Consider the following 57,671-nt stretch of genomic DNA (forward strand, 5'->3'; position numbering starts at 1 on the left):
ACAGGAAGCGGAGGCCGGGCGATGACGATTCCGGGGGCCAGGACGGCAGTGGACTGGCTGGTGTCGGGGGCGCCGGATCCGGACGCCTGCCGGTGGGAGTGGGAGCGCAACCCGCTCGGGGTCGCCCTGCTGCCCGCCGGCCGGCGCTGGGACGTGCTGATCCTGCCCGGGAAGCTGGGGCGGCCCACCCTCGACGTGCTCCGCCTGCTCCTCGACCGGCCCGGCCCGGTGCTCGCCGACTTCGGCGACTCCAGGGTGGGCTTCTTCGTGCCCGCCGGCACGGCCTCGCGGTGGCTCGGCACGGGCGTACGGGGTGCCGGGTGCGGGAGCTGGATCGTGGTCCCGTATCCCGGCCGGGCGACCGGCGGGGTGCGCTGGCTCGTGCTCCCGCACGGCGAGGGGACGCTCACCGATCCGGCCGTGCTGGAGCTCGCCCTGCACGAGGCGGCCGCGAGCGTGCCGGCGAAGCAGGGTCGGAAGCCTTGACAAGGGTATTGGTCTGGACCACCTTGGGCGCCGCTGACCCCCTCCATCCCCCCATGCACCGGAGGCAGTTGTGCGCAGAGCCCTACCCCTCCTCTCGGCCGCCGCCCTCGCGGTGGCCGGCTTCCTCGCCGCGGGCCCGCCCGCCGCGGCGGCCGACGCCGACCTCGTACGCAACGGCGGCTTCGAAGCCGGCCTCGACGGCTGGAGCTGCTCCGGCGGCAGCGGAGCCGTCGTCACCACACCCGTCCACGGCGGAAGTTACGCCCTGAGGGCCACCCCGGCCGGCCAGGACAACGCCCGCTGCTCCCAGACCGTCGCCGTCGAGCCCGACTCGGCGTACACGCTCGGCGCGTGGGTGCAGGGCGCCTACGTCTACCTCGGCGCGAGCGGCACCGGCACCACCGACGTGTCGGCCTGGACGCAGACGCCGGGTGCGTGGAAGCAGCTGACGACCACCTTCCGCACCGGCCCGTCCACCACCTCGGTGACCATCTACACCCACGGCTGGTACGGCCAGCCCGCCCATCTCACCGACGACCTCACCCTGATCGGCCCGGACCCCGGCGGTCCCGGGCAGCCCCGGCCCCCGGCCGCCCCCACCGGCCTGACCGCCTCCGCCACCTCGTCGGCGTCCGTCGCGCTGTCCTGGTCGGCGGTCCCGGGCGCCACCTCGTACACCGTCCACCGGGACGGCGCGGCGCCGCTGTCCGTCACCTCGGCCTCGGCGGCCGTGACCGGCCTCGCCGCGGCCACCACGTACACCTTCCGGGTCAGCGCGGTGAACGCGGCGGGCGCCTCCCCGCAGAGCGCGCCCGCCTCCGCGACCACGCCCGGTGGCGGGGGAGGCGGCGGGGGCGGCCTCCCCGCGCACGCACTCGTCGGCTACCTGCACGCGAGCTTCGCCAACGGCTCCGGATACGTCCGCATGGCCGACATGCCCGCCTCCTGGGACGTCATCAACCTCGCCTTCGGCGAACCCACTTCGGTGACCTCGGGCGACATCCGCTTCCGGCTCTGCCCGGTCGCGGAATGCCCGAACGCCGAATCCCCGGCGGAGTTCAAGGCGGCCGTCAAGGCCAAGCAGGCGGCCGGCAAGAAAGTGCTGATATCGATCGGCGGCCAGAACGGCCAGGTCCAGCTCGCGAGCACGGCCGCCCGCGACACCTTCGTCTCCTCCGTCAGCAAGATCATCGACGAGTACGGCCTCGACGGCCTGGACATCGACTTCGAGGGCCACTCCCTGTCCTTGGCCACCGGGGACACCGACTTCCGGGCGCCCACCACCCCGGTCGTCGTCAACCTGATCTCGGCCGTGAAGACCCTGAAGGCCCGCTACGGACCGGACTTCGTCCTGACCATGGCCCCGGAGACCTTCTTCGTCCAGCTGGGCCACCAGTACTACGGTTCCGGCCCCTGGGGCGGCCAGGATCCGCGCGCCGGCGCGTACCTCCCGGTCATCCACGCCCTGCGCGACGACCTCACCCTGCTCCACGTCCAGGACTACAACTCGGGCTCGATCATGGGCCTCGACAACCAGTACCACTCCATGGGCGGCGCGGACTTCCACATCGCCATGACCGACATGCTGCTCACCGGCTTCCCGGTCGCCGGGAACACCGCCCGGGTCTTCCCGGCCCTGCGCCCGGACCAGGTCGCCATCGGCCTGCCGGCCACGACCAGCGCGGGCAACGGCCACACCTCGCCCGCGGAGGTGAACAAGGCCCTGAACTGCCTGACGAGGAAGACCGACTGCGGGACGTACCAGACCCACGGCACCTGGCCGGGGCTGCGCGGCCTGATGACCTGGTCGATCAACTGGGACCGCTTCGGAGGCTGGGAGTTCAGCCGGAACTTCGACGCGTACTTCGGAGGCTGAGCCGTCCCGCCCGGCCGGCCCGGTCGGCCCACGCCACTGCGAGCAGCAGGGGAGCGCAGAGCAGCAGGCTGGCCAGTACGTCCAGCGGCCAGTGCCACCCCCGCAGGATCAGCCCGGCGGCCGTCGCCCCCGTGAGGACCAGGGCGGCGGCCGCCGGCCATGCCCGGCGGGTGTACGGGCGCACGAGCAGGGCCGCGCCGAGGTAGGCGACGGCGGCGGTGGCCGTGTGGCCCGAGGGGAAGTAGCCGGCGGCCCAGGGCTCCAGGGGTCCTGGCCGGGCCGTCCACTCCTTGAACGGGATGACCAGGGCCGGCACCAAGGCCATCGCCAGGCCCGCGGCCCCGGCGGCGAGCGCCCGCCCGCGCCGGGCGGCGTAGGCCATGGCCAGGACGAGGACGGGCACGGCGACCGGGATGTTGCCGAGGTCCGAGAGTCGCTCGGTGACGTAGTCGGGGACCGTGCGCACCAGGGCGCGGCTCAGCGCATGGTCCGGGGTCAGCAGCGGGCCGGAGACCAGCACCTGCCAGGTGACCAGGGAGAAGAGGAGGCCGCAGACCGCGGCGATCAGGAGAGGAGTGGCCGGCCGTCCCGGAACAGGGGGGATGGTTCCGGGACGGCCGCCCGGATCGGGTTGCCGGGCGCCCCGGGGGGTTTGGGGCGAACGGCTGTCCGATCGGTGAGGAGTGTGCGCGAACGCATGCCCAGTACGGTGCTGGGGAAGCCCAGTACTGGTGTCGCCCCCGGTTTCCCTGGAGCGGGGTGTCTCACTCATCTGCAGAAACCGTACGGCAGCGAAAGGGGGACCGACAGCAGGATCGCGCTCCCGCCATCGGCCCCCCACAGCTTCTTCACAGCGTCCGCCCGTTACCGCCGGTAGGTACCGGTCGCGGCGTGCGCACGTTCTAGCCGTTCGATCAGATGGCCGTGCCGATGGCCGCGAACGCGGCCTCGATGAGGTCCAGGCCCTCGTTCAGCAGGTCCTCGCCGATGACGATCGGCGGGAGGAAGCGGAGCACGTTGCCGTAGGTGCCACAGGTGAGGACGAGCAGGCCCTCGGCGTGGCAGGCCTTGGCGAGCGCGCCGGCCGCCTCCGGGAAGGGGGTCTTGGACACCGGGTCCTTGACCAGCTCGATCGCGATCATGGCGCCGCGGCCGCGGATGTCGCCGATGATGTCGTACTTCTCCTGCATGGCCGTCAGGCGGGCCTTCATGACGGACTCGATCTTCTTCGCCGCGGCGTTGAGGTCGAGTTCCTTCATGGTCTCGATGGAGCCGAGCGCACCCGCGCACGCCACCGGGTTACCGCCGTAGGTGCCACCCAGGCCACCCGCGTGCGCGGCGTCCATGATCTCGGCGCGGCCGGTCACGGCGGCGAGCGGCAGACCGCCCGCGATGCCCTTGGCGGTGGTGATCAGGTCCGGGACGATGCCCTCGTCCTCGCACGCGAACCACTGGCCGGTGCGGCAGAAGCCGGACTGGATCTCGTCGGCGACGAAGACGATGCCGTTGTCGTTGGCGAACTTCACGATCGCGGGCAGGAAGCCCTTGGCCGGCTCGATGAAGCCGCCCTCGCCGAGGACCGGCTCGATGATGATCGCGGCGACGTTCTCGGCGCCGATCTGCTTGGTGATCTGGTCGATCGCCTGGGCGGCGGCCTCGGGGCCGCAGTTCTCGGCGCCGGTGGGCCAGCGGTAGCCGTAGGCGACCGGGACGCGGTAGACCTCGGGGGCGAACGGACCGAAGCCCTGCTTGTACGGCATGTTCTTCGCGGTCAGCGCCATGGTGAGGTTCGTACGGCCGTGGTAGCCGTGGTCGAAGACGACGACGGCCTGGCGCTTGGTGTACGAACGGGCGATCTTGACGGCGTTCTCGACGGCCTCGGCGCCGGAGTTGAACAGGGCCGACTTCTTGGCGTGGGTGCCCGGGGTCAGCTCGGCGAGGGCCTCACAGACCTCGACGTAGCCCTCGTACGGGGTGACCATGAAACAGGTGTGGGTGAAGTCGGCGAGCTGCGCGGAGGCGCGGCGCACGACGGCCTCGGCGGAGGCGCCGACCGAGGTCACGGCGATGCCGGAGCCGAAGTCGATCAGGCGGTTGCCGTCGACGTCCTCGATGATGCCGCCGCCCGCGCGGGCCGTGAAGACGGGCAGCACGGAGCCCACGCCACCGGCCACGGTCTGGAGGCGGCGGGCCTGCAGCTCCTGCGACTTGGGGCCGGGGATCGCGGTGACGATCTTGCGCTCCTGCGGAACAGCGGTCATAGGGGGCTCCTGGGGGGTGTTTTCGGACGCACTTGTCTCTTTGTCCGCAGGCTAGGCCCGGGAGCGGTGGTCCTGCATGCTCCGTTCGGTAGTGATCACCGCGTGTCCTTGTCCGTCACGGCCATAGGAAGGACCCGGGCGCGCGTCTTGCGGACGGCGCGGCGCATCGGAGCGCGGGTACGGGCCCACGGCCGACGCCGGGCAACTACATTGAGCGACGCAGCGCAGGCACGGGCAGGGGGCAGGGGTTTCATGGACACCGACGGCACGCACGACGGACGGGCGACCCGCTCGGATCGCGTACCGAGACCTGCCGGCGCCCCACAGGCGCACCCTCCGAAGCCGCGTCACGCGCCGGACCGGGGGCCGACCGTCGCCGACTGGCTGCGGACCCCCCGGCCGGTCGCCGAGCCGGGTGTATGGCGCTACGGCCACGTCCCGCGGGCGGCGGTGGAACCGCCGACGACCCCTGACCGGGCTCTTGCCACCGGAGCACTCGTCTCCTTCCTGGCGTGTGTCCTCGTCTGGTCCCTGATGCGCAACACGTACATCCCCTTCTGGGACGCTCCGCTCAACCTCTTCACCCCGGACAGCTGGTACGCCGCGAACGGGGAGCCGGTGATGGGGACGGGCGGGATGCGGGCCAAGCCGATCTACGAGACGCTCTTCGTCTCGGTGCTCGTCTACGGGTTCGGCCGGCTAGGCAGCTGGCGGACCGCGTGGAGCCGCCTGGTCGTCGCGCGCGGCCCCTGGGCACCCGCCCTCGCGGTCGTGCCAATGGCTTGGGTCACGCTCCTCCTCGTCGACAACCACCAGCTGCCGCTCCGGCAGCTGGTCTTCGCGTTCCTGCCGTACGGCACGGACCAAGAGGCCAACCTCGCGCTCGACAGCACGGCGAAGACCGCGATCGACGTGGCCGTCGTCCTGGCCTTCGCCTGGCTCGGTGGCGCGGTCCGCCTGCTGCGCCGGATCCGGCCGGCCGCGGATCCGGCCCGCCCGGACCGCCCCCGGGCGACACCTGCCGAGGAGCCGGAGGACGACCCCGCTCGGTGGCCGCAGTTGCGGGCCGCCGGGCTCGGGGAGGTGGCCGAGCGGCTGGAGGCGGAGGCCGGGGGCGGGCGGATGAACGACGTGGACTACGCCCGGATCCGGCGGGCCTGGGACTCCGTGCGCGTCGACCCCTCGCGGATGCGGGCCTTCGCCGACGCCGTGCGTGACAAGGGAGCCGGGGCCTGTGTGCACCCGTCCGGGGCCCGGGACCTGCCCGTGCGGGCCGCCCGGCACGATCTGCTGGCCCGGCAGGTGCTGCTGGGCACCGTGGAGGACGGCGCCCGCAACCCGTACTCCCGCCGCGGCACCGCCCTCGCCCTCGACCCCGACGTGCTCGGCACCTCCCTGCTCGCCGTCGGCCCCTCCGGCACCGGCAAGACCCGCCACCTGGTGCGGCCCGTCGTCGAGTCGCTCTCGCTCCAGGCCCTCGCCGGCCAGGCCGCCGTCGTCGCCGTCGGCGCGGCCGGCGCCCCGCTCGGACCGGACGCCGCCTTCGACGTCGTGGTCCGGGTCGGCGACCCCGCCTCCGTCTACGACCTCGACCTCTACGGCGGCGCCACCGACCCCGACGAGGCCGCCACCCTGCTCGCCGAGGCCTTCGTCGGGGACGTCCCCGGGATCGACGTACGCCGGGCCGCGACCGCCCTCGCCCAGCTCCTCGGGCCCTTCCGGACGGCCTACGACCGCTTCCCGACCGTGCCCGAACTGCGCGAGCTGCTCGACCAGGTCCCCACCGCCTTCGACGCGCTGCGCCGCGACCTCGCCGGACAGCACGCCATGCTGCGCGAACTCGACGCCCGGGCCCGCCAGCACGGCGCCCCCGCGGACCCCGGTCCCGCCCTCGCCGACCGGGTGGCCCTGCTGGACCGGCCCGCCTTCGCCGGCTTCTTCGACACCACCGGCCAGGGCCGGCCGTTCTCGCTGCGCGCCCTGGAGCACCCGATCCGTGTCCGCGTGGACCTGCCCGAACGCGGGCACGCCGACGCCTCCCGGATGCTGGCCCGGCTGCTGCTCGCCCAGTTCAACGCCGCCGCGGCCGCCCGCACCGACCGCTCCCTCTTCGCCTTCCTCGCCTTCGACGACGCCTCCCACACCCTGACCGCCGAGACCGTGCGGGGCGTCCAGCGGCTGCGCTCGGCGCATGCGGGCGTCCTGCTCACGCTGCGCACGCTGGACGACGTACCGGAGGCGCTGCGCACCCCGCTGCTCGGGGCGGTCGGCTGCCGGATGGCCTTCTCCGGGGTCACCACCTGGGACGGCAAGCGCTTCGCCGAGGCCTGGGGCACGGAGTGGGTGGAGACGCGGGACGTCACCCACCGCACCGTCTTCGCCGACCAGCCGCTCACCCGCCTGATGCACTCCTTCCGCAAGCTCGTCACCGGCAAGGCGGTCACCACGGACGCGGTGACCGTGCGCCAGGTGGAGCGCGAGCGGTGGTCCGCCTCGGACCTGGCGCACGCCGTGCCGCCGGGGCACGCGGTCCTGTCGCTGACCTCGGTGCGCGGGGAACGGGCGGCTCCGCTGCTGGTCCGCCTGGCCGGACCGTCCTGACCCGCACCCCGACCCGTACGAGGTGGCAGAATCGACGGGAGTCGTTCGTACGACACGGCGAAAACCGTCGGCGGTCTGCCTCCTGACCCTCCCGCTCGCCCCCTCCCGCTAAGGCCACTGGTAACCGATGCCGCTCACCCTCGCCTCACTCGTCCAGCACTCGGCGCTCAAACTCAGCGTCCGGGCCGGGGAGGGCCGCCTCGACACCCCGGTGCGGTGGGCCCACGTCAGCGAGCTCGCCGACCCCGTCCCCTACATGGAGGGCGGGGAGCTGCTCCTGATCACCGCGATGAAGCTGGACGCGGGGGACCCGGAGGAGATGCGCGCCTACGTACGCCGCCTCGCCGCGGCCGGGGTCGTCGGCATCGGCTTCGCGATCGGCGTCAACTACGAGGAGATCCCCGAGGCGCTGGTCGAGGCCGCGCGGGCCGAGGACATGCCGCTGCTGGAGGTACCGCGGCGGACCCCCTTCCTGGCGATCAGCAAGGCGGTCTCCGCGGCCCTCGCCGCGGACCAGTACCGGGCCGTCACCGCCGGTTTCGAGGCCCAGCGGGAGCTGACGCGCGCCGCGCTCTCCGTCGACGGCCCCACCGAGCTGCTGGTGAAACTGGCCGCGCACGTGCACGGCTGGGCCGCGCTGTACGACACCTCGGGCGCGGTCGTCGCGGCCGCCCCCGACTGGGCCGCGCGCCGCGCCGCCCGGCTGACGCCCGACGTGGAACGGCTGCGGGAGCGCCCGGCGCCCGCGAGCGCCGTGGTCGGCGGCTCCGAGGACCGCGTGGAACTCCAGTCCCTGGGCACGGGCCGGCGCGCCCGCGGCGCGCTCGCCGTCGGTACCGCGGCCCCGCTCGGCACCGCCGAGCGGTACGCCGTCCACTCCGCCGTCGCGCTGCTCACCCTCACCACCGAGCGCTCGCGCTCGCTGCACGACGCCGAGTCCCGGCTGGGGGCGGCGGTGCTGCGGATGCTGCTCGCGGGCGAGGCGGACCACGCGCGGGCCGTGGCCGGGGACCTGTACGGGGCCCTGCTGGAGGCACCGTTCCGGCTCGTCGTGGCCGAGCCGGCCCTGGCGGGGACCGCGCAGCCGGAAGGCCTGGCGCTGCTGTCCGACACGGTGGAGTCGGCGGCGGCCCGGACCGGAGAAGCGCTGCTCGTCGTCCCGGAGGAGGGCCGGCTCGTGGTCCTGGCCTCCGACGGGGGCTCGGCCGTACAGGCGTGCATGGACCACGCCGAGGCACTGGAGGCACGGCGCGGCCGGGAAGCGTCCGGGCCGGAGCCGGACGAGCTGGTGGTCGGCCTGTCCGCGCCGGCCGGACCGGGCGGTGTGGCGGCCGCCCTCAAACAGGCCGACCAGGCCCTGGCCGTGGCCCGGCGCCGCGGTCGGCCGATGGTGGAGCACGAGGACATGGCGGCGGGCTCGGTCCTGCCGCTGCTGGCCGACGACGCCGTACGGGCCTTCGCGGACGGCACCCTGCGCGCCCTGCGGGAGCACGACGCGACCGGGCGCGGCGACCTGGTGGCCTCGCTCCAGGCCTGGCTCTCCCGCCACGGACAGTGGGACGCGGCCGCGGCCGACCTCGGCGTGCACCGGCACACCCTGCGCTACCGGATGAAGCGGGTCGAGGAGATCCTCGGCCGCTCCCTGGAGGACCCGGACGTCCGCATGGAACTGTGGCTCGCCCTCAAGGCGACCTCGACCCCGGCCTAGCCGCATCGCCTCGCAGGGGCGCGCACCCGGCCGGCTGGACAGTGACAAAGCGGCGAAGCGCGACGACCCGCCGCTCCATCAGGGACAAACGCCGAAACGCCGACGGAGTTCTACGGTGGAGGGGTCAGGACCCACCGCACACTTCCGAAGGGCCGGGATTCGCATGACTTCCACCCACGCCTTCTGGCTCGCCGGCCGCCAGGCCACCGGCGAGGACAGCTTCGACGTCCACTCCCCGTGGGACGGCCGCCTGGTCGCTGCCGTCAGCGTGCCCACCGACGAGCAGGTCGAAGAGGCCGTGGCCGCGGCGTACGCCGTGACGGCGGAGTTCTCCGCGACCCCCGCCCACGTACGGGCCGCGGCCCTGGACCACGTGTCCAAGCGGCTCGCCGAGCGCACCGAGGAGATCGCCCAGCTGATCTCCGCCGAGAACGGCAAGCCCGTCAAGTGGGCCCGCGGTGAGGTCGGCCGTGCGGTGTCCGTGTTCCGCTTCGCCGCCGAAGAGGCCCGCCGCTTCAACGGCGGAGAGGCCCAGCGCCTCGACACCGACGCCGGCGGTGTCGGCCGCCTCGCGCTGACCCGCCGCTTCGTCAAGGGCCCGGTCCTCGGCATCGCGCCGTTCAACTTCCCGCTGAACCTGTGCGCCCACAAGGTGGCCCCGGCCATCGCCGTCGGCGCGCCGATCATCCTCAAGCCCGCCCCGGCCACGCCACTGTCCGGTCTGATCCTCGGCGAGCTGCTCGCCGAGACCGACCTCCCGGCCGGCTCCTGGTCGGTCCTGCCGGTCGCCAACGACAAGATGCCGGCCCTGGTCAAGGACGAGCGCCTGCCCGTCATCTCCTTCACCGGCTCCGACACCGTCGGCTACGCCATCCAGCAGTCGGTGCCCCACAAGCACTGCACCCTGGAGCTCGGCGGCAACGCCGCGGCCGTCGTCCTGGACGACTGGTCCTCCGAGGCCGACCTCGACTGGGCCGCCACCCGTATCGCGACCTTCTCGAACTACCAGGCCGGCCAGTCCTGCATCTCCGTGCAGCGCGTGATCGCCGACGCCTCCGTCTACGACCGCCTCGTCGAGAAGGTCGTCGAGAAGGTCCAGGCCCAGGTCACCGGCGACCCGTCCGACTCCGCCACCGACGTCGGCCCCCTCGTCTCCGAGGCCGCCGCCCAGCGTGTCGAGTCCTGGGTCGACGAGGCCGTGGCCGGCGGAGCCAAGCTGCTCACCGGCGGCAAGCGCGCGGGTGCCTCGTACGAGCCCACCGTCCTGGCCCACGTGCCGGACGGCGTCAAGCTCGCCACCGAGGAGGTCTTCGGACCGGTCCTGACGCTGAAGAAGGTCGAGAACACCGACGAGGCCTTCGCCGCCGTCAACGACTCGAAGTTCGGTCTGCAGACCGGCGTCTTCACCCGCAACGTCCAGACCGCGTTCCGCGCCCACCGCGAGCTCGAGGTCGGCGGTGTGATCATCGGCGACGCGCCGTCCTACCGCGCCGACCAGATGCCCTACGGCGGCGTCAAGCAGTCCGGTGTGGGCCGCGAAGGCGTCCGCTACGCGATGGACGACTACACGTACGAGCGGGTCCTGGTCCTGACCGGCCTCGACATCTGATCTCGTACGGCCCGAAAGCCGACGGCCGGAGCCTACTGTGCGGGGGCTCCGGCCGTCCCTCTTTTCCTTCCCGGCTCGGTTCGCCCCCGGGGCGCTTGTGCCGGCTCCAGGACGCCGTGCGTCCTTTGAACCGCTCGTTCCTCGCGGTTCCTCCGGGCGCCCGCCGCCTTTCGCCGGTGCGCCCCTTCGGCTCACTCGCCCGGGCGTAGCCGCGCGGCCGGGCCGGATTTCGCTCGCTCGGACGGCCCGGCTTTTCCCGGCGGGCCGGAGAGGGTACGACTCACAGGTAGCACCGGCTGGTAATGCCGGTGGACCCCTGACTTCCGACTTCGGCGGCGAGGTGAGTCCCCTCATGTCCGCAACACAGCCCAAGGTGACCGAGCGCGAGGCACGGCAGGTCGCGGAGGCGGCCCGGGAACAGGACTGGCGCAAACCCAGTTTCGCCAAGGAACTGTTCCTCGGACGCTTCCGGCTCGACCTGATCCACCCCCATCCGCTCCCCGCCGACGAGGACGTCCGGCGGGGCGAGGCCTTCCTGGCCCGGCTGCGGGAGTTCTGCGAGACCCGCATCGACGGGGCCCTCATCGAGCGCGAGGCGAAGATCCCCGACGAGACGGTGCGCGGTCTCAAGGAGCTCGGCGCCCTCGGCATGAAGATCGACCCCAAGTACGGCGGCCTCGGTCTCACCCAGGTCTACTACAACAAGGCGCTGGCCCTCGTCGGCTCGGTGAGCCCGGCCATCGGGGCCCTGCTCTCCGCCCACCAGTCGATCGGCGTGCCCCAGCCGCTGAAGATGTTCGGCACGCAGGAGCAGAAGGGCGCCTACCTGCCCCGCTGCGCCACCACCGCCATCAGCGCCTTCCTGCTCACCGAGCCCGACGTGGGGTCCGACCCGGCGCGCCTGGCCACCACGGCCGTCCCGGACGGGGACGACGCGTACGTGCTCGACGGCGTGAAGCTGTGGACGACCAACGGGGTCGTCGCGGACCTGCTCGTCGTGATGGCCCGCGTCCCACGGCGTCAATCGGGTGAAGGGGCCGAGAACCACCCCGGCGGGATCACCGCCTTCGTCGTCGAGGCGGATTCGCCCGGAATCACCGTCGAGCACCGCAACGCCTTCATGGGCCTGCGCGGCCTGGAGAACGGCGTGACCCGCTTCCACCGGGTCCGGGTCCCCGCCGCCCAGCGCATCGGCGCCGAGGGCGCCGGGCTCAAGATCGCCCTGACCACGCTCAACACCGGCCGGCTGTCCCTGCCCGCCATGTGCGTCGGCGCCGGCAAGTGGTGCCTGAAGATCGCCCGCGAGTGGTCCGGCGTACGCGAGCAGTGGGGCCGGCCGGTCGCGCGGCACGAGGCGGTAGGCGCCAAGATCTCCTTCATCGCCGCCACCACCTTCGCCCTCGAAGCGGTGGTCGACCTCGCCTCCCAGATGGCCGACGAGGACCGCAACGACATCCGCATCGAGGCAGCCCTCGCCAAGCTGTACGGCTCCGAGATGGCCTGCCTGATGGCCGACGAGCTGGTCCAGATCCGCGGCGGGCGCGGCTTCGAGACCGCCGAGTCCCTGGCCGCCCGCGGCGAACGCGCCGTCCCCGCCGAGCAGATGCTCCGCGACCTGCGCATCAACCGGATCTTCGAGGGATCCACCGAGATCATGCACCTGCTGATCGCCCGTGAGGCCGTCGACGCCCACCTCTCGGTGGCGGGCGACCTCATCGACCCCGAGAAGGCACTCGGCGACAAGGCGAAGGCCGGAGCCCGCGCCGCCGGGTTCTACGCCCGCTGGCTGCCCAAGCTCGCCACCGGCCCCGGCCAGGTCCCCGGCACCTACCGCGCCTTCCACCCGAACGGCCACCCCGACCTCTCCACCCACCTGCGCTATGTGGAGCGCAGCGCCCGCAAACTCGCCCGCTCGACCTTCTACGCCATGTCCCGCTGGCAGGGCCGGATGGAGACCAAACAGGGCTTCCTCGGCCGGATCGTCGACATCGGCGCCGAGCTCTTCGCCATGAGCGCGGCCTGCGTCCGCGCCGAGCACCTGCGCGCCACCGGCGCCCACGGCCGGGAGGCCTACCAGCTGGCCGACGCCTTCTGCGAGCAGTCCCGGCTGCGCGTGGAGGAACTCTTCGGCCGGCTCTGGTCCAACACCGACGACCTCGACCGCAAGGTGGTCGCGGGCGTCCTGTCCGGCACCTACGCCTGGCTGGAGGAGGGCGTCCTCGACCCCTCCGGCGACGGCCCCTGGATCGCGGACGCGACGCCCGGACCCTCGACCCAGAAAAACGTGCACCGCCCCATCCGCTGACCTGCAATCATCGCCGGACGTCGGACAGACGTACGAGGATGAGTACGAGTACCGGTACACGTACGAGCACAGCGCGAGGCGGACGAGAACGATGCCGACGGCCGAGGAAGACCGCACCAGCCGACGGCTGGCCTGGTGCGTGGCGCACCTGCTGCGCCACGCACCGGACCACATCGTCACCGACATGACCGCCAGGTTGGACGAGCCCACCCGCAAATACCTGTGCCGGGACGAGTGGCTGTCGGCCTCGACCGTCACCCTGCTGCTGCGCCACGGCGGCGCCGCCGACCGGACCTTCATCGCGCGCAACCCCCGGGTCGTGGGCCGGCCGCTGCCCGGCCTGCCCGGACCCGCCCGCTACGCCCGCCGCCGCACCCCGCCCGAACTCCTGCCGGTGCTCCGCGCCGAGCTCGGCAGGGACCCCGGCGAGGAACCGCTCGGCGCGGCCGAGCTCGCCGGCCTGCTGCGCCGGCACGGCAGGCGCGGGCCCCGCGTCCCGCTCGACATCCTGGCGCTGGGGCAGCGGCCGGACCCGGAGCCGCTGCTCGCCGAGCACCTCCGCGAGCCGCTGCCGGCCGGCGCGGTCGAGGCCCTGCTGCTCGTCGCGGACCTGCCCCTGGAGACCGTCCACGCGTTCCTGGCCGCCCCGGCGGCGCCACCGGACGGGCGCTCCTGGCACCGGCCCGCCGTCCGCGCCGTGCGGATGGGACGGGTCACGCACGAGGAGCTCGTCACCCACGTCGCCCCCGCGCACCAGACCCTGCTGCTCGCCCGCCTCCCCGACACCCACGGCTTGCGCTGGACCCTGCCCGAACAGGCCGGCATGCAGACGGCCGTCCTGCGGGCCCTGCGCCCGCTGGGGGACGATCCCCGGCTGTGGGCGGAGCTGCTGAGGCACGCTCCCGGCCACCCCGGCCCGCTGCCCGCGCTGGTCGCCGCGCTGGCCGACGGCACCGTGCCCGAGGCGGCCGAAGCGGCTGAGCCCGGCCCCGACCTCGTCCGCGCGGTGCGCCACCTGTCCCCGACGGCCGGCGAGCCCTACGGGGGCGTGGAGCGCGAGCTGGCCCTGACGAGCCTCGCCGTACCGATGGACAGCGTCGCGGAAGACATCCGCTGGGTGCGCGACTGCCTCGACCGCGGCCTGCTCACCGGCCATGACGTGATCCGGCACAAGCTGCCGGCCTGCTGGGCCCTCGACCAGGACCACTGGCTCGGCGACGTGGACCATCCCGACCGGCACGACCGCCCCGCGGCCGTCCTCGCCGCCCACGCCGAGGCCGACCAGCTGCTGGCCCTGGCCCTCGACGAGGACCCCGAAGCCTGGTGGAGGGTCGCCCGGACGCTCCCGGAGTTCGCCGGAACGCTCCCGCACCTGCTTCTGCGGGTAACGGAAGGGGGCTCCGTGTCCGGCCGCTCATGACATGCGGCAACAATGGGGGCATGAGCGACCGCCCAGCCCCCCTCGCCGATCCGCACCTCCTCTTCGATCCTGCGGCCGGCCTCCGGGACATCGTCATCCTCGGGTCCACCGGGTCCATCGGGACCCAGGCCATCGACCTCGCCCTGCGCAACCCCGACCGGTTCAAGGTCACCGCGCTGTCCGCCGCCGGCGGGCGGGTGGAGCTGCTGGCCGAGCAGGCCCATCTGCTGCGGGTGAACGCCGTGGCCGTCGCCCGCGAGGACGTCGTACCGGCCCTGAAAGAGGCGCTGAGCGCCCGGTACGGGCCGTCCGAGCCGCTGCCCGAGGTCCTGGCGGGTCCGGACGCCGCGGCAGAACTCGCCGCCTCCGAGTGCCACACCGTCCTCAACGGCATCACCGGTTCCATCGGCCTCGCGCCGACCCTCGCCGCACTGCGCGCGGGCCGGACCCTGGCCCTGGCCAACAAGGAGTCGCTGATCGTCGGCGGCCCGCTGGTCAAGGCCCTGGCGAAGCCCGGCCAGATCATCCCCGTGGACTCCGAGCACGCGGCGCTCTTCCAGGCGCTCGCCGCCGGCACCCGGGCCGACGTCCGCAAGCTCGTGGTGACCGCCTCAGGCGGGCCCTTCCGCGGCCGCACCCGCGCCGAGCTGGCGAGCGTGACCGTCCAGGACGCGCTCGCGCACCCCACCTGGGCCATGGGCCCGGTGATCACCGTGAACTCCGCGACCCTGGTCAACAAGGGGCTGGAGGTCATCGAGGCGCACCTGCTCTACGACATCCCCTTCGACCGCATCGAGGTCGTGGTCCATCCGCAGTCCTACGTGCACTCGATGGTGGAGTTCACCGACGGCTCCACGCTCGCCCAGGCCACCCCGCCGGACATGCGCGGCCCGATCGCGATCGGCCTCGGCTGGCCCGAGCGGATCCCCGACGCGGCCCCCGCCTTCGACTGGACCAAGGCCTCCACCTGGGAGTTCTTCCCGCTGGACACCGAGGCCTTCCCGTCGGTGGGCCTCGCCCGGCACGTGGGCACCCTCGGCGGCACCGCACCGGCCGTGTTCAACGCGGCCAACGAGGAGTGCGTGGAAGCATTCCTGGCAGGTCGGCTGCCGTTCACAGCAATCATGGATACGGTCTCTGCCGTGGTCGATGAGCACGGGACACCTGAGTCGGGAACCTCCCTGACGGTCCAGGACGTCCTTGAAGCGGAGGCCTGGGCCAGGGCCCGGGCGCGGGAGATGGCGGCACGGGCCGCCGTGGAGGCGCGCGCATGACACTACTGATGACGGTGCTCGGGGTCGTGGTCTTCGCGGTCGGCCTGCTGGTCTCCATCGCCTGGCACGAGCTGGGGCACCTCTCCACGGCCAAGATCTTCGGCATTCGCGTGCCGCAGTACATGGTGGGCTTCGGGCCGACCATCTGGTCGCGGAGGAAGGGCGAGACCGAGTACGGGATCAAGGCCATCCCGATGGGCGGATACATCCGCATGATCGGAATGTTCCCGCCCGGCGAGGACGGCAGGGTCACCGCCCGCTCCACCTCGCCGTTCCGGTCGATGATCGAGGACGCGCGCTCGGCCGCGTACGAGGAGCTCCAGCCCGGGGACGACAGCCGGCTCTTCTACACGCGCAAGCCGTGGAAGCGCGTGATCGTGATGTTCGCCGGGCCGTTCATGAACCTGATCCTGGCCGTGGCGATCTTCCTCACGACCCTGATGACCTTCGGGCTCAACACCCAGACCACCTCGGTCGCCACCGTCTCGGACTGCGTCGTCCAGCAGAGCGTGAAGCGCGACAAGTGCCTGCCCACCGACCCGCCCGCCCCCGCCAAGGCCGCCGGCCTGAAGGCGGGCGACAAGATCGTCGCCTTCAACGGCCGGCCGGTCGGCGACTGGTCCGCCCTGCAGAAGAACATCCGCGCCACCGTCGGCCCCGCCACGGTCACCGTGGAGCGGGCCGGGGAGCGCGTGGACCTCAAGGCGAACCTGATCGAGAACAAGGTCGCCAAGACGGACAGCAACGGCAGGTACGTCAAGGACGAGTACGTCACCGCGGGCTTCCTCGGCTTCGCCCCCGCCTCCGGCTACGTCCCGCAGTCCTTCGGCCAGTCCGTCGACCGCATGGGCGAGATGATGGAGGCCGGCGTCCAGTCGCTGGTCCAGCTCCCGACCAAGGTCCCCGACCTGTGGAACGCGGCCTTCAACGGGGCCGAGCGCAAGCAGGACAGCCCGATGGGCGTCGTCGGCGCGGCGCGGGTCAGCGGTGAGATCTTCACCCTCGACATCCCCGCCCAGCACCAGCTGGTCTTCTTCCTCAACCTGCTGGCCGGCTTCAACCTCTCGCTGTTCCTGTTCAACATGCTGCCGCTGCTCCCGCTCGACGGCGGGCACATCGCCGGCGCCCTGTGGGAATCCTTCCGGCGCACCGTCGCCCGGATCTTCCGGCGTCCCGACCCCGGCCCGTTCGACGTGGCGAAGCTGATGCCCGTCGCGTACGTGGTCGCGGGCCTGTTCATCTGCTTCACCCTGCTGGTGATGGTCGCGGACGTGGTCAACCCGATCAAGATCACCTAGTTTGCGGGGGCTCTGCCCCAGCACCACGGGAGCCGGGCACGGATCGTGCCCGGCTCCCTACGTTCGGGTGGCGTACCCCTCGGATGCACGGGGCGCGCCTTGGTTGGCGTAATCTCGAAGCCTGGAGCCCGCCGATCTCGGGACCTTGATCCACACCTTGGGGTTGCACAGCAGATGACTGCCATCTCTCTCGGAATGCCGGCCGTGCCGACGAAGCTTGCCGACCGCAGGGTCAGCCGCAAGATCCAGGTCGGCAAGGTGGCCGTCGGCGGCGACGCACAGATCTCCGTGCAGTCGATGACCACCACCAGGACCTCCGACATCGGGGCGACGCTCCAGCAGATCGCCGAGCTCACCGCCTCCGGCTGCGACATCGTCCGCGTGGCGTGCCCGACGCAGGACGACGCCGACGCGCTCGCCGTGATCGCCAAGAAGTCTCAGATCCCGGTCATCGCCGACATCCACTTCCAGCCGAAGTACGTGTTCGCCGCGATCGACGCCGGCTGCGCCGCGGTCCGCGTGAACCCGGGCAACATCAAGCAGTTCGACGACAAGGTCAAGGAGATCGCGAAGGCCGCGAACGAGACGCGCACGCCGATCCGCATCGGTGTGAACGCCGGCTCCCTCGACGCCCGACTGCTGAAGAAGTACGGCAAGGCCACCCCCGAGGCGCTGGTCGAGTCCGCGCTGTGGGAGGCCTCCCTCTTCGAGGAGCACGGCTTCGGCGACATCAAGATCTCGGTCAAGCACAACGACCCGGTCGTCATGGTCAACGCCTACCGCCAGCTCGCCGCCGCCTGCGACTACCCGCTGCACCTGGGCGTCACCGAGGCCGGCCCCGCTTTCCAGGGCACCATCAAGTCCGCCGTCGCCTTCGGCGCCCTGCTCTCCGAGGGCATCGGCGACACCATCCGCGTCTCCCTCTCCGCCCCGCCGGCGGAGGAGGTCAAGGTCGGCATCCAGATCCTGGAGTCGCTGAACCTCAAGCCGCGCCGCCTGGAGATCGTCTCCTGCCCGTCCTGCGGCCGCGCCCAGGTCGACGTCTACAAGCTGGCCGAGGAGGTCACGGCGGGCCTGGAGGGCATGGAGGTCCCGCTGCGCGTCGCGGTCATGGGCTGCGTCGTCAACGGCCCGGGCGAGGCCCGTGAGGCCGACCTCGGCGTCGCCTCCGGCAACGGAAAGGGCCAGATCTTCGTGAAGGGCGAGGTCATCAAGACCGTCCCCGAGTCGAAGATCGTGGAGACCCTCATCGAAGAAGCCATGAAGATCGCGGCGCAGATGGAGGCCGACGGCGTGATGAGCGGCGAGCCCACCGTCGCCATCGGCGTCTGATCCGCAGGGCCCGGCTCGGGCCCCGTCGTCAGTGGCCCCGGCACGTTCCCGCAGTTCGGGGGCGGTCCGGGGCTCTTTCGTGACCTCGGACGCGGCATCCCCGGGCCCCGCCGGGTACAGTGCGGAGATCAGCAGACTTGCATGGTGAGGCCCCAGTGTTGACGCAGACCACCACCCGGGTCCTTGAGCCCAGTGATCTCGACGCCGCGATGGACATCCTCGGACGCGAGCCGGTCGAGAACGCCTTCGTCACCTCCCGGGTCCAGGTCGCCGGACTCGACCCCTGGCGCCTGGGCGGCGAGATGTGGGGCTGGTACGCCGACGGCGAGCTCCGCTCGCTCTGCTACGCGGGCGCCAACCTGGTCCCCGTCTGCGCCGGACCCGACGCCGTACGCGCCTTCGCCGACCGGGCCCGCCGCACCGGCCGCCGCTGCTCCTCCATCGTCGGTCCCGCCGAGTCCACCCGGCTGCTGTGGCAGCTCCTGGAGCCCAGCTGGGGCCCGGCCCGCGAGGTCCGTTCCCACCAGCCGCTCATGGTCATCGAGCGCCCGTCCGCCACGGTCGAGGCCGACCCGCAGGTCCGCCGGATCCGCAAGGACGAGATGGACCTGATCATGCCCGCCTGCGTGGCCATGTTCACCGAGGAGGTCGGCATCTCGCCGATGGCCGGTGACGGCGGGCTGCTCTACCAGGCCCGCGTCGCCGAGCTCGTCGCCAGTGGCCGTTCCTTCGCCCGCGTCGACGACGGCAAGGTCGTCTTCAAGGCCGAGATCGGCGCCGCCACCGCCCGCGCCTGCCAGATCCAGGGCGTGTGGGTGGACCCCGACTTCCGGGGCCAGGGCCACTCGGAGACCGGGATGGCCGCCGTCGTCGAGTACGCGCTGCGCGACGTGGCCCCCGTGGTCAGCCTCTACGTGAACGACTTCAACACCGCCGCCCGGGCGGCCTACCGCCGCGTGGGCTTCCGCGAGGTCGGCGCGTTCATGAGCGTGCTCTTCTGACACCCGCTTCCGACACCCGGTCGCACCTGATCCGAACGGCGGGCCCACGGACCCCGGCTGCGGCATTCCGGCAGCCCGGTACCGCGAAGTAAGGTCGCCGCATGCTGCCTTCCGGAGTCCGAATCGGTCCCCTCGACCTCGCCGCCCGCGTGGACGAGGCCCTGCGCGTGCAGGCCGTCGCCTTCGGCCTCAGCGAGGAGGAGGTCGGCATCCGGCGCTACATCGTCCAGCGCCACATGACCTGCCGCGGCGCCCGCGCCCTCGGGGCGTTCGCCGAGGACGGAGCGCTCACCGGATTCGTGTACGGCATGCCGAACGACCGCACCCACTGGTGGTCCACCATCGTCGAGCCCTACCTGCGGGCCGGCGGGCACGAGGACTGGCTCGACGGCTCCTTCGTGATCACCGAGCTGCACGTCCACCCCGGCTTCCAGGGCCACGGCGTCGGCCGCGCCCTCATCACCGGCATCACCGACGACGCCGCCGAGCCCCGCTCGATCCTCTCCGCCATCGACACCGACAGCCCCGCCCGCGGCCTCTACCGGGCCCTCGGCTACACCGACCTCGCCCGCCAGGTCCACTTCCCGAGCGCGAGCCTGCCGTACGCCGTCATGGGCGCCACCCTGCCGCTGAGCAGGCCCTGAAACCGGTACCGCGGGCCGCCGGGCCCCCGGTAATCTCCCGACATGTCTACGCAACACGTGCAGCGCATGTCCCGCCTCATGGCCAAGACCCTCCGCGAGGACCCGGCCGACGCCGAAACCCTCAGCCACCGGCTCCTGGTCCGCGCCGGCTACGTCCGGCGCAGCTCCGCCGGGGTGTGGACCTGGCTGCCGCTCGGCAAGCGGGTCCTGGACAACGTCTCGCGCGTGGTCCGCGAGGAGATGGACGCGATCGGGGCCCAGGAGGTGCTGCTCCCGGCCCTGCTGCCGAAGGAGCCGTACGAGGTCAGCGGGCGCTGGTCGGAGTACGGAGACCTGCTGTTCCGGCTCAAGGACCGCAAGGGCGCGGACTACCTGCTCGGGCCGACGCACGAGGAGATCTTCACCCTCGTGGTGAAGGACCAGTGCACCTCCTACAAGGACCTGCCGGTCATGCTGTACCAGATCCAGACCAAGTACCGCGACGAGGCGCGGCCCCGGTCCGGGGTGCTGCGCGGGCGCGAGTTCCAGATGAAGGACTCGTACTCCTTCGACGTGTCGGACGAGGGCCTGGAGGAGTCCTACCGGCTCCACCGGGAGGCGTACGTCCGCATCTTCGAGCGGCTCGGCCTGGACCACCGGATCGTGTCGGCCGTGTCGGGCGCGATGGGCGGTTCGGCGTCGGAGGAGTTCCTGGCCCCCGCCGAGGCGGGCGAGGACACCTTCGTGGACTGCCCGTCCTGCGACTACGCGGCGAACACGGAGGCCGTGACCTTCGCCCTGGCTCCCGTGACCGCGGAGCACCCGGCGCTGGAGGAGGTGGACACTCCGGACACCCCGACGATCGAGACCCTGGCCGCGCACCTGGGCGTACCCGCCTCGGCGACGCTGAAGAACCTCCTGGTCAAGGTCGACGGCGAGATCACGGCCGTGGGCGTGCCGGGGGACCGGGAGGTGGACCTCGGCAAGCTGGGCGAGCACCTGGCCCCGGCGGTGGTGGAGTTGGTGACGGCAGAGGACTTCGCGGGCCGCCCGGACCTGGTACGCGGCTACGTGGGCCCGCAGGGCCTGGAGAAGGTCCGCTACCTGGCCGATCCCCGGGTCGCGCCCGGCACTTCGTGGGTCACGGGGGCCAACCGGGCGGACACGCACGCCCGGAACGTGGTCTGCGGGCGGGACTTCGAGGTCGACCGGTACCTGGACGTGGTCGTCGTGGAGCCGGGCGACCCCTGCCCGAACTGCGGGGCGGGGCTGAAGCTCGACCGGGCCATCGAGATCGGGCACATCTTCCAGCTCGGCCGCAAGTACGCGGACGCCTTCGGGCTGGACGTGCTCGGCCGCGAGGGCAAGCCGGTCCGGGTCACGATGGGTTCGTACGGCATCGGCGTCTCGCGTGCGGTGGCGGCGCTGGCCGAGCAGACGGCGGACGAGCGCGGCCTGTGCTGGCCCGCGGCGGTGGCCCCGGCCGACGTCCACGTGGTGGCGGCGGGCAAGGCGGTGCCGCTCGCGCTGGCGGAGGAGGCGGCGACGGCCCTGGCCGCGGCGGGCCGTCGGGTGCTGCTGGACGACCGCCCCGGACTGTCGCCCGGCGTGAAGCTCACGGACGCGGAACTGATCGGCGTCCCGTGGATCCTGGTGGCGGGCCGCCGGTCCGCCGACGGGGTGGTCGAACTCCAGCACCGCGCGTCGGGCACCCGCGAGGAACTCCCCCTGACGGAAGCCCTGTCCCGCCTGACGTCGTAGCGCCGACTGCGGCCCGGACCCCGCGCCTCAGCGCACTCTTCAGCCCCGTCGGTGTGTGAGGCGCGGGTCCGGTCAGCGCCCGGCAAACGGGTAAAGGGCGGGGCGGGGAGAGGGCTCCGCGCAGCGGCTACTCGCGCAGCCCCTCCCGCTCCTCCTCCGGCGGGGGCGCGTCGAGCATCAGCCCGTCCACCGGCCCACCGAGCGCGTCCGGCGCCGGAGCTCCGTCGAGCGCGTCCGGAGCCGGGGCTGCGTCGACCTCGGCCGGCCCGGGGCCTTCGGAAGCCGGGCCAGCCGGGGCCGGTTCCTCCCGCGCGGAAGCCGCCGCGGGCGCAGGGGCCGAGCGCTCGAGGAAGCGCAGCAGCTCCACCGGGAACGGCAGCACCAGCGTGGAGTTCTTCTCGGCGGCGACCGCCACGATCGTGTGGAGCAGACGCAGCTGCAACGCCGCCGGCTGGTCCGACATGACCTCCGCCGCCTCGGCGAGCTTGTGCGAGGCCTGCAGCTCCGCGTCCGCGTTGATCACGCGCGCCCGGCGCTCGCGGTCCGCCTCCGCCTGCCGGGCCATCGACCGTTTCATCGTCTCCGGCAGCGAGACGTCCTTGATCTCGACCCGGTCGATCTGCACGCCCCAGCCCACCGCCGGGCTGTCGATCATCAGCTCCAGGCCCTGGTTGAGCATCTCCCGGTTCGACAGCAGATCGTCCAGGTCGGACTTCCCGATGATCGACCTGAGGGAGGTCTGCGCCATCTGCGAGACGGCGAAACGGTAGTCCTCCACCGCCACGATCGCGCTCGCCGGGTCGACGACCTTGAAGTACACGACCGCGTCCACCCGCACCGTGACGTTGTCCCGGGTGATGCCCTCCTGGGCGGGCACCGGCAGCGTCACGATCTGCATGTTCACCTTACGGAGCCGCTCCACGAAGGGCACGATCGTCGTGAAGCCGGGCCCGCGGACCTGCTCGCGCAGCCTGCCGAAGCGGAAGACCAGGCCCCGCTCGTACTGCTTCACCACCCGGGCCGCTGCGCCCACGTAGACCGCGACGCCCACACCCGTGGCGATGGCCGCTGTCAGCAGTTCTTCGACCATGACGGCCCCCTGCCGGACATATCCCTCTAACTACGGTATGCCCCTACAGCCAGGCGGCGAACTCCAGCAGCAGCTCCGCGTCCCGGCGGCGCCCGGCGGCCAGTGCGCGGTTGCCCGACTCCACCGCCCGGAACAGGGTCCAGCCCCGCAGCCGCTCCCGGTCCACCTCCAGCGCGTCCGCCAGCTTGTTCACCCGGCGCCGGGCCCCCGCCGCCCCCGCCGAGGACGCCACCTGGTCCTCCAGCCGGTCCCGGACCAGCCGCGCCAGGTCGTACGCCCGCTCGCCGACCAGCGGATCGGGGCCCACCGTCAGCCACGGAGCCCGTTCGCCCGCCAGCACCTTGCCCTGCCGGAAGTTCCCGTGCAGCAGCAGTTCCTCCGGCGGGGCCGCCACCAGCTCCGCCCGCATCGCCAGCGCGGCGTCCGCCAGGGCCCGGGTCTCGGCCGGGGCCGCCCGCAGGGCCTCCGACTGCCACGCGGTGCGCTCCGCCACCGACTCCCAGCCGTGCCCGGCCGGCGGCGCGACCCACAGCCTGCGCAGCGTGCCGCTCGCCTCCAGCAGGGCCTTGGCCTCCGGCAGCGAGCGCAGCGACACCTCCGGGTGCAGCCGCTCCAGCAGCAGCGCCCCGTCGTCGTCGTGATGCCGCGTGTCGAGGACCCGTACGGCTCCGAAACCGCCCCAGTGGGCCAGCGCGGCCAGCTCGCGGTCGGGCCGGGCGTGCGGGGGCGCCAGTTTCAGTGCGGCCGGGGTCCCGTCGGCGTACGTGACGAGGACCACCAGGCTGCTGCGGCCGCCCGGGGCCTGCACGCGCCGGGCCTGCACCCCGCGCCGGGACAGCGCGGCCTCGGTGAGCCGGGGCAACTGCCCCAGCCAGTCCGTGTCCTGCGCCGTCTCCGGCATCTCGCCGAGCGCCCGTACAAGCCGCTGCGGCGGTTCGAAAGCCATGCGTGCGTGGTCCCTTTCAGCTGTGCTGGGCCCGTTGCGCCTCGTCAGCGCGTTCCGTGAGCCCAGGGAAGGCTACGCCGACACCACGCCAGCGTGCCGCGCGCACTGCCGCCGCGCTCAGCGCGTCGGCCGCCTCGCGGCGCAGCGGACCCTCCGCCGCGCGCACCAGGTCGGAGTACGCGCCGGCCACCCGGTCCTCGATCTCGGCGGCCAGCCGCTCGGCGTCGGCCGTGGTGCGCACCTCGAACGGCAGGGTGTACGCGGCCTCCGCGGGCCGCGGCGCGCCGCCCAGCTCCCGTACGGTCCGGGCGAGCGCGTCGCGCCGCGCGAGGTGGCCGCCGTACGCCTCCCGGGCCTGCTTGGCGCGGTCGCCGGCGGACCGGGCGCCGATCACCCCGTAGCCGTACGCGGCCGCGTGCTCGGCCGCGAGCGCGGCCTGGGCGGCCTCCAGGGCCCGGCCGGCGGGCGAGGGTTCGGGCTTCACGAGGTGGCTCCGGGGTTCGAGGTCAGCAGGTACGCGTGTACGGCGCCGCAGGCGGCCACCGAGGCCAGCAGCCGGGCCAGCTCCCCGGGGGCCCCGGCCAGGTCGATGGTCCGGGATTCGGACAGGCTCCGCTCGGCGTCCGCGAGTGCGGTCAGGGCCTCGGCGGGTGCCGCAGGCACGGGCTCGCCGCTCGCCGCGGGCGCGGCGGCACCCGTACCGCCGGACCGGGACGGGGAGGGGGACGGCGGGGCCGAAGGGGTGAGGGACAAGGCCGCGGTGTGGGCGGCGACGGCGGCGCGCAGCGGAGCGAGCCGCGCGGACAGGGCCGGATGGGCGGCCGCCGTGGCGTCGTAACGTTCCAGCAGTCGCGTACTGTCACGGACGGCGCTCTCCCGCATCCGCCGTTCGAGTGGAATCGTGAGGGCGGCGTCTGTCGCGCGGCCGACCGAGCACCCGGTCAGCAGCGCGGCGCCGGCCGCACCGGCGAGCAGGCTCCTGCGCGAGGGTCTCGAAGGCAGAGTCCAGGGCACGGCGACGTCCTTTGGGTGATGACGGGGCTGATGGCGGGGCAGGGTGTGATCACGGTACCCGGGGCCCTGTCCACAGGGAGGACGGCAACACCCTCCGACACCGGATACCCTTTGACCTGACACACGACGGAAATCACAACAGCACACGCGGCCGAGGAGTCACCCGGATGAGCACCACCCAGAGCGACAGGCTGCGCGGACTGCTGGAGCCGCTCGTCGCCGCCAAGGGCCTGGACCTCGAAGAGATCGAGATGTCGCGGGCGGGCAAGCGCCGGATGCTGCGGATCATCGTGGACTCCGACGAGGGCGTGGAGCTGGACGCGTGTGCCGAGCTGAGTCGCGAGGTCTCCGACAAGCTCGACGAAACCGATGTGATGGGTGAGGACGAGTACGTCCTCGAAGTCAGCTCGCCGGGCGCCGACCGCCCGCTGACCGAGCACCGTCACTACGTACGGGCCATCGGCCGCCTCGTGAAGTTCCAGCTGGCCGAGGGCGGGGAACTGATCGCCCGCATCCTCGAAGCCGACGACGAGGGCCTGGACCTCGAAGTACCGGGCGTGAAGGGCCGCAAGGCGACCGCCCGGCGCATCGCATTCACCGACATCGCCAAGGCGCGTGTCGAGATCGAGTTCAACCGCAAGGACAAGAAGGAAGAGGAGGCGTAGCCGTGGACATCGACATGAGTGCCCTGCGGGGTCTGGTCCGGGAGAAGGAGATCTCCTTCGACCTGCTCGTCGAAGCGATCGAGTCGGCCCTCCTCATCGCGTACCACCGGACCGAGGGGAGCTTCCGCCGCGCTCGCGTCGTGCTGGACCGCACCAACGGTCACGTGGTCGTGTGGGCGACGGAAGACCCGAGGGATCTCGAAGAGGGCCAGGAGCCCAAGGAGTTCGACGACACCCCGTCGGACTTCGGCCGGATCGCCGCGACGACCGCCAAGCAGGTGATCCTGCAGCGTCTGCGCGACGCCGAGGACGACCTGACCTTCGGCGAGTTCGCCGGCCGTGAGGGCGACGTCATCACCGGCGTCGTCCAGCAGGGCAAGGACCCCAAGAACGTCCTCGTCGACATCGGCAAGCTGGAGGCCATCCTGCCGGTGCAGGAGCAGGTCCCCGGCGAGGAGTACACGCACGGTCTGCGCCTGAAGGCGTACGTCGTGCGGGTGGCGAAGGGTGTCCGCGGTCCGTCCGTGACCCTCTCGCGCACCCACCCCAACCTCGTGAAGAAGCTCTTCTCGCTGGAGGTCCCGGAGATCGCCGACGGCAGCGTCGAGATCTCGGCGATCGCCCGTGAGGCCGGTCACCGCACCAAGATCGCCGTCCGGTCCACCCGTTCGGGCCTGAACCCCAAGGGCGCCTGCATCGGCCCGATGGGCAGCCGCGTGCGCAACGTGATGGCCGAACTGCACGGCGAGAAGATCGACATCGTCGACTGGTCGGACGACCCGGCGGAGATGGTCGCGAACGCGCTGTCACCCGCCCGGGTGAGCAAGGTCGAGGTCGTCGACTGGGACTCCCGGTCCGCGCGGGTGACCGTGCCGGACTACCAGCTGTCGCTGGCCATCGGCAAGGAGGGCCAGAACGCCCGCCTCGCCGCGCGGCTCACCGGCTGGCGCATCGACATCCGTCCCGACACCGAGGCGTCCCCGGACGCCGACCGGGACCGGGGCGGGGAATAAACCGCTACCGTCCGGGCTTCCCCGGACGGTAGACAGGGCGCACGACCGCTGCTCCGGCAGCGGATATCAAGACAACACGACAGCCGTTCGATCTTTCCCCCGCGACTTGCAGGGAGAGAGGTCGGTGCGGGGAGGTAGACTTAGGCGTGTCTGGCCGGACGCAAGCCCGCGCATGCCCCGAACGCACCTGTGTGGGGTGCCGGGAGCGAGCGGCCAAGAACGATCTGCTGCGCGTCGTGGCGGACGGGGACGCATGCGTTCCTGATCCACGCGGTACGCGGCCAGGACGGGGTGCTTATGTGCACCCCGCCGTGGTCTGCCTCGACCAGGCGATCCGCCGCCGTGCGTTCCCCCGGGCCCTTCGGTCCGCCGGAGCGCTCGACACGGAGAACCTGCGCAAAACCGTGGCCGGTGAGGCCGGGCACACCGTAAAGAAGTAGTACGGCACGGATACCCCGTGCGGTCAGGTACCTCGCGAGTTGGAAGTAGGTCGAGATTGCGATGAGCACTCGATGAGTACGCGATGAGTACGCCCATGAAGTAGCGACGGTCCGGCGTAACCCGGACCTAAAAGGAGCGAAGTGGCTAAGGTCCGGGTATACGAACTCGCCAAGGAGTTCGGAGTTGAGAGCAAGGTCGTCATGGCCAAGCTCCAGGAACTCGGTGAGTTCGTCCGTTCGGCGTCCTCGACGATCGAGGCGCCGGTTGTACGCAAGTTGACCGACGCGCTGCAGGGCCCCGGCGGCAACGCCGGCAAGTCCGCCGCGAAGCCGGGTGCGCCCCGCAAGGCCGCGCCCGCCAAGCCCGGGGTCCCGACCCCGGGTGCCGCTGCACGTCCCGCTGCGCCGAAGCCCGGCGCACCGGCCCCCAAGCCGGTCGTCGCGGAGGCTCCGGCCGCCGCAGCGCCCGCCCCGGTGACTCCGGCCGCCTCCGGCCCGCGTCCCGGCCCGAAGGCTCCGGCCGCCCCGAAGCCCGCTCCGGCGGCGCCCGTGGCGACCGAGTTCTCCGCGCCTCCGGCGGCCCCCGCCGCCCCGGCGCGCACCGAGCGTCCCGCCGCGGCTCCCGGCCCCCGTCCGGCGCAGCAGCGTCCGGCGCAGGGTCAGGGTGGCCAGGGCGGTGCCCGTCCCGGCGCCCCGCGCCCGGCCGGTGCCACTCCCGGTGCCCAGTCGCAGCGTCCCGCCGGAGCCCCGGGCTCCCAGGCGCCGCGTCCCCAGGGTGCCCGTCCGGCGGGTCCCCGTCCGGGCAACAACCCCTTCACCTCCGGCGGTTCCACCGGCATGGCGCGCCCCCAGGCGCCCCGTCCGGCCGGCGCGCCCCGTCCCGGTGCCCCCGGCGCCGGTGGCGGCCAGGGTGCTCCCCGCCCGCAGGGCGGTCCCGGCGGCGCTCCGCGTCCGCAGGGTCCCGGCGGCGCCCGTCCGACCCCGGGCGGCATGCCGCGTCCGCAGGGCGGCGCCCCGCGTCCCGGTGGTGCTCCCGGTGGTAACCGTCCGAACCCGGGCATGATGCCGCAGCGTCCCGCTGCCGGTGGTCCCGGTCCCCGTCCCGGCGGCGGCCCCGGTGGCCGTGGTCCCGGTGCGGGCGGCGCAGGCCGTCCCGGCGGTGCCGGTCGTCCCGCGGGCGGCGGCTTCGCCGGCCGTCCGGCCGGTCCGGGCTCGCGTCCCGGCGGCGGTGGCGGCTTCGGCGGCCCGCGTCCCGGTGGCGGCGGCTTCGGCGGCGGTCCGGCCGGTGCCGGTGGCGGCGGTCGTCCCGGCTTCGGTGGCCGTCCCGGCGGTCCCGGTGCCCGTGGTGGCACGCAGGGCGCCTTCGGCCGTCCCGGTGGTCCGGCCCGTCGTGGCCGCAAGTCCAAGCGTCAGAGGCGCCAGGAGTACGAGGCCATGCAGGCCCCGTCCGTCGGCGGCGTGATGCTGCCGCGCGGTGGCGGCGAGACCGTGCGCCTGTCGCGCGGTGCCTCCCTCACCGACTTCGCGGAGAAGATCAACGCCAACCCGGCGTCGCTCGTCGCCGTGATGATGAACCTCGGCGAGATGGTCACTGCCACGCAGTCCGTCTCCGACGAGACGCTCGAAATGCTGGCCGGCGAGATGAACTACGTCGTCCAGATCGTCAGCCCGGAGGAAGAGGACCGCGAGCTCCTCGAGGGCTTCGACATCGAGTTCGGCGAGGACGAGGGCGGCGAGGAATACCTCATGCCGCGTCCGCCGGTCGTGACCGTCATGGGTCACGTCGACCACGGTAAGACCCGACTGCTCGACGCCATCCGCAAGACGAACGTCGTTGCGGGCGAGGCCGGCGGCATCACGCAGCACATCGGTGCGTACCAGGTCTCCACCGAGGTCAACGACGAAGAGCGTCGCATCACCTTCATCGACACCCCGGGTCACGAGGCGTTCACCGCCATGCGTGCCCGTGGTGCGAAGTCGACCGACATCGCGATCCTCGTGGTCGCGGCCAACGACGGCGTCATGCCGCAGACGATCGAGGCGCTCAACCACGCCAAGGCCGCCGGCGTCCCGATCGTCGTCGCGGTCAACAAGATCGACGTCGAAGGTGCCGACCCGGTCAAGGTGCGCGGTCAGCTCACCGAGTTCGGTCTGGTCGCCGAGGAGTACGGCGGCGACACGATGTTCGTCGACATCTCCGCCAAGCAGGGTCTGCACATCGACTCCCTGCTCGAGGCCGTCGTCCTCACCGCCGACGCCTCGCTCGACCTCCGCGCCAACCCGGAGCAGGACGCTCAGGGTATTGCGATCGAGTCCCACCTCGACCGCGGCCGCGGTGCCGTTGCCACCGTCCTCGTCCAGCGCGGTACCCTCCGCGTCGGCGACACGATGGTCGTGGGCGACGCCTACGGCCGCGTGCGCGCCATGCTCGACGACAAGGGCAACAACGTCGAGGAAGCGGGTCCGTCGACCCCCGTCCTGGTCCTGGGTCTCACCAACGTCCCCGGCGCCGGCGACAACTTCCTCGTCGTGGACGAGGACCGTACGGCCCGCCAGATCGCCGAGAAGCGTGCTGCGCGTGAGCGCAACGCCAACTTCGCCAAGCGCGTCCGTCGTGTGTCCCTCGAGGACCTCGACTCCGTGCTCAAGGCCGGTCTGGTCCAGGAACTCAACCTCATCATCAAGGGCGACGCGTCCGGTGCGGTCGAGGCTCTCGAGTCCTCGCTGCTCCAGCTCGACGTCGGTGAAGAGGTCGACATCCGGGTCCTGCACCGCGGTGTGGGTGCGGTCACCGAGTCCGACATCTCGCTGGCGATGGGCTCCGACGCCATCGTCATCGGTTACAACGTCCGTGCGGCCGGCCGTGCCGCGCAGATGGCGGACCGCGAGGGCGTCGACGTTCGCTACTACTCGGTGATCTACCAGGCCATCGAGGAGATCGAGGCGGCCCTGAAGGGTCTCCTCAAGCCGGAGTACGAAGAGGTCGAGCTCGGTACGGCGGAGGTCCGCGAGATCTTCCGCTCGTCCAAGCTGGGCAACATCGCCGGTGTCCTCATCCGGTCCGGCGAGGTCAAGCGCAACACCAAGGCGCGGCTCCTGCGCGATGGCAAGGTCATCGCCGAGAACCTCACCATCTCCGGTCTGCGCCGCTTCAAGGACGACGTCACCGAGATCCGCGAGGGCTTCGAGGGTGGTATCAACCTCGGTTCCTTCAACGACATCAAGATCGACGACGTCATCGCGACGTACGAGATGCGCGAGAAGCCGCGCGCGTAAGCGCGAGGCACATCGCACCGTGTCGTAGCTCGTAACACCGGGGCCGGTCGGCGGAATATCCGTCGATCGGCCCCGGCCGTTGCGTGTACGGTTCTGGTGACCCTGCCGAGCGACGGCCGGCAGGCCACCGAACCCGCACCGGCGGGATATCCGGAACTGCATGTACGTGGGGACTCTGTCCTTCGATCTGCTCCTCGGCGACGTCCACTCGCTGAAGGAGAAACGCTCCGTGGTCCGGCCCATCGTGGCCGAGCTCCAACGCAAGTTCTCCGTGAGCGCGGCGGAAGTGGGCGACCAGGACCTGCACCGCAGGGCCCGGCTCGGAGTCGCTCTGGTGAGTGGGGACGCGGGGTTCCTCTCGGACGTGCTCGACCGCTGCGAGCGGCTGGTCGCGGCGCGTCCGGAAGTGGAGCTGCTGTCCGTACGACGGCGCCTCCACGGTGATGAAGACTGATAGCAAGACATAAGAAGGAGACGGACCAGTGGCCGACAATGCGCGGGCGAAGAAGCTGGCGGACCTCATCCGGGAGGTGGTGGCCGAGAAGCTGCAGCGCGGAGTCAAGGACCCCCGCCTCGGTACGCACGTGACCATCACGGACACCCGGGTCACCGGTGACCTGCGGGAGGCCACGGTCTTCTACACGGTCTACGGTGACGACGAGGACCGCGCCAGCGCGGCAGCGGGCCTGGAGAGCGCCAAGGGCGTGCTGCGCTCCGCGGTCGGCCGGGCGGCGGGCACCAAGTTCACGCCCACCCTGACCTTCGTGGCGGACGCCCTCCCGGAGAACGCCAAGACCATCGAGGACCTCCTCGAAAAGGCGCGGACCTCCGACGCCCAGGTGCGCGAGGTGTCCTCCGGCGCGCAGTACGCCGGCGACGCCGACCCGTACAAGAAGCCGGGCGACGACGAGGACGCAGCCGCCGAATGAGCAATGCAGGTCAGACTCCCCCAGCTACCGCTGGGAGGGGCCCCCGGGACGGCCTTGTCATCGTCGACAAGCCGTCCGGCTTCACTTCGCACGACGTGGTCGCCAAGATGCGCGGGATCGCCAAGACCCGCCGCGTCGGCCACGCGGGAACACTGGACCCGATGGCGACGGGCGTCCTCGTCCTCGGCGTCGAGAAGGCCACCAAGCTCCTCGGCCACCTCGCGCTCACCGAGAAGGAGTACCTCGGCACGATCCGTCTCGGCCAGAACACCCTGACGGACGACGCCGAAGGCGAGATCACCTCGTCCGCGGACGCCTCCGGGGTCACCCGGGAAGCCGTGGACGCGGGTATCGCCAAGCTCTCCGGCGAGATCATGCAGGTCCCGTCCAAGGTCAGCGCCATCAAGATCAAGGGCGTGCGCTCCTACAAGCGCGCCCGCGACGGCGAGGACTTCGAGATCCCGGCCCGCCCGGTCACGATCTCCTCCTTCCAGGTGTACGACATGCGCGAGGCGGAGGCCGAGGACGGTACGAAGGTCGTCGACCTCGTCGTCTCCGTCGTCTGCTCCAGCGGTACGTACATCCGCGCCCTCGCCCGTGACCTGGGCGCCGACCTCGGCGTCGGCGGGCACCTGACCGCGCTGCGCCGCACGCGGGTGGGCCCGTACAAGCTCGACAAGGCACGGACCCTGGACCAGCTCCAGGAGGAGCTGACCGTCATGCCCATCGGTGAGGCGGCCGCCGCGGCCTTCCCGCGCTGGGACCTGGACGCCCGGCGGGCGTCGCTGCTCGCCAACGGTGTGCGGATCGACATGCCGCAGGAGTACGAGGCCGGCCGCACGGTCGCGGTCTTCGGGCCGCAGGGGCAGCTGCTCGGGCTCGTCGAGAGCAAGAACGGGAAGGCGAAGTCCCTCGCGGTCTTCGTCTGACGATCGGGTGCCGACGTGGAGCGGTGAGCGCACATGGACTGCCGCTCACCGCTCCACGACCCCCCTCGGGTAGGTCTCTATCCACCCGGACCCCTGTATTCACCCCTCCGAGCAGGCGCTCGGAGTGAATGGAGGGAGCGTAAGGGGGCGCTTTCGCCTCGCGTGCTTTTCGTGCTGATCTTCACCTGCCTACCGTCGTGAGCACGGGGTGTTGCGGGGGAGCGGTGCGGGGAGTGGTGCGGCCATGGCGGAGCTCGTCAAGATCTGCGATCCCGCCGGGCGGACGCGCGGCAGCGGATTCGTCGCCGACGACCGCGGGACGGTGGTCACCAGCCACGAGGCCGTCGACGGGCTGACCCGGATGGTGCTGCATGCGCCGGGACCCGCCGGGCGGAGCTGCCCGGCCGGGGCGGCGGACGTGACCGCCCTGCCGGGGCTCGCGCTGGCGCTGGTACGGACCGACGGACTCGGGATGCGGCCGCTTCCGGTGGCGCCGCGCGAGGTGATCGACCCCGGGACCTACGTACGGCTGCCCGCGCGAGGATGGCGGCAGGCGCGGGTGCTGGGGGGCGCGGAGGTCAGCTACTCGGCGGCGGACCGGTCCCACGCCGTGCCGGCGGGAGTGGCCGTGGAGCTGGCGATCGGCACCGACGGCCGGGACGCGCTGCTGCTGGGCGGGGAGGCCTGCGGGGGTCCGGTCCTCGATGCCAGGACAGGATCGGTGCTCGCGGTGGTGGGCACCGCTCTGCGGGCGGAACACCGCTCGGGAGGCTTCGCGGTGGCCCTGCGGGCGGCGGCCGACGCCGATCCGCACGGCCCGCTGGCCGCACTGCTGGAGCGCAATGCCGCGACCGTGCCCGGCCACGGCGCCGACCTGAACCTCGCCGGGGCGCTGGAACTGGCCGCGGCCACGCTCGGAGCCTCCTTCTCCCCGGACTCCCCGGACGAACCGGAACCCGTGGAGCGCCCGGCCATCACCGCCGAACTGTCCGCCTTCACCACGGGCGACCGCCCGGTCCTCGGCCTCGTGGGCGACCCGGGCACGGGCCGCACCACGGCCCTGGCCGCCTTGGCCGTACGCCGCGCGCGGGGCGCCTGCCCGGCGCCGACCCTGTGGCTGCGCGGCGCGGACCTGCGTGCCACCGACACCTCCCTGGCCGACGCGGCGACCCGGGCCCTGACGGAGGCGGCCCGAATCGTCGACACGGCTTCCGCCGGGCCACGGAGCGGTTCCGACGGGGCCGGGTGTGTGTCGGGACGCTCCCCGCAGGGCGCCGAACGCACTGCCGCCGCGCCTTCCGACCCCTCGCCACGTTCGGCGCCCGAGGAGACGCCCCGGCGCGCGCCCGGCCCCGTCGGAACCCCGCCCGACCCACGGCGCAGCCAGCCGACGCCGGGACCGGTCGGAGGCGGCCCGGGCGAAGGGTGCAGTCGGCCGGAACCGGCCCGGGTGGAACCGGCCCGGTCGGAACCGGCCCGGTCGGAACCGGCCCCGGCGGAACGATCCCGGACGAGCGGCGCAGCCAACCGGCGGGAGCCGCAGCGCACCTCGCCCACGTGGTCGCCCGCGCCGGCCGGCGCCTGCTCGTCGTGCTGGACGCCCCGGAGGAGATGCCCCCGGAGCTCGCCCACCGGCTGGGCCCCTGGACCACCGCCACCGCCGGGTGGCTGCAGGCGACCGGGACCCGGCTGGTCGTCGCCGCCCGGCCCGAGTACTGGGAAGGGGCCGGCGCCCTCTACCCGCCCGAGGCGCTGCACACCCCGGCCCGCCCCGCCCGGCGGCTGCCGCCCGCCCTCCCGCTCGCGGACCTCGACGCCGCCGAGGCCGAGACCGCCAGGGCCCGCCTCGGCATCCCCGCCGACGCCGTCCGGGAGGCCGACGCGCGGCACCCGCTCACCCTGCACCTGCTCGCCGGGATCCGGGCCGCCGAGGTCACCGCCGGCCGCCCCGGCCGCGACGAGGTCTTCGCCGCGCACCTGGACCTGCTGTGCCTGCGCACCGCCGTCCGCATCGCCGCGGCCTGCGCCGACGCCGGGGGCGCCAGGGTGCACGGGCCCGGGGTCAGGCGGCTCGCGGCGCGCGTGGCCGGCCGGGTCCACGAGGCCGCGCGCCGCGTTCTGGGCCCCGGGCAGGGGCAGCTGGACCGGGCCTCCTTCGAGGAGCTGTTCCCCTGGCGCACCGGCTGGGCCTCCGCCGTGCTCACCGAGGGACTGCTGGTGCCCGCCGGGCCCGGCTACCGCTTGGCCCACGAGGAGCTGTCCGACTGGATCCAGGCCGGCCACCTGGACGTCCCCACGGCCCTCGGCCTGCTCGTCCACGGCCCCGCCGAGCCCGGGCTGCCCGTGCCCCGGCACCGGATCGGGCCCGTCCTGGAGGCCCTGCGCAGGCTCGCCCCCGACCGGCTGCGCGGCGAGCTCACCGGGCTGGTCCACCGGCTCAACCGCTTCACCGAGGAACCGGAGCGCGCCACCCCCGACAGCGCCTGGTGGGCCGCCCGGCTGCTGCGCGAAACCCTGCTCCGGGCCCCCGACGCCCGGCCCCACCTCCCCGTCCTGCACGCCCTCGCCGAGCACGTGGCCCGCGCCGGCCCGGGGGAGTTCGGCGGCTGGTTCTGGAACCGGCTCCGCCTGCCCGAGCCCGACCGCCTCGACCTGCTGCGCCGGCTGCTGCCCGCCGACCCCGCCGAGGCGGTCCCCGGCGACCGCTACCTCGATGCCGCGGCCCGCCGTCTCGCCCGGGACCCGCAGCGCGCACAGCCACTGCTCTGCGCCTGGTTCACCGACGGGCGCCGGCTGCGCGGCCGCCCCGGGGCCACCGTCGCCACCGCCGCGCAGGCCCTGCTGCACACCCACCGCAGCCTCGCCGTGGACGACCTCACCGAGGCGCTCGTCACCGCCGCGCACCCGCTCGCCGACGAGCTGCTCGCCGTACTCGCCGAGGAGGAGCCCTCCGCCCTGTGCCGGGCCGTCGACCGCTGGGCGCACGACGGACGGCCCGGGCGGCGGGTCGCGGCCGCCGCCTACGGGCTCGCCACCGCCCCGCACGTGCGCACCCCCGCCGACCGAGAGCTGCTGCGCTACGCCGCCCAGGCGCTGCTCGCCCGCCCCGCCGACGCCACCCTGCACGGCAGCGCCCTCGCGATCCTGCTCCGCGACCCTCAGGTGCGCGGCCGCTACCTGCCCGACGCCCTCGCCTGCTTCCGCGATCCCGAGTCCGGCTCCAGGCTGCCCGCGGCGGCGCTGGTCGCGGCCCTGCCCGTACTGCCCGACCCGGACGAGGTGTTCGCCGCCCTGCGCGCCCGGGCCGACGGGGAGGTGGTGCGTGCCCTGGCCGCGCTGACCACACCGGGGCTGGCCCGGCGCGCGGCCGAGCTCGTACGGGAGCACCTCGCGCGGAGCCCCGGTGACGCGCCGCACGCCGCCTTCTTCGTGGACCGGCGGCTCGACCAGGGACCGGCCGCCGCCTCGGTGGTACGGCCGATGGTCCTGGGCCTGCTGCGCGGCGCCCCGGCCGGGGTGCGGGCGGAGCTGGCCGCCGTACTGGCCGCACCGGGCGGGGCGGCCTCGTACCCGCTGCGGGGGGAGCTGGCCGACACCCTGCTGCGCGAGGAGGCCGATCCGGGCGTGCTCGACGCGTTCCTCGGGGCGCTCGCGGCGAAGGCCCCCGGGCGCGCGGAGGCCCGTACGCGGGAGCTGCTGCGGCGTACCGGGCGGCAGCTGCTGCGGGCCCCGGGCGGGGCGGCGGTCTTCGAACGGCGGACGGTGGAGCTGGCCCGGGCCGAACCGGGTTTCGGGGCGCTGGTGGCCCGCTGGCTGGCGACGGCGGAGGCGGAGGCGGCGGCCCTGCTCGGGCCGAGCGCCCGGCGGACGGTGGAGACCCTGAGCAGGGCGGCCGCGGATGTGACGTGACGGCAGACACGGGGGCGTACCCAGTCAGATGCCGATGCGGGGCCCCGGCCACCGGCATGGCAGTCTTAGACCTGCAATCGGCAATCAGTTCAAGGACCAACCGGGTTCGGGCGAGGAGCGGTCACAGTGCAGCGCTGGCGTGGCTTGGAGGACATCCCCCAGGACTGGGGACGCAGCGTCGTCACCATCGGCTCTTACGACGGCGTGCACCGGGGGCATCAGCTGATCATCGGACGGGCCGTGGCCACGGCGCGTGAGCTCGGCGTCCCCTCCGTGGTGGTCACCTTCGACCCACATCCGAGCGAGGTGGTCCGCCCCGGCAGCCACCCCCCGATCCTGGCCCCGTACGACCGGCGCGCCGAGCTGATGGCCGGGCTGGGCGTGGACGCGCTGCTGATCCTGCCGTTCACGGCGGAGTTCTCCCAGCTGTCCCCGGCCGACTTCATCGTGAAGGTCCTCGTCGACAAGCTGCACGCGCGCGCCGTCATCGAGGGCCCGAACTTCCGCTTCGGCCACCGGGCCGCGGGGAACGTCGACTTCCTGCGCGAGCTGGGCTCCACGTACGACTACCAGGTGGACGTCGTGGACCTGGTCGAGCGGGGCGAGGCGGCCGGCGGGGTGCCGTTCTCCTCGACGCTGGCACGCAGGCTGGTCTCGGAGGGCGACATGGACGGCGCGGCCGAGATCCTGGGGCGTCCGCACCGCGTCGAGGGCGTGGTGGTGCGCGGTGCGCAGCGCGGGCGCGAGCTCGGCTACCCGACGGCGAACGTCGAGACGCAGCCGCACACCGCGATCCCGGCCGACGGCGTCTACGCGGGCTGGCTGACGGCGGACGGCGAGCGGATGCCCGCGGCGATCTCGGTGGGGACGAACGTGCAGTTCGACGCGACCGAGCGGACCGTGGAGGCGTACGCGATCGACCGCGTGGGGCTGGACCTGTACGGGATGCACGTCGCCGTCGACTTCCTCGCCTACGTGCGGGGGATGGCGAAGTTCGAGTCGCTGGACGGGTTGCTGGAAGCGATCGCGGACGACGTGAAGCGGGCGCGGGTGCTGACGGACACGTACGACATGAAGCGCTGACGGAACGAAGCGGAAGGGCCCGTACCACCCCCGGGGTGGTACGGGCCCTTCGCTGTGCGGCCGGTCAGCCGAGGCGCGGGTCGCGCGGGGGCTGCTGGGGCTGGGGCGGCTGCTGCTGCGGCGCCTGGGGCTGCTGCCAGGGCTGGCCGGGCTGCGGGTACGGCTGGCCGTAGGGCTGGGGCTGTGGCGGCTGCTGGTACGGGGGCTGGCCCTGGGGCTGGCCGTACGGCTGCGGCTGCTGAGGGGGCTGCTGCCCGTAGGGCTGCTGAGGAGCCGGGTGCTGCTGCGGCGCACCCCAGTGTCCCTGCGGGGCCTGCTGCTGGGCCCGCAGGAAGTCTTCGGCCACGAGTGCGGAGAGGTTGAAGTACGCCTCGCGCGTCTTGGGCCGCATCATGTCGAGATCGACCTCGGCGCCGGCCGCGAGGTGCTCGTCGAACGGCACCACGACGACACCGCGGCAGCGGGTCTCGAAGTGCTGCACGATGTCCTCGATCTTGATCATCTTGCTGGTCTCGCGGACCCCCGAGATGACGGTGAGGGAGCGCGAGACGAGGTCGGCGTACCCGTGCGCGGAGAGCCAGTCGAGAGTGGTGCTGGCGCTGCTGGCGCCGTCCACGGACGGGGTCGAGATGATGATCAGCTGATCGGCCAGGTCCAGGACGCCGCGCATGGCGGAGTAGAGGAGGCCGGTGCCCGAGTCGGTGAGGATGATCGGGTACTGGCGGCCCAGCGTCTCTATGACGCGGCGGTAGTCCTCGTCGTTGAAGGTCGTGGAGACGGCCGGGTCCACGTCGTTGGCGATGATCTCCAGACCGGAGGGCGCCTGCGAGGTGAACCGGCGGATGTCCATGTACGAGTTCAGGTACGGGATCGCCTGGACCAGGTCCCGGATGGTGGCACCGGTCTCGCGGCGGACCCGGCGGCCGAGGGTACCGGCGTCGGGGTTCGCGTCGATGGCCAGGATCTTGTCCTGGCGCTCGGTGGCGAGGGTCGCACCGAGGGCGGTGGTGGTCGTGGTCTTGCCGACGCCGCCCTTGAGACTGATGACGGCGATGCGGTAGCAGGACATGACCGGGGTGCGGATCAGCTCCAGCTTGCGCTGGCGCTCCGCCTCGGCCGCCTTGCCGCCGAAGCGGAACCGGCCGCCGACGCCGTTGTTGTTGTTCTTGGGCTTCTGCTTGTTGCGCAGCAGGCGGTCGGACGACAGCTCGACGGCGGCGGTGTAGCCCAGCGGCGCCCCGCCGCCGGTCTGCCCGGCCGAGTAGCGCGGGTCGTGCGGCTGTGGCTGGTGCTGGTGCTGCGGGGGTTGCTGCTGCCCGGGCCCGGCCGACCACTGCCCGGCGGTGCGCGGGTCGTAGTGCTGAGGCTGGGGCGGCGCCGGAGTCGGCGGCGGGAACGGGTAGGCGTCCGGGGTCCCGAACGCGGGCGGCGGCGACGGCAGTTCGTCGACGGGTCCCCCGAACGGGGTCTCCACGACGGCCGGCGGCGCGTCCGCGGGGCCGACCGGCGCAGGCGCAGGCGCGGGCGCCGCTGCGGGCTGCTCGGCGGACGGCAGTACGGGCGTCCCCTCGGCGGGAGTGTCCTGCGGTCCGGCCCAGGGCGCGGGCGGAACCTCCGCCACCAGGTCGGCAGCCGGCTCCGTGACGGGGGCCGACGGCAGGGGCGGGTACGGCGTGACCGCGTCGACCGGCGGCAGGGCCGGGAACGGCGTCACGACGGGCGGGGTGCCGACGGGAGCCGGCTCCGGAACGACCTCCTCGGCCGCGGGCGCGGGTGCGGGTACGTCGGCGACCGGGGCCGGGGCTTCGAGCGCCGGCGGGGCCTCCTCGACGGGAACCGGAACCGGAGCCGGAGCCTCGACGGGAGCCGGAACCGGAGCCGGAGCCTCCACGGGAGCCGGAACCGGAACCGGAGCCGGAGCGGGGGCCGGAGGCTCGATCGGGGCGGGAACCGGAGCCGGGGTCGCGTACGGCAGAGCCGGCTCGACGGGCGCCGGAGCCGCCGGCTCGACGGCGGGAGCGGGAGCCGGGGCGGGGGCCGGTGCCGGGGTCGAGTACGGCAGGGCCGGAGCCTGGTACGCCGGTGCCGGGTCGGCCGGGGCCGCGGGAGCGGGCGGGAACGGAACAGGCAGGCCCGCGCCGTCGGACGGCGTCCGCGGAGCAGGCGGAGCGATCCGCATCGTCGAGGGCGATTCCAGCTCCGACGGACGGTGGGGCTCGAAGCCGCTGCCCTCGGGGAGTCCCGGTACCTGCGCGGCCGGGGCCCCGCCGCCCTGCATGTACCAGGCAGGCGGGGTGTAGTCGATGGTGAACTCGCCCGTCACCTCGGGCTCCGCGTCGGACTGATCGTCCGTCGGGACGTCCCACGTCCCGCCGCGCCTCTCGTTCCGATCGCCGCTCACTGGTCCTCCTGGTCTGTCGAACACCGGTCCGGCGCCCACCTCGCCGCGCCCGGACCCACCCTAATCGCGCCCCGACACCACTGTCCGCCCCCCTCAGGGAGCCGGGTCAGTCGATGCGCCGGGCCCCGCCCAGCAGGCCCGTCTCCGCATCCGTCCCCTGGGTCATCACGAACTGCCGGTCCCGCGGCGTGCACCACAGGGTCACCCCGTCGCCCAGCGTCGGCAGGGAGTCCACCGCCTGTCTCGGGAGCCGCATCAGGCGGCCGATCTGCTCCGCCTCGTCCGGGGACACCCGCTGCACCCCGACCAGCGACGACTGCTGGAGCAGGCGCGGCGCCGTCGGGCTCAGGTACGGCAGCAGGGTCAGCACCGACTGCCACGGCCCGGCCACCACGCGCCCGCGCGGCGGCCGCATCCCGCAGTCGCGGATCACCAGCACCGGGCTGCCCGCCGAGGCGCCCTGCGGCGGTATCCGGCCCACCTCGTGCAGGGTCACGCACTGCTGCCCGCCGCCCGCCGCCTGGGCCAGCCCGGACCACACCTGCCCGCGCCCGGTCTCCACCGCCACGCGCGCACCCGTGGCCGCCGCGCGCAGCGCCAGCACCTGTGCCGTCCACAGGCCGCCGATCAGCGTCACCTCGTACGGCGTCGGCCGGTTGATGCCCAGCACCGCCGACCGGCCCTCGGCGTCCACGCCGATGACGACCCCGTCGTCCCCGACGGGCAGCGCCAGCAGGTCCAGGTCCGCCGCGGGCACCACGTGCCGTTCCCGACGCGGGCCGACCAGCCCGAATCCGCCCCTCATCGCGCCCCTCCCAGCGGCAGCGAAGCCAGCAGCCCCGGCACCTGTTCACGGTCGAGCCGCACCAGCCCGGTCTTCACGCCCCGCGCCGTCCTCTCCAACTCCCGGCGCGCCGCGATCAGTTCCTCGTCGCTGCGCCCCGTCACCCGTACGTGCCCGCTCAAGGTGACGCCCTGTCGCTCCGCCGGGGCCATCGTCAGGCTGAAGTTCGTCGCGAGCGCGGGCAGCGAGGTGAGGAGCGCCACGAACTGCGGCAGCGCCGCCGCGCCGCCACCGCCCAACTGCGGCCAGCGGCCTATCCAGTACGTCGTGTGCCGCCGGTCGTCGCAGCGCCAGGTGCGCGAGGTCTCCTCGGTCCGCCGCCCGGTGCTGTTCGACCGCCCGGCCTGGGTGATCGCCATCGGGTTGGCGCACGAGGAGGTGGCCAGCGCCGCCGTCAGCTCCTGCTCGGTCAGCACGGTGGCCGTGAAGCCGGCCCCGGCCAGCCGGCTCGCCAGCTGGTCCGCCGCACGCACCAGGCAGCGCTGCGCACCGGCCAGTCCGCCGCCGCGCGCGGTGACGGCCTCCGGGCACAGCTCCGGGTCGAGCTTGAGGGCGATCCACGTCAGCCGGACCGCCGGGGTGCCCGTCCGGGCCTGCAGCGGCGCGTAGTTGCGGGTCGCCATCGACTGCGCGGGCAGGTGCGGGGCCGGCGCCGGCTGGGTGTGCTGCACGAGCTGCGCGGACTCCAGCCGGATACCGTCCACTTCGAGGATGTCCCGTACGACGGCCAGCGGCAGCGGCCGCGTCGCCCGGTCGGGCCGCAGCGCGGTGGCGTCCGTGTCCACCTGGACGACCGCGGTCAGGAAGGTCCCGTCGCCGATCATCCCGACCGGACGCCGGTCACGGTCGCTGAAGGTGAGGGTGCGCAGCGCCGGATCGGCTTCGACCAGCGGGGCGAGCCCCGGCTCCGTGCCCGCGGGCACGGTGAAGGAGGCGGCCCGGCGCCGGCGCGAACGCAGCGCGAGCGCGCCGCCGATCCACTCCGGCAGGGAGCGCTGGTGGCGGCGTACGACCGCGAGCAGCACCAGGACGAGCGCCAGGACTCCGGCGGGAACCAGCAGCAGCGGTTCGACCACCCAGGCCACCAGCAGGGCGGCTGCCGCGACTTGGAGGAGCACGAGCTGTTGCAGTCGGAACGGACCGAAGCGGCCGGGGCTCGACTTCGGATGCGGCGTCACCCCGACACGTGCCGGTGCGGGCGCGCCGGTCTGCTGCTCCGTCGCGGTGGCCATCACTCGCGCACTTCCCCTCTCCGGGGCCAGACCCCGTGAGTCCCGGCGCTGTGCGACACCTGGCGCACGACTCCGGAATCTCCCCAATCCACCCCAACAAGCCCTGATCGACCCGGTGCGGAAGGGGCTGGGCGGCAGCCTCACCCTACCCGGCCCCTTCATACCGTCCGTCAAGAGGCATAGTAGGTGCCCGGTCCGACAATCGAGGCCCGGGGACCGTACTCACCGGCCGGGCCGTGCGGGGAGATACAGGCGGTCATGGCATCACGACGTGATGAGCTCAACGCGTACACCTTTGCGAAGCGGCGCACGGTGGCCGCGTTCCTCCAGCCATCCGCCACGGGTACCGAGGAAGGCGCGCCGCGTCCGCTGCGCGCGATCCTTCCCGGGCTGATCGTCGGCGCGCTCGTGCTCGCCGGATTCGGTGCCTGGGGCATGTTCAAGCCGACGGCCCCCAAGGGCTGGGCGGAACCGGGGACCAGCGTCATCGTCGGCAAGGACTCGACGACCCGGTACGTGGTCCTGACGACGAAGGTGGGCGGCAAGGACCAGACCCGGCTGCACCCGGTGCTGAACCTCGCCTCCGCCCGACTCCTGCTGGATCCGGCGAAGTTCAAGGTGATCCAGGTCCAGGACAAGGTCCTGGACGCGGGCAACCCGCCGCGCGGCCCCATCATCGGCATCCCGTACGCCCCCGACCGGCTCCCCTCCAAGGAGGACGCGGGCAAGGCCAAGCGCTGGGCCGTCTGCCAGCAGCCGGGCGGCAACGGCCGGGGCGTGCAGACCGCCACCTTCGTGCTCGCCGACCGCGAGGCGGTCAAGACGGACGACGCCCGCAGGCTCACCGACACCCAGTCGCTGTACGTGCAGAGCACGGCCGCGGGCCAGGAGCGCTACCTGGTCGACGCGGCCGGGACGAAGTACAAGTTCCCGGAGGGCACCCCGGCGGCCGGGACGATGACCAACGCGCTCGTCGGCACCGGCGCCACCCCGCAGCAGGTCAGCCCGGAATGGCTGGGGACCCTCAACTCCGGCGACGACCTGTCCTTCCCGCCCCTGCCCGGCAAGGCCGGTACCGACGCCGGGGTGAAGGGTCTGGGCACCGCCGACAACAAGGTCGGGATGGTGCTCAAGGCGCAGACCGGCTCCGGCGCACAGCACTACGTGGTGCTGCCCGGGAAGGTCGCACCGGTCTCCGACTTCGTCGCCTGGCTGCTGATCTCGGCTCCCGCGACCGACGGCCTCAACATGCACGGCAAGCCCCGCGAGATCGACCTCCAGTCGATCAACCCGGACGCCGCCCCGTTTGCCGGCGACGTCAAGTGGCCCCAGAAGAAGACCGAACGGATCAACCAGACGACGCCGCCCGCAGGCGGCCAGTCCGGCGGGGACAACAACCGCGACACGGTCTGCAGCGTCCTGCGCTCGGTCGACGCCCAGGGCAACCAGACCCTGAGCACATGGGCCGGCACCGGCTTCCCGATCGACATCACCGCCAGCGGCACCAGCGCGTACGTCACCCCCGGCTCGGGTCTGCTGTACACCCAGGTCCAGGGCAAGCAGACCACCGCCGGCGGCTCCCTCTTCCTGGTCACCGACACCGGTCTGCGCTACGCCGTCCAGGCCAACGGCGACAGCGACGCCGAGCAGTCGAAGATCGGCGCCCCCGACCAGTCGAAGGCCGGTACGGACGGCCGCCCCGAGGCCAGCCAGGCGCAGGTCCGGCTCGGCTACGCCGGCGTCAACCCGGCCATGGTGCCCATCGCCTGGTCGGAGTTCCTCTCCAAGGGGCCGCGCCTGGACACCAACTCCGCCCGTCAGCCGCAGGGTTCGTGAGGAAGCCGCCGATGACCCAGACCCACGCGTCCCGGCGGACCCTCCTGGCCGCCGCCTTCGCCCTCACCCTGGCCTCGGGCGGCACGGGCACGGCCGCCGCCGCGGCCGCCGCGCCCCAGCCCCCGTACGCGCTGCGCCTCGACGGCGCGGGGGAGTGCACCTTCCCGATGAAGAAGCAGATCGAGGACCGGCCCTGGGCCCTCCAGCGGCTGCTGCTCGACGAGCTCTGGGCGCAGACCAAGGGCAAGGACAAGAGTGGCAACAGCGTCCGCGTCGCGGTCATCGACACCGGTGTGGACCGGGCGAACCCGCAGCTCAGCGCGGCCATCGACACCGGAGCCGGCAAGGACTTCGTCGACCCCAAGGGCGGCGACGGCACCACCGACACCATCGGCCACGGCACCAAGGTCGCCGGGCTGATCGCGGCCCGCCCCCAGCAGGGCACCGGCTTCGTCGGCCTGGCCCCGGACTCCACGATCATCCCGATCCGGCAGAACGACGGGCAGGGCAAGGGCAACGCCTCGAACCTGAGCCAGGCCATCGACCACGCGGTGGGCAAGGGTGCCCAAGTGATCAACATCTCCCAGGACACCGACGCGCAGCTGTCCGCCGAGTCCGATCTCGGCAAGTCGGTCCAGAAGGCCATAGCCGCCAACGTCGTGGTGGTGGCCTCGGCGGGCAACGACGGCATGAGCGGCCAGAAGCGCAAGACCTACCCGGCGGCCTTCCCCGGCGTGCTCGCCGTAGGAGCCTCGGACCGCAACAACGAGCGGGCCGGGTTCTCCCAGCCCGGCGACTTCATCGGGGTGGCGGCGCCCGGCGTCGACATGGTCTCCACCGTCCCCGGCTTCGGCCAGTGCATCGACAACGGCACCAGTTTCTCCGCGCCGTACGTCGCGGGCGTCGCCGCCCTGCTGCGCGCCAAGCATCCGGAATGGTCCGCGCAGCAGATCGTCTGGCAGATCCAGAACACCGCCGAACGCGCGGTCAACGGCCGTGACGACTACGTGGGTTGGGGCGTCATCGACCCGGTGCGCGCGCTCTCCCACGACCAGCAGGCCCCCAAGGCCCCGGTCCCCGACCCCGGCCCGCCCCCGGCGACCGCCCCGGAGGCGGCCCCGCTGCGACTCACCGAGACGGCCCAGGAGCGCGAAGAGCGGTTCGGCACGTACGCTCTCGGCATCGGTGCGGTCCTGATCGCCGTCATCGCCGGTACCGCGACGGTCGTCCGGGACGCCCGCGCCCGAAAGCGCCGTTTGCAGTGAACGGTCACAGTTCATCTACGGAACCGCCCTACTGGTGTTGGGGCTGTCAGATGAACTGGCTAAAGTGACACCAGGCTTCACGAGTGTGATCGGGGGATCGCGTGAAGCGGAGGGGGACCGCCCGGGGCGCGTGGCTCAGATTCCGCGCCAGGCACGTCCGCTCCGCTGCGCAATCCGCCGGTTCCGCCGGCGAATTGAGAAGTGAGGAGCTTCGGATGAGCACGAACACCTTCGGACTTGCAGACAATCCGGTAGTCCAGGCCAAGATCAAGATCGAAGAGACGGCCAATGCCGTTTCCAGGCAGGCCCGCGAGCTGGCCGACATCCTCGCCACGGTGAGCGCCGGCTGGACCGGTGTCGGTGCCTCGGGGTTCGTCTCCGCCCAGACGGTGGTGAATGACGACCACGACGAGATCCGTCGCCTGCTCGGCGTCCTGCACAACGCGGTGTCCCAGACCAAGAACCTGACCAACGCCCAGGACGACGAGGTGCGCGCGGCCTTCAAGTCGATCCAGTCGAGCGCCGGTGGCAACAGCTCCGGCCTCAACGGCATCTGACACACGCCGTTTTCAAGTAACCCACCCAGCGCGAAGGAGAAGCACATGGCTGCCGACGACGGCCACACAAAGGTCCAATACGAGAGCGTCCAGCTCATGGCCACCCGCATCCGCCAGGTCTCCAAGAACATCATCGACGACCTGGCCGCGATGGAGCAGGCGGTGAAGACCGTCACGGACACCTGGGACGGTGAGGCGCACGGCAAGTACCTCGAGCTGACGACCAAGTACAAGGGCAAGGCCGAGCACATGAAGGCCACGCTGGAGAAGGTCGCCCAGCTCATCGAGCGCGGCAAGGACGACTACCGCGCCACCGACAAGCGGGCGTCGACCCTGTTCACCGAGGCCTTCTGAGCCCGGTCGCCACACAGGTCCGCACACGCCGAAGGGGCGTGCCCACACCGGGCGCGCCCCTTCGGCGTCGTCGTGCGTCCGTCCCGTCAGGGCTGCCGGCGGTCGAGGTCGAACTCGCCGTCCCTGGCCCCGAGTACGAAGGCCTCCCACTCGGCGGCCGTGTAGCGCAGCACCGTGTCACGGTCCAGCGAGGACCGCATGGCCACCGCCCCCTCGGGAAGGCGGGCGATCTCGACGCGCTCCTCGTCCGGACTGGTTCCGGGCGGCCCCTCCCACTCCACACCGCTGATGTCGAGCGCGTACAGCTCGTCCTTCTCCTGCTGGGTGCCCATGGGCGGCCTTTCCCTCGGTGGAGCGTCTTCACCGCCGATTATCGGTGCCGCGCCCGCCGGACGGGGAGGTTTCGACCCGATCCTCCCCGGTGGCCGGCCCTGGGCAGGTGCCCGGCCACCGGGGAGCGGATCACATACCGGCCGGCATCCGGCCGAGCTGGACCAGTGACGTACCCCGCTTGCGCGAGATGAAGCTGGCCCGGCCCGGCGGCATCGGACGCGGCCGCACCGTGCCCACCAGGTCGCCCTCGGACGGGTCGCCGGACAGGATCAGGCCCTGCGCGCCCAGCTCCTTGATCCGCTGCATGAACGGCTCGTACATCGAACGCGAGGCACCCGCCGAGTTGCGCGCGATGATGAAGCGGACGCCCGTGTCACGGGCGAAGGGCAGGAACTCCACCAGCTGCGCCAGTGGATTGCCCTGGCTCGTCGAGACCAGGTCGAAGTCGTCGATGAGTATGAACACGTCCGGGCCCGTCCACCAGCTGCGGTCGCGCAGCTGCTGCGGAGTGACGTCGGTCGGCGGCTGGCGCCGCGAGAACACCCCGCCCAGCGCCTCCATGTGCATCTGCAGGGAGCTCGCCATCGGCGCGTACTCCAGCAGGTGCTCCTCCGGCAGCGCCCCGAGCAGGCCCCGCCGGTAGTCGCCGACGACCAGACGCGCCTGATCAGGCGTGTACCGCTCGGAGATCTGCTTGGCGATGAGCCGCAGCAGGTTCGTCTTGCCCGACTCGCTCTCGCCGAAGACGAGGAGGAAGGGGTCGGTCTCGAAGTCGACGAACACCGGCTCCAGGTCGGTCTCGTCGATGCCGATCGCGATCCCGCGGCCGGGGTACTCCCCGCCCTTGGGCAGCTGGTCGGAGTGGAGCAGCCGCGGCAGCAGCCGTACGCCGGGAGCCGCCTGACCCGCCCAGTTCTGCTTCACCGCGGCCACGAAGGAGGCCGTGGCCTCCGACAGGTCGGCCGCCTCGTGCGAGCCGTCGATCCGCGGCAGCGCGCCCAGGAAGTGCAGCTTCTCCGCGACCTGGCCGCGGCCGGGCATCCCCGTGGGGACGTTCGCCGCGACCTTGCGGTCGAACTCGGAGTCCATCGTGTCACCGAGCCGCAGCTCCAGGCGGCTGAGCATCTGGTCCTTGAGCGCGGCCCGGACCTCCATGTACCGCGCCGCGGTGATCACGACGTGGATGCCGTAGCCCAGACCACGGGAGGCGATGTCCGTGACGATCTGCTCCAGGCCCTCGTACTCGCCCCGGAAGTTGCCCCAGCCGTCGACGATCAGGAACACGTCGCCCCACGGCTCCTGGGGCAGGTCACCGGCCGCCCGCCGGCGCCGGTAGGTGCCGATCGAGTCGATGTTGTTCGAGCGGAAGAACTCCTCGCGGCGGTTGAGGATGCCCCCCACCTCCGCGACCGTACGCCGGACCCGCTCCGGGTCCAGGCGCGAGGCGATCCCGCCCACGTGCGGCAGCTCGGCGATCGACGACAGACTGCCGCCGCCGAAGTCCAGCCCGTAGAACTGCACCTCGCGCGGGGTGTGGGTGAGCGCGAACGAGGCGATCAGCGTCCGCATCAGCGTCGACTTGCCCGACTGCGGACCGCCGACCACCATCATGTGGCCCGCCGCACCCGAGAAGTCCCGGTAGAGCACCTCGCGCCGCTGCTCGAACGGCTTGTCGATGAGGCCGAGCGGGACGACGAGCCCGCCGGGCCGCGTGTACCCGTCCGCGTGCAGCCCGCGCTCCGGGCTCGGCGCCAGCGCCGGCAGCAGCTGGTCCAGCGGCGGCGCCTGGTCGAGCGGCGGCAGCCACACCTGGTGCGCCGGCACCCCCTGGCCCTCCAGCCGGCTCACGATCACGTCCAGCACCGTGTCCGCCAGCGCGTCGTCCTCGCGCACCGACTGCGCCGCCAGGTACGCCGGGTCCGGGGCCGCGTACACCACCGGGACCGGGGCCGCCGTGAACAGCGCGGGCCGCCGCTCCACCGGGAACTGCCCCACCGACAGGTCCGGCCCGCCCGAGCGGTAGGTGCCCGAGACGTACGCCGCCTTGAAGCGGGTCATCTCGTCCGTACCGAACTTCAGATAGCCCGAACCGGGCACCGACGGCAGGTGATAGGCGTCCGGCACACCGATCGCGGTCCGCGACTCCGCCGCGGAGAAGGTCCGCAGACCGATCCGGTACGACAGGTACGTGTCCAGACCGCGCAGCTTGCCCTCCTCCAGGCGCTGCGAGGCCAGCAGCAGGTGCACACCCAGCGAACGGCCGATGCGGCCGATCTGGATGAACATGTCGATGAAGTCCGGCTTCGCCGTCAGCAGCTCGCTGAACTCGTCGATGACCAGCACCAGCGAGGCCAGCGGCTCCAGCGGGGCACCCGCCGCACGGGCCTTCTCGTAGTCGTGGATGTTCGCGTAGTTGCCCGCCGAACGCAGCAGCTCCTGCCGGCGCTGCAGCTCACCGCGGATCGAGTCGCCCATGCGGTCCACGAGCGTGAGGTCGTCGGCCAGGTTGGTGATCACCGCCGCGACGTGCGGCATCTGGCCCATGCCCGTGAAGGTCGCACCGCCCTTGAAGTCGGCGAGCACGAAGTTCAGGGTCTCCGAGGTGTGCGTGACCGCCAGACCCAGCACCAGCGTGCGCAGCAGCTCCGACTTGCCGGAACCGGTCGCGCCCACGCACAGACCGTGCGGACCCATGCCCTCCTGCGCGGCCTCCTTCAGGTCCAGCATGACCGGGGCGCCGTCCTCACCGACACCGATCGGCACGCGCAGCCGCTCACCGGCCGACCTCGGCCGCCAGGTCCGCGCGACGTCGACCGCGGCCGCGTCGCCCAGGTTCAGCAGGTCGGTGAAGTCCAGATTGGCCAGCAGCGGCTCGTCGTCGTCCCCGCCGCCCGTGCGCATCGGCGCCAGCTGCCGGGCCAGCGCCTCCGCCGCGGGCAGCGACAGCGTGTCCGGCACGCCCTCGTACGCGACCCCCGCGCCCGAGTCCAGACGCAGCCGGCCCGGCCGCACCACGACCGACAGCCCGCCGCGCGGCTCGTCCAGCTCGCCCGCGACCACCTCGACGATGGTGACGCCCTGCAGGCCCTCGGCCGCGGCGAACACCGAGTCCGGCGGCACCATGCCACCGTCCAGCACGACCACCAGGTGCGGCTGGTCCAGCACCGGGGACACCTCGCGGCTGAACCGCGGCCGGCCCTCCAGCCGGGAGGCCAGCAGCCCCTCCAGATCGACCAGGTCATCGCCGAACAGCCGCTTCGTACCGGCCCCGTCGACCTGACCCGGGACCTGCGTGTGCGGCAGCCACTTCGTCCAGTCCCACGCGGGCACCGCACCCGGCGCCGCCACCACGGCCACCATCAGGTCCTCGGGGGAGTGCAGCGTCGCCAGCTGCGCCACCATCGCCCGCGCCGTACTGCGCGCGGACTCCGGCTCCCCGGACACCGTCACGTGGTAGAAGGCGCGGATCGACAGCGCCATCGGCAGCCCGTCCAGCGAGGAGTGCACCTTCAGGAACCGCTGCATCGCGCCCGCGGTCAGCGGCTCCAGCTCGTCCACCGGCGCGGTCTCCGGCGCCACCAGCGGGGTCGCCAGGCGCTGCGCGCCCAGCCCCACCCGGGCCTGCCCGAAGTCCTGGTCGCCGACCCGCCGCTCCCACAGCCGGGAGCCCTCCGCCACCACCGACCACAACTGCTCGGGGGCCGGGTGCAGATACAGCTGCGCGTCACGCTGCGCCCGCGCGGTCCGGCGGACCTGACGGCGCGTCTGCGCGAGATATTTGAGGTAGTCCCGGCGCACATCGGCCATTTGCCCCTGCGCACCGCGCCGGAAGCGCGCCAACTGGGCCACGACCATGGCCACCGTCGACGCCAGCATCAGCACGCCCATGATGCGCATGAAGGGGGCCGCGCCCGGCATGAAGAAGAAGACGACGGAGGAGCCCATGCCGAGCATCGGCAGGAGCTGCATCAGCATGCCCTCCTGCTGCCCGCGCGGAAGTTCGGGCGGAGCTTCCAGCCGCAGCTCCTCCGCCGGAACCTCGGGCGGCAGGGACCGCGGCGGGCGTTTGACGACGATCTGGCTCACCGGAGCATCAATCCCTCGAAAACGGACGGGACGTCGCAACCGGCGCCCCCAAGTCCCGGGCGCGAAGGGGGTCTCCCCCACGCGACGGTGATCCTACTTGCCGACAGTCGGTCATAAGCCCGGTAGGGTGGCGCGCGCAGTATGCGCATCCGCGAATCGTCCGCCGGTGCGAGCGTCAACCAGGGGGGTCACACAGGTGAGTACGGCCGCAACGACGGGTTTCTGCAGGGTCACCGTCGTGGCCCCCGACAGCCGCATCGACGTCGCCCTCCCCGAGGACATCGCCGTCGCCGACGTCTACCCCGAGCTGCTGCGCCTCACCGGCCAGACCCAGCCGGTGGGCGCCCCGACCGGCTTCCACCTCGTACGCCGCTCCGGCACCGTCCTCGACGGCGCCCGGACCCTCGCCGGCCAGCAGGTCCTCGACGGCGAGGTGCTGAGCCTGCGCCCGTTCGCCGAGTCCCTGCCGCCCGCCGTGTTCGACGACGTGTCCGACGCCGTCGCCTCCGCCGTCGTCCGCGACCGGCACCGCTGGAGCGACGACATGCTGCGCGGCGCGGGCCTGGCCGGCGCCGCCGTGCTGCTCGTCATGCTGGGCTTCGTCCTCTGGTACGCCGACCCGCTCCGCCACGACATGCACGGACTGCCCGGGATCATCGCGGGCGCCGTCGGCATCCTGCTCACCGCCGTCGCCGGAGTGCGCGCCCGCGTCTACCGCGACCGCCTCTCCGCCGTCGCGCTCGGCCTCGGCGCCCTCCCGCACCTGATGATCGCCGGCTCCGGGATCATCGCCCCGGCCGTCGGCCAGGGACCCGGGCGCCTCCAGTTCCTGCTCGGCTGCGTCTGCGCCCTGATCGCCTCCGTAGCCCTGGTCGCGCTCACCCCCAGCGGCGACGCCCCCTTCGTCGCGGCCACCTTCGTCGCCGCCACCGGAACCCTCGCCACCTTCGTGGCCATCGCCACCGAGGCCTCCGCCACCCGCACCGCCGCCGTCTGCGCCCCCGTGGCCATCGGCCTCGTCGCCTTCCTCCCCGGCCTCTCGGCCCGCTTCGCCCGCCTGCCCATCGGCTACACCGCCCCGCAGAGCGCCACGGACGAGTACGTCGACCACATGGGGACCCCGGACCGCTACGAGACCGAGCCGCACGGTGAGCAGACCGGCTCCGACCAGCACGAGCCGGGCTCCGCCCCGCTCGACGCCGAGGCCATCGCCGCCCAGGCCCGCCGCGGCCACGAGATGCTGCTCGGCCTGGTCGGCGGCTGCGCCGCCGTCGCCGTCGGCGCCGCCGCCGTCCTCGGCTTCTCCGAGAACACCTGGGGCCGCCTGCTGGCGCTCGCCACCGGCCTCGCCATGCTGCTGCGCGCCCGCCTCTTCCGCTACACCTCCCAGGTGGTCTGCGCCCTGACCGCGGGCCTCGTCGCCATCGCGCTGCTGATCCTGGGCATGGCCCTGCACCCGCCGACCGACCTGCTCGAAGCCCTCCTGCGGGAGCAGGACCACAGCGGCCTGGACCTCCGTACGATCTGGCTGACCGCCGCCGTCGCCGCCGGCGCGGCCCTCCTCGCGGGAATTGCGCTTGTCATCCCCCGCAAGGGCCTGTCACCCTTCTGGGGAAGGCTGCTCGACCTCACCGAGGCGGCGGTCCTGCTCAGCCTCGTGCCCCTGACCCTGGCTGTGCTGGACGTCTACTCCCGGGCCCGCGCTCTCACCAGCTGAGACGTCGCGTCCCGGCAGCCTGGTACGCTGTGTGACGGCCGTTTGTGTACGCGTCCCCCGGATCCTCTCCCAAGGGTCTGTGGACTGCGCTCAGCGGACCCCGCCTCCCGAGTAACGGAAGCTCCCCAGAGACTCAGACCTGGGGCACTCGGTGGCAACGAAGACCTAAAACGAGGAGTACGCGTGCCGCTCGACGCCGCTACGAAGAAGCAGATCATCACCGAGTTCGGTGCCAAGGAGGGCGACACCGGCTCCCCCGAGGTCCAGGTTGCGATGCTCTCCCGCCGCATCTCGGACCTGACCGAGCACCTCAAGACGCACAAGCACGACCACCACTCCCGTCGTGGTCTGCTGATCCTGGTCGGCCAGCGTCGCCGCCTGCTGCAGTACCTGGCCAAGAAGGACATCCAGCGCTTCCGTACGCTGGTCGAGCGCCTCGGCATCCGCCGCGGTGCGGCCGGCGCCAAGTAAGACGCCGTGAAGGGAGCGGTTCCCACATCAGGGGGCCGCTCCCTTTGCTGTACGTGCGCACAGGACCGGACCCTTTGTAGTCTGGAACGGACGCACGTGCGCGTCTGAGGAAGACGCGCACAACTGAAGAGGAGGAGCGCCCTCCCACGCCGCCGGTCCTCGGTAGTGGCACCCGGAATGCCCCCAGGGGGCAACGAACCGGATGCTTCGATCGAAGACCGGCCCGCACGCCAGGAGCGCTTCTCCGCAACCGTCCACCGCCACACGGGCGGCGGACGGAGACGACGAAAATGGAGAAAACGCTAGTGGAGAACGAGACCCACTACGCCGAGGCCGTCATTGACAACGGTTCCTTCGGCACCCGCACCATCCGCTTCGAGACGGGCCGTCTGGCCCGCCAGGCCGCCGGCTCCGCCGTTGCCTACCTGGACGACGACACGATGGTGCTGTCCGCCACCACCGCGTCGAAGAAGCCCAAGGACCAGCTCGACTTCTTCCCCCTGACGGTGGACGTCGAGGAGCGGCAGTACGCGGCCGGCAAGATCCCCGGCTCCTTCTTCCGCCGTGAGGGCCGCCCCTCCGAGGACGCGATCCTCACCTGCCGCCTGATCGACCGCCCGCTGCGCCCGTCCTTCAAGAAGGGCCTGCGCAACGAGATCCAGGTCGTCGCCACGATCATGGCGCTCAACCCCGACCACCTGTACGACGTCGTCGCGATCAACGCCGCGTCCGCGTCCACCCAGCTGGCCGGCCTGCCCTTCTCCGGCCCGATCGGCGGCGTCCGCGTCGCGCTGATCCGCGGCCAGTGGGTGGCCTTCCCGACGCACACCGAGCTCGAGGACGCCGTCTTCGACATGGTCGTCGCGGGCCGCGTCCTGGAGGACGGCGACGTCGCGATCATGATGGTCGAGGCCGAGGCCACCGAGAAGACCATCGCCCTCGTCAAGGGCGGCGCCGAGGCGCCGACCGAGGAGATCGTGGCCTCCGGCCTCGACGCCGCGAAGCCCTTCATCAAGGTCCTCTGCAAGGCTCAGGCCGACCTGGCCGCCAAGGCCGCGAAGCCCGAGGGTGAGTTCCCGGTCTTCCTGGACTACCAGGACGACGTGTACGAGGCCCTCGCGGCCGCCGTCAAGGGTGACCTCTCCCAGGCGCTGACCATCGCGGGCAAGCAGGACCGCGAGGCCGAGCTGGACCGCGTCAAGGAGATCGCCGCCGAGAAGCTCCTCCCGGCCTTCGAGGGCCGCGAGAAGGAGATCTCCGCCGCCTACCGCAGCCTGACCAAGGCCCTGGTCCGCGAGCGCGTCATCAAGGACAAGGTCCGCATCGACGGCCGCGGGCTCACGGACATCCGTACCCTCGCCGCCGAGGTCGAGGCCATCCCGCGCGTGCACGGCTCGGCGCTGTTCGAGCGTGGCGAGACCCAGATCCTGGGCGTCACCACCCTCAACATGCTCCGCATGGAGCAGCAGCTGGACACCCTCTCCCCGGTGACCCGCAAGCGCTACATGCACAACTACAACTTCCCGCCGTACTCCGTCGGTGAGACCGGCCGCGTCGGTTCGCCGAAGCGCCGCGAGATCGGCCACGGCGCGCTCGCCGAGCGCGCGATCGTGCCGGTCCTCCCGACCCGCGAGGAGTTCCCCTACGCGATCCGCCAGGTGTCCGAGGCCCTCGGCTCCAACGGTTCGACGTCCATGGGCTCCGTCTGCGCCTCCACCATGTCGCTGCTGAACGCCGGTGTGCCCCTCAAGGCCCCCGTCGCCGGTATCGCCATGGGCCTGATCTCCCAGGAGATCGACGGCAAGACCCACTACGTCGCCCTCACCGACATCCTCGGTGCGGAGGACGCCTTCGGCGACATGGACTTCAAGGTCGCCGGCACCAAGGAGTTCGTCACCGCGCTCCAGCTGGACACCAAGCTCGACGGCATCCCGGCCTCCGTCCTGGCCGCCGCCCTCAAGCAGGCCCGCGACGCCCGCCTCCACATCCTCGACGTGATGATGGAAGCGATCGACACGCCGGACGCGATGTCCCCCTTCGCCCCGCGGATCATCACCGTCAAGATCCCGGTGGACAAGATCGGTGAGGTCATCGGCCCCAAGGGCAAGATGATCAACCAGATCCAGGAGGACACCGGCGCCGAGATCACGATCGAGGACGACGGCACCATCTACATCGGTGCCTCCGACGGTCCGGCCGCCGAGGCCGCCCGCGCCACGATCAACTCGATCGCCAACCCGACCATGCCGGAGGTCGGCGAGCGCTACCTGGGTACGGTCGTCAAGACCACCACCTTCGGTGCCTTCGTCTCCCTGATGCCCGGCAAGGACGGCCTGCTGCACATCTCGCAGATCCGCAAGCTTGCCGGTGGCAAGCGCGTGGAGAACGTCGAGGACGTGCTCGCGGTCGGCACCAAGGTCCAGGTGGAGATCGCCGAGATCGACCAGCGCGGCAAGCTCTCCCTGATCCCCGTGATCGACGGCGAGGCCGCCGGTGACGACACTGACAAGGACGACTCCGACAAGTGATGTCGCGTAGTTCCCGTGTGACGGCCCGCCCCTCTTCGGAGGGGCGGGCCGTCGCCCGTACCCAAACCCTCCTCAAGGGCAGCAACGGCATCGGCACCGTCCGGCGCACGGTCCTGCCCGGCGGACTGCGCATCGTCACCGAGACGCTGCCCTCCGTCCGCTCCGCCACCTTCGGCATCTGGGCGCACGTCGGCTCCCGTGACGAGACGCCCACGCTGAACGGCGCCACGCACTACCTGGAGCACCTCCTCTTCAAGGGCACCCACCAGCGCAGCGCCCTCGACATCTCCTCCGCGATCGACGCGGTCGGCGGCGAGATGAACGCCTTCACGGCGAAGGAGTACACCTGCTACTACGCCCGGGTGCTCGACACCGACCTGCCGCTGGCCATCGACGTGGTCTGCGACATGCTCACGGGCTCGCTGATCCGCGAGGAGGACGTCGACGCCGAGCGCGGCGTCATCCTCGAAGAGATCGCGATGACCGAGGACGACCCGGGCGACATGGTGCACGACCTGTTCGCGCAGACCATGTACGGGGACACCCCTCTGGGGCGTCCGGTCCTCGGCACCGTCGACACGATCAACGCGCTCGGCGCCGACCGGATCCGCCGCTTCTACAAGAAGCACTACGACCCGACGCACCTGGTCGTGGCCGCCGCCGGCAACGTCGACCACAACAAGGTCGTACGCCAGGTCCGTGCCGCGTTCGAGAAGGCCGGCGCGCTGACCCGCACCGACGCCGAGCCGATCGGCCCGCGTACCGGCGCCAAGCGCATCCGCACCGCCGGCCGCGTCGACCTGGTGAACCGCAGGACCGAGCAGGCCCACGTGGTCCTCGGCATGCCCGGCCTCGCCCGCACCGACGAGCGCCGCTGGGCGCTGGGCGTGCTGAACACCGCCCTCGGCGGCGGCATGTCCTCGCGCCTGTTCCAGGAGGTCCGGGAGAAGCGCGGCCTCGCCTACAGCGTGTACTCGTACACCTCGGGCTTCGCCGACACCGGCCTCTTCGGCGTGTACGCGGGCTGCCGCCCCAACCAGGTGCACGACGTGCTCCGGATCTGCCGCGACGAGCTCGACAAGGTCGCGACGGAAGGACTGGCCGACGACGAGATCAAGCGGGCCATCGGCCAGCTCTCCGGATCCACCGTCCTCGGCCTGGAGGACACCGGCGCGATCATGAACCGCATCGGCAAGAGCGAGCTGTGCTGGGGCGACCAGATGTCCGTCGACGACATGCTGGCCCGGATCGCCGCCGTGACCCCGGACGACGTCCGCTCGGTCGCACAGGATGTACTGGCCCAGCGGCCCTCGCTCGCGGTGATCGGCCCGCTGAAGGAGAAGCAGGCCGCCCGTCTCGACGAAGCGGTCGCCTAGTTCCGTACGTGAGTAAGGAAGCAAAATGAGCAAGCTGCGCGTGGCAGTCCTCGGCGCCCAGGGCAGGATCGGCGCCGAGGCCGTCAAGGCGGTCGAGGCCGCCGAGGACATGGAACTGGTCGCGGCGCTCGGCCGCGGCGACAAGCTGGAGACGCTGGCCGACGCCGGCGCCCAGGTCGCGGTCGAGCTGACCACCCCGGCATCGGTGATGGGGAACCTGGACTTCCTCATCCGTCACGGCATCCACGGAGTCGTCGGTACCACCGGCTGGACCGAGGACCGCCTCGCGCAGCTGGGCACCTGGCTCGACGGTTCGCCGGAGACCGGTGTGCTCATCGCCCCGAACTTCTCCATCGGCGCCGTCCTCACCATGAAGTTCGCCGCCCAGGCCGCCCGCTACTTCGAGTCCGTCGAGGTCGTCGAGCTGCACCACCCCAACAAGGTCGACGCCCCCTCCGGCACGGCGACCCGTACGGCGCAGCTCATCGCGGCCGCCCGCGCCGAGGCCGGCCTCGGCGCCCAGCCCGACGCCACCGCCACCGCGCTCGACGGCGCGCGCGGCGCGGACGTCGACGGCGTCCCGGTGCACGCGGTCCGCCTGCGCGGCCTGCTGGCTCACCAGGAGGTGCTCCTCGGCGGCGAGGGCGAGACCCTGACCATCCGTCACGATTCCCTGCACCACAGCAGCTTCATGCCGGGCATCCTGCTCGGTGTGCGCCGAGTGGCGCAGACCCCGGGCCTCACCTTCGGCCTGGAACACTTCCTCGACCTGGGCTGACGGACTGATTTCACGATGCGCGCGAAGATCACGTACTTCCTCACGGCCGCCGTCCTGGTGGTCTACTTCGTCCTGGTCGGCAGCCGGGGCCTGATGCTGATCGAGCACGGGACCCTGCTCACGGTCACCTTCGGGGTGGCCGTGCTGATCCTGCCGGTCATCGGTGTCTGGTTCCTCTGGCAGAACACCCGGTTCGTCACGCGGGCCAACCACCTCGCGACCGAGCTGGAGGCCGAGGGCGGACTGCCCGTCGACGAGCTGGAGCGGGACAGGTACGGGCGGATCCTGCGGGACTCCGCCGACGAGGTCTTCGCACGCCGCAAGGCCGAGACCGAGGACGCGCCGGGGGACTGGCGCAGCTGGTTCCGGCTCGCCGTCGCCTACCACGACGCCCGGGACACCCCGCGGGCGCGCAAGGCGATGCAGCGGGCGATCGCCCTCCACGACAAGAAGCCCGTACAGGTCTGATCCCTGTACGGGCTTCCGGAGGCGGTTCGGGCCGGTCAGGCGGCCACGGGCCGGTACTCGTCGGCCCAGGCACCCAGCATGTCGGCGGCCCGGTCGAAGGCCTCGGTCCGCGACAGGAAGTCGGCGTTGTGGTCGGTCAGCAGCACCGGCGCCTCCGCTCCGGCCCGCGCGGACATCGTCAGCGCCTGCCCCTGTACGGTCCTCGGCAGCCCGAGCCAGCGCACCGGCTGCTGCACCGTACGGAGCTCGCCGATCTCGCTCCACGCGGTGGTGCGGGTCACGAAGAACCCCACCCGGCGCAGCCCCGCGGGGCTCACCCAGACGCCGACGCGCAGGGTCTGCACCGCCGACCCGACGACCGCGAGAGCGGCGATCAGGCAGACGAGGGCCCCGCCCCAGCCGCCCGCGAAGGCGACGATCATCGTGGCCAGCAGCATGAAGGCCGACAGCAGGAGCAGCAGCGCGCCGATGCCCACGCGCCAGGGGCCGGGCCGGTAGGGCCGGCGCCAGCGGTCCTGGTCGGCATGGGCCAGGATCTCGTCGCCGTCGCCGTCGTCATCCACATCGGATACGCCG

44 protein-coding genes and 1 pseudogene (1 of these 45 only partly in view) are annotated in these 57,671 nt (G+C 72.6%); 33 read left to right on the forward strand and 12 right to left on the reverse strand.

Features of this window, described 5'->3' with window-relative positions:
• Positions 1-27: 27 nt before the first annotated feature.
• Together ACZ573_RS29210 and ACZ573_RS29215 are read left to right on the forward strand one after the other, a co-directional pair.
• Positions 28-486 carry a hypothetical protein gene (locus ACZ573_RS29210; RefSeq protein WP_471309718.1) on the forward strand — a complete coding sequence of 153 codons (459 nt, stop codon included), beginning with the start codon at positions 28-30 and terminating at the stop codon, positions 484-486.
• Between the two features lie 112 nt (positions 487-598).
• A complete protein-coding gene (locus tag ACZ573_RS29215) occupies positions 599-2,362 on the forward strand; it encodes a chitinase (protein WP_471309720.1) in 1,764 nt (587 codons plus the stop codon).
• Here ACZ573_RS29215 and ACZ573_RS29220 read toward each other — a convergent pair.
• Together ACZ573_RS29220 and gabT are read right to left on the reverse strand one after the other, a co-directional pair.
• Positions 2,328-3,134 (reverse strand): phosphatase PAP2 family protein, encoded by an 807-nt coding sequence (locus ACZ573_RS29220; protein WP_471309613.1) that lies wholly within the window; start codon positions 3,132-3,134, stop codon positions 2,328-2,330. The two genes, ACZ573_RS29215 and ACZ573_RS29220, sit on opposite strands and share 35 nt — an antisense overlap.
• Positions 3,135-3,276: 142 nt before the next feature.
• Positions 3,277-4,623 (reverse strand): 4-aminobutyrate--2-oxoglutarate transaminase, encoded by a 1,347-nt coding sequence (gene gabT, locus ACZ573_RS29225; protein ID WP_030012869.1) that lies wholly within the window; start codon positions 4,621-4,623, stop codon positions 3,277-3,279.
• A gap of 252 nt (positions 4,624-4,875) precedes the next feature.
• Here gabT and ACZ573_RS29230 point away from each other — a divergent pair, with 252 nt between their 5' ends.
• The 11 genes from ACZ573_RS29230 (at position 4,876) to ACZ573_RS29280 (ending at position 21,555) form a co-directional block, all read left to right on the forward strand.
• The gene (locus tag ACZ573_RS29230; RefSeq protein WP_471309616.1) at positions 4,876-7,224 is read left to right on the forward strand and encodes an ATP/GTP-binding protein; all 2,349 of its coding nucleotides are present in this window, start codon (positions 4,876-4,878) and stop codon (positions 7,222-7,224) included.
• Between the two features lie 127 nt (positions 7,225-7,351).
• Positions 7,352-8,932, forward strand: coding sequence for a PucR family transcriptional regulator (locus tag ACZ573_RS29235; RefSeq protein ID WP_471309619.1), 1,581 nt, complete (start codon positions 7,352-7,354; stop codon positions 8,930-8,932).
• A gap of 163 nt (positions 8,933-9,095) precedes the next feature.
• The gene (locus tag ACZ573_RS29240; RefSeq protein WP_301366167.1) at positions 9,096-10,541 is read left to right on the forward strand and encodes an aldehyde dehydrogenase family protein; all 1,446 of its coding nucleotides are present in this window, start codon (positions 9,096-9,098) and stop codon (positions 10,539-10,541) included.
• Positions 10,542-10,893: 352 nt separating this feature from the next.
• Entirely contained in the window at positions 10,894-12,846 is a 1,953-nt protein-coding gene (locus tag ACZ573_RS29245; protein WP_471309623.1) for an acyl-CoA dehydrogenase family protein, read from the forward strand.
• Between the two features lie 91 nt (positions 12,847-12,937).
• Positions 12,938-14,266, forward strand: a complete 1,329-nt coding sequence (locus tag ACZ573_RS29250) for a serine/threonine-protein kinase (RefSeq protein ID WP_471309625.1) — start codon at positions 12,938-12,940, stop codon at positions 14,264-14,266.
• Positions 14,267-14,286: 20 nt separating this feature from the next.
• Positions 14,287-15,540, forward strand: coding sequence for a 1-deoxy-D-xylulose-5-phosphate reductoisomerase (gene dxr / locus ACZ573_RS29255; protein WP_471309628.1), 1,254 nt, complete (start codon positions 14,287-14,289; stop codon positions 15,538-15,540).
• Entirely contained in the window at positions 15,537-16,838 is a 1,302-nt protein-coding gene (locus ACZ573_RS29260) for a M50 family metallopeptidase (protein WP_471309631.1), read from the forward strand. Before dxr ends, ACZ573_RS29260 begins: the two co-directional genes overlap by 4 nt.
• 174 nt (positions 16,839-17,012) lie before the next feature.
• Positions 17,013-18,170: a flavodoxin-dependent (E)-4-hydroxy-3-methylbut-2-enyl-diphosphate synthase gene (ispG, locus tag ACZ573_RS29265; protein ID WP_202199471.1), complete on the forward strand. Its 1,158-nt coding sequence runs from the start codon at positions 17,013-17,015 to the stop codon at positions 18,168-18,170.
• 158 nt (positions 18,171-18,328) lie between these two features.
• On the forward strand, positions 18,329-19,171 hold the full coding sequence (locus ACZ573_RS29270) for a GNAT family N-acetyltransferase (RefSeq protein ID WP_471309723.1): 843 nt from the start codon (positions 18,329-18,331) through the stop codon (positions 19,169-19,171).
• A 101-nt stretch (positions 19,172-19,272) separates the two neighbouring features.
• Entirely contained in the window at positions 19,273-19,815 is a 543-nt protein-coding gene (locus ACZ573_RS29275; RefSeq protein WP_390800846.1) for a GNAT family N-acetyltransferase, read from the forward strand.
• Positions 19,816-19,857: 42 nt separating this feature from the next.
• Complete coding sequence (locus ACZ573_RS29280; RefSeq protein ID WP_471309637.1) at positions 19,858-21,555, forward strand: proline--tRNA ligase; 1,698 nt, start codon at positions 19,858-19,860, stop codon at positions 21,553-21,555.
• A gap of 127 nt (positions 21,556-21,682) precedes the next feature.
• Here the strand turns inward: ACZ573_RS29280 and ACZ573_RS29285 are convergent, their stop codons facing one another.
• The 4 genes from ACZ573_RS29285 to ACZ573_RS29300 are packed head-to-tail and all read right to left on the reverse strand — an operon-like array spanning position 21,683 to position 24,605.
• Positions 21,683-22,645 carry a slipin family protein gene (locus tag ACZ573_RS29285; RefSeq protein WP_471309640.1) on the reverse strand — a complete coding sequence of 321 codons (963 nt, stop codon included), beginning with the start codon at positions 22,643-22,645 and terminating at the stop codon, positions 21,683-21,685.
• A gap of 43 nt (positions 22,646-22,688) precedes the next feature.
• Positions 22,689-23,591 (reverse strand): aminoglycoside phosphotransferase family protein, encoded by a 903-nt coding sequence (locus ACZ573_RS29290; protein ID WP_471309644.1) that lies wholly within the window; start codon positions 23,589-23,591, stop codon positions 22,689-22,691.
• Between the two features lie 16 nt (positions 23,592-23,607).
• Positions 23,608-24,075: a ferritin-like domain-containing protein gene (locus ACZ573_RS29295; protein WP_471309647.1), complete on the reverse strand. Its 468-nt coding sequence runs from the start codon at positions 24,073-24,075 to the stop codon at positions 23,608-23,610.
• Positions 24,072-24,605: a hypothetical protein gene (locus ACZ573_RS29300; RefSeq protein ID WP_471309650.1), complete on the reverse strand. Its 534-nt coding sequence runs from the start codon at positions 24,603-24,605 to the stop codon at positions 24,072-24,074. The genes ACZ573_RS29295 and ACZ573_RS29300 overlap by 4 nt, the downstream gene beginning before the upstream one ends.
• Before the next feature lie 167 nt (positions 24,606-24,772).
• On the opposite strand from ACZ573_RS29300, the gene rimP reads away from it, so the two are divergent.
• The 10 genes and pseudogenes from rimP to ACZ573_RS29350 all read left to right on the forward strand — a co-directional run bounded on the left by rimP (position 24,773) and on the right by ACZ573_RS29350 (position 36,849).
• On the forward strand, positions 24,773-25,270 hold the full coding sequence (gene rimP, locus ACZ573_RS29305) for a ribosome maturation factor RimP (protein WP_030718678.1): 498 nt from the start codon (positions 24,773-24,775) through the stop codon (positions 25,268-25,270).
• A gap of 2 nt (positions 25,271-25,272) precedes the next feature.
• Positions 25,273-26,283, forward strand: coding sequence for a transcription termination factor NusA (nusA, locus tag ACZ573_RS29310; protein WP_189745712.1), 1,011 nt, complete (start codon positions 25,273-25,275; stop codon positions 26,281-26,283).
• Positions 26,284-26,429: 146 nt separating this feature from the next.
• Positions 26,430-26,723: a YlxR family protein gene (locus ACZ573_RS29315; protein WP_468114786.1), complete on the forward strand. Its 294-nt coding sequence runs from the start codon at positions 26,430-26,432 to the stop codon at positions 26,721-26,723.
• Between the two features lie 141 nt (positions 26,724-26,864).
• The gene (gene infB, locus ACZ573_RS29320; protein ID WP_471309654.1) at positions 26,865-29,999 is read left to right on the forward strand and encodes a translation initiation factor IF-2; all 3,135 of its coding nucleotides are present in this window, start codon (positions 26,865-26,867) and stop codon (positions 29,997-29,999) included.
• A gap of 160 nt (positions 30,000-30,159) precedes the next feature.
• Positions 30,160-30,453 (forward strand): DUF503 domain-containing protein, encoded by a 294-nt coding sequence (locus ACZ573_RS29325; protein WP_030011580.1) that lies wholly within the window; start codon positions 30,160-30,162, stop codon positions 30,451-30,453.
• A gap of 28 nt (positions 30,454-30,481) precedes the next feature.
• Positions 30,482-30,928, forward strand: a complete 447-nt coding sequence (gene rbfA, locus ACZ573_RS29330; protein WP_189745718.1) for a 30S ribosome-binding factor RbfA — start codon at positions 30,482-30,484, stop codon at positions 30,926-30,928.
• A complete protein-coding gene (gene truB, locus ACZ573_RS29335; protein ID WP_471309657.1) occupies positions 30,925-31,857 on the forward strand; it encodes a tRNA pseudouridine(55) synthase TruB in 933 nt (310 codons plus the stop codon). Before rbfA ends, truB begins: the two co-directional genes overlap by 4 nt.
• Positions 31,858-32,101: 244 nt before the next feature.
• Positions 32,102-33,067: pseudogene (locus ACZ573_RS29340) on the forward strand (trypsin-like peptidase domain-containing protein); the annotation flags it as partial.
• A gap of 347 nt (positions 33,068-33,414) precedes the next feature.
• Positions 33,415-35,766, forward strand: coding sequence for a hypothetical protein (locus ACZ573_RS29345; RefSeq protein ID WP_471309659.1), 2,352 nt, complete (start codon positions 33,415-33,417; stop codon positions 35,764-35,766).
• A gap of 126 nt (positions 35,767-35,892) precedes the next feature.
• The gene (locus tag ACZ573_RS29350) at positions 35,893-36,849 is read left to right on the forward strand and encodes a bifunctional riboflavin kinase/FAD synthetase (RefSeq protein WP_471309665.1); all 957 of its coding nucleotides are present in this window, start codon (positions 35,893-35,895) and stop codon (positions 36,847-36,849) included.
• A 64-nt stretch (positions 36,850-36,913) separates the two neighbouring features.
• Here ACZ573_RS29350 and ACZ573_RS29355 read toward each other — a convergent pair whose 3' ends face one another.
• The 3 genes from ACZ573_RS29355 to eccE all read right to left on the reverse strand — a co-directional run bounded on the left by ACZ573_RS29355 (position 36,914) and on the right by eccE (position 41,326).
• Entirely contained in the window at positions 36,914-39,250 is a 2,337-nt protein-coding gene (locus ACZ573_RS29355; protein ID WP_471309668.1) for an SCO5717 family growth-regulating ATPase, read from the reverse strand.
• Between the two features lie 106 nt (positions 39,251-39,356).
• Positions 39,357-40,055 carry a hypothetical protein gene (locus ACZ573_RS29360; protein ID WP_382546625.1) on the reverse strand — a complete coding sequence of 233 codons (699 nt, stop codon included), beginning with the start codon at positions 40,053-40,055 and terminating at the stop codon, positions 39,357-39,359.
• The gene (gene eccE / locus ACZ573_RS29365) at positions 40,052-41,326 is read right to left on the reverse strand and encodes a type VII secretion protein EccE (RefSeq protein WP_471309674.1); all 1,275 of its coding nucleotides are present in this window, start codon (positions 41,324-41,326) and stop codon (positions 40,052-40,054) included. The genes ACZ573_RS29360 and eccE overlap by 4 nt, the downstream gene beginning before the upstream one ends.
• Positions 41,327-41,584: 258 nt before the next feature.
• Here eccE and eccB point away from each other — a divergent pair, with 258 nt between their 5' ends.
• The 4 genes from eccB to ACZ573_RS29385 all read left to right on the forward strand — a co-directional run bounded on the left by eccB (position 41,585) and on the right by ACZ573_RS29385 (position 45,338).
• Positions 41,585-43,162, forward strand: a complete 1,578-nt coding sequence (gene eccB / locus ACZ573_RS29370; protein ID WP_471309676.1) for a type VII secretion protein EccB — start codon at positions 41,585-41,587, stop codon at positions 43,160-43,162.
• 11 nt (positions 43,163-43,173) lie between these two features.
• Positions 43,174-44,427 (forward strand): type VII secretion-associated serine protease mycosin, encoded by a 1,254-nt coding sequence (gene mycP / locus ACZ573_RS29375; RefSeq protein WP_471309681.1) that lies wholly within the window; start codon positions 43,174-43,176, stop codon positions 44,425-44,427.
• Between the two features lie 215 nt (positions 44,428-44,642).
• Positions 44,643-44,984: a hypothetical protein gene (locus ACZ573_RS29380; RefSeq protein ID WP_471309685.1), complete on the forward strand. Its 342-nt coding sequence runs from the start codon at positions 44,643-44,645 to the stop codon at positions 44,982-44,984.
• Positions 44,985-45,029: 45 nt separating this feature from the next.
• Complete coding sequence (locus tag ACZ573_RS29385; protein WP_471309687.1) at positions 45,030-45,338, forward strand: WXG100 family type VII secretion target; 309 nt, start codon at positions 45,030-45,032, stop codon at positions 45,336-45,338.
• Between the two features lie 86 nt (positions 45,339-45,424).
• Here the strand turns inward: ACZ573_RS29385 and ACZ573_RS29390 are convergent, their stop codons facing one another.
• Positions 45,425-45,670 carry a DUF397 domain-containing protein gene (locus ACZ573_RS29390; RefSeq protein ID WP_471309689.1) on the reverse strand — a complete coding sequence of 82 codons (246 nt, stop codon included), beginning with the start codon at positions 45,668-45,670 and terminating at the stop codon, positions 45,425-45,427.
• A 130-nt stretch (positions 45,671-45,800) separates the two neighbouring features.
• Positions 45,801-49,757 (reverse strand): type VII secretion protein EccCa, encoded by a 3,957-nt coding sequence (eccCa, locus tag ACZ573_RS29395; protein ID WP_471309691.1) that lies wholly within the window; start codon positions 49,755-49,757, stop codon positions 45,801-45,803.
• 196 nt (positions 49,758-49,953) lie between these two features.
• On the opposite strand from eccCa, the gene eccD reads away from it, so the two are divergent.
• From eccD to ACZ573_RS29425, 6 genes are all read left to right on the forward strand, one after another.
• Positions 49,954-51,474 carry a type VII secretion integral membrane protein EccD gene (gene eccD, locus ACZ573_RS29400; protein WP_471309694.1) on the forward strand — a complete coding sequence of 507 codons (1,521 nt, stop codon included), beginning with the start codon at positions 49,954-49,956 and terminating at the stop codon, positions 51,472-51,474.
• Positions 51,475-51,657: 183 nt separating this feature from the next.
• Positions 51,658-51,945, forward strand: coding sequence for a 30S ribosomal protein S15 (gene rpsO / locus ACZ573_RS29405; RefSeq protein ID WP_030011220.1), 288 nt, complete (start codon positions 51,658-51,660; stop codon positions 51,943-51,945).
• Positions 51,946-52,250: 305 nt separating this feature from the next.
• Positions 52,251-54,473, forward strand: a complete 2,223-nt coding sequence (locus ACZ573_RS29410) for a polyribonucleotide nucleotidyltransferase (RefSeq protein ID WP_471309726.1) — start codon at positions 52,251-52,253, stop codon at positions 54,471-54,473.
• A complete protein-coding gene (locus ACZ573_RS29415; RefSeq protein WP_301366058.1) occupies positions 54,470-55,849 on the forward strand; it encodes a M16 family metallopeptidase in 1,380 nt (459 codons plus the stop codon). The genes ACZ573_RS29410 and ACZ573_RS29415 overlap by 4 nt, the downstream gene beginning before the upstream one ends.
• 25 nt (positions 55,850-55,874) lie before the next feature.
• Positions 55,875-56,627 carry a 4-hydroxy-tetrahydrodipicolinate reductase gene (gene dapB, locus ACZ573_RS29420; protein ID WP_301366056.1) on the forward strand — a complete coding sequence of 251 codons (753 nt, stop codon included), beginning with the start codon at positions 55,875-55,877 and terminating at the stop codon, positions 56,625-56,627.
• Positions 56,628-56,642: 15 nt separating this feature from the next.
• Positions 56,643-57,095 carry a tetratricopeptide repeat protein gene (locus tag ACZ573_RS29425; RefSeq protein ID WP_301366054.1) on the forward strand — a complete coding sequence of 151 codons (453 nt, stop codon included), beginning with the start codon at positions 56,643-56,645 and terminating at the stop codon, positions 57,093-57,095.
• Between the two features lie 35 nt (positions 57,096-57,130).
• On the opposite strand, the gene ACZ573_RS29430 is transcribed toward ACZ573_RS29425, so the two are convergent.
• Positions 57,131-57,671, reverse strand: the 3' portion of a protein-coding gene (locus tag ACZ573_RS29430; protein ID WP_471309698.1) for a hypothetical protein. It continues 26 nt past the right edge of the window; 541 of the gene's 567 nt are visible here — the last part of the coding sequence; its start codon lies beyond the right edge, outside the window; the stop codon is at positions 57,131-57,133.

It is taken from the genome of Streptomyces sp. NPDC040545, from assembly GCF_055595065.1.

Coding starts and splice junctions, on each gene's coding strand:
- ACZ573_RS29425 (WP_301366054.1), top strand. CDS start 56,643: ATGCGCGCGAAGATCACGTACTTCCTCACGGCCGCCGTCCTGGTGGTC.
- ispG (WP_202199471.1), top strand. CDS start 17,013: ATGACTGCCATCTCTCTCGGAATGCCGGCCGTGCCGACGAAGCTTGCC.
- ACZ573_RS29280 (WP_471309637.1), top strand. CDS start 19,858: ATGTCTACGCAACACGTGCAGCGCATGTCCCGCCTCATGGCCAAGACC.
- ACZ573_RS29380 (WP_471309685.1), top strand. CDS start 44,643: ATGAGCACGAACACCTTCGGACTTGCAGACAATCCGGTAGTCCAGGCC.
- ACZ573_RS29325 (WP_030011580.1), top strand. CDS start 30,160: ATGTACGTGGGGACTCTGTCCTTCGATCTGCTCCTCGGCGACGTCCAC.
- ACZ573_RS29235 (WP_471309619.1), top strand. CDS start 7,352: ATGCCGCTCACCCTCGCCTCACTCGTCCAGCACTCGGCGCTCAAACTC.
- ACZ573_RS29385 (WP_471309687.1), top strand. CDS start 45,030: ATGGCTGCCGACGACGGCCACACAAAGGTCCAATACGAGAGCGTCCAG.
- ACZ573_RS29290 (WP_471309644.1), bottom strand. CDS start 23,591: ATGGCTTTCGAACCGCCGCAGCGGCTTGTACGGGCGCTCGGCGAGATG.
- eccE (WP_471309674.1), bottom strand. CDS start 41,326: ATGGCCACCGCGACGGAGCAGCAGACCGGCGCGCCCGCACCGGCACGT.
- truB (WP_471309657.1), top strand. CDS start 30,925: ATGAGCAATGCAGGTCAGACTCCCCCAGCTACCGCTGGGAGGGGCCCC.
- ACZ573_RS29390 (WP_471309689.1), bottom strand. CDS start 45,670: ATGGGCACCCAGCAGGAGAAGGACGAGCTGTACGCGCTCGACATCAGC.
- gabT (WP_030012869.1), bottom strand. CDS start 4,623: ATGACCGCTGTTCCGCAGGAGCGCAAGATCGTCACCGCGATCCCCGGC.
- mycP (WP_471309681.1), top strand. CDS start 43,174: ATGACCCAGACCCACGCGTCCCGGCGGACCCTCCTGGCCGCCGCCTTC.
- eccB (WP_471309676.1), top strand. CDS start 41,585: ATGGCATCACGACGTGATGAGCTCAACGCGTACACCTTTGCGAAGCGG.
- ACZ573_RS29230 (WP_471309616.1), top strand. CDS start 4,876: ATGGACACCGACGGCACGCACGACGGACGGGCGACCCGCTCGGATCGC.
- ACZ573_RS29240 (WP_301366167.1), top strand. CDS start 9,096: ATGACTTCCACCCACGCCTTCTGGCTCGCCGGCCGCCAGGCCACCGGC.
- ACZ573_RS29250 (WP_471309625.1), top strand. CDS start 12,938: ATGCCGACGGCCGAGGAAGACCGCACCAGCCGACGGCTGGCCTGGTGC.
- ACZ573_RS29285 (WP_471309640.1), bottom strand. CDS start 22,645: ATGGTCGAAGAACTGCTGACAGCGGCCATCGCCACGGGTGTGGGCGTC.
- rimP (WP_030718678.1), top strand. CDS start 24,773: ATGAGCACCACCCAGAGCGACAGGCTGCGCGGACTGCTGGAGCCGCTC.
- dxr (WP_471309628.1), top strand. CDS start 14,287: ATGAGCGACCGCCCAGCCCCCCTCGCCGATCCGCACCTCCTCTTCGAT.
- ACZ573_RS29360 (WP_382546625.1), bottom strand. CDS start 40,055: ATGAGGGGCGGATTCGGGCTGGTCGGCCCGCGTCGGGAACGGCACGTG.
- ACZ573_RS29245 (WP_471309623.1), top strand. CDS start 10,894: ATGTCCGCAACACAGCCCAAGGTGACCGAGCGCGAGGCACGGCAGGTC.
- ACZ573_RS29260 (WP_471309631.1), top strand. CDS start 15,537: ATGACACTACTGATGACGGTGCTCGGGGTCGTGGTCTTCGCGGTCGGC.
- ACZ573_RS29275 (WP_390800846.1), top strand. CDS start 19,273: ATGCTGCCTTCCGGAGTCCGAATCGGTCCCCTCGACCTCGCCGCCCGC.
- dapB (WP_301366056.1), top strand. CDS start 55,875: ATGAGCAAGCTGCGCGTGGCAGTCCTCGGCGCCCAGGGCAGGATCGGC.
- ACZ573_RS29220 (WP_471309613.1), bottom strand. CDS start 3,134: ATGAGTGAGACACCCCGCTCCAGGGAAACCGGGGGCGACACCAGTACT.